General features: G+C 56.2%; 51 protein-coding genes and 1 other RNA gene (2 of these 52 running past the window's edge). 11 read left to right on the forward strand and 41 right to left on the reverse strand.

Annotated elements, in window-relative coordinates; translation table 11 throughout:
• The 9 genes from L579_RS12430 to L579_RS12470 all read right to left on the reverse strand — a co-directional run.
• A protein-coding gene (locus tag L579_RS12430) for an efflux RND transporter permease subunit (protein WP_021184584.1) crosses the window boundary here: on the reverse strand, positions 1 to 91 show its 5' portion. The gene continues 3,011 nt to the left of window position 1, outside the view; 91 of the gene's 3,102 nt are visible here — the first part of the coding sequence; the start codon lies at positions 89 to 91; its stop codon lies off the left edge, out of view.
• On the reverse strand, positions 88 to 3,300 hold the full coding sequence (locus tag L579_RS12435; RefSeq protein WP_021184585.1) for an efflux RND transporter permease subunit: 3,213 nt from the start codon (positions 3,298 to 3,300) through the stop codon (positions 88 to 90). The genes L579_RS12430 and L579_RS12435 overlap by 4 nt, the downstream gene beginning before the upstream one ends.
• Positions 3,297 to 4,544: an MdtA/MuxA family multidrug efflux RND transporter periplasmic adaptor subunit gene (locus L579_RS12440; protein WP_021184586.1), complete on the reverse strand. Its 1,248-nt coding sequence runs from the start codon at positions 4,542 to 4,544 to the stop codon at positions 3,297 to 3,299. Before L579_RS12440 ends, L579_RS12435 begins: the two co-directional genes overlap by 4 nt.
• Positions 4,545 to 4,686: 142 nt before the next feature.
• Positions 4,687 to 6,093, reverse strand: coding sequence for an efflux transporter outer membrane subunit (locus tag L579_RS12445; protein WP_021184587.1), 1,407 nt, complete (start codon positions 6,091 to 6,093; stop codon positions 4,687 to 4,689).
• Positions 6,083 to 9,217, reverse strand: coding sequence for an efflux RND transporter permease subunit (locus tag L579_RS12450; protein WP_021184588.1), 3,135 nt, complete (start codon positions 9,215 to 9,217; stop codon positions 6,083 to 6,085). Before L579_RS12450 ends, L579_RS12445 begins: the two co-directional genes overlap by 11 nt.
• A gap of 9 nt (positions 9,218 to 9,226) precedes the next feature.
• Positions 9,227 to 10,363 carry an efflux RND transporter periplasmic adaptor subunit gene (locus tag L579_RS12455; protein WP_021184589.1) on the reverse strand — a complete coding sequence of 379 codons (1,137 nt, stop codon included), beginning with the start codon at positions 10,361 to 10,363 and terminating at the stop codon, positions 9,227 to 9,229.
• Between the two features lie 288 nt (positions 10,364 to 10,651).
• Positions 10,652 to 10,840 (reverse strand): hypothetical protein, encoded by a 189-nt coding sequence (locus L579_RS12460; protein WP_021184590.1) that lies wholly within the window; start codon positions 10,838 to 10,840, stop codon positions 10,652 to 10,654.
• A 425-nt stretch (positions 10,841 to 11,265) separates the two neighbouring features.
• Positions 11,266 to 12,996: a penicillin-binding transpeptidase domain-containing protein gene (locus L579_RS12465; RefSeq protein WP_021184591.1), complete on the reverse strand. Its 1,731-nt coding sequence runs from the start codon at positions 12,994 to 12,996 to the stop codon at positions 11,266 to 11,268.
• A gap of 395 nt (positions 12,997 to 13,391) precedes the next feature.
• Positions 13,392 to 15,665, reverse strand: a complete 2,274-nt coding sequence (locus L579_RS12470; RefSeq protein WP_021184592.1) for a molybdopterin-dependent oxidoreductase — start codon at positions 15,663 to 15,665, stop codon at positions 13,392 to 13,394.
• Positions 15,666 to 15,859: 194 nt separating this feature from the next.
• Here L579_RS12470 and galR point away from each other — a divergent pair, with 194 nt between their 5' ends.
• Together galR and L579_RS12480 are read left to right on the forward strand one after the other, a co-directional pair.
• Positions 15,860 to 16,861 (forward strand): HTH-type transcriptional regulator GalR, encoded by a 1,002-nt coding sequence (gene galR / locus L579_RS12475; RefSeq protein ID WP_036626566.1) that lies wholly within the window; start codon positions 15,860 to 15,862, stop codon positions 16,859 to 16,861.
• A gap of 165 nt (positions 16,862 to 17,026) precedes the next feature.
• A complete protein-coding gene (locus L579_RS12480) occupies positions 17,027 to 18,550 on the forward strand; it encodes a methyl-accepting chemotaxis protein (protein ID WP_021184594.1) in 1,524 nt (507 codons plus the stop codon).
• Positions 18,551 to 18,651: 101 nt separating this feature from the next.
• Here L579_RS12480 and L579_RS12485 read toward each other — a convergent pair whose 3' ends face one another.
• The 5 genes from L579_RS12485 to L579_RS12505 form a co-directional block, all read right to left on the reverse strand.
• Positions 18,652 to 19,104 (reverse strand): GNAT family N-acetyltransferase, encoded by a 453-nt coding sequence (locus tag L579_RS12485; protein WP_021184595.1) that lies wholly within the window; start codon positions 19,102 to 19,104, stop codon positions 18,652 to 18,654.
• On the reverse strand, positions 19,104 to 19,877 hold the full coding sequence (locus L579_RS12490; RefSeq protein ID WP_036626588.1) for an FCD domain-containing protein: 774 nt from the start codon (positions 19,875 to 19,877) through the stop codon (positions 19,104 to 19,106). The genes L579_RS12485 and L579_RS12490 overlap by 1 nt, the downstream gene beginning before the upstream one ends.
• Before the next feature lie 79 nt (positions 19,878 to 19,956).
• Positions 19,957 to 20,274 (reverse strand): PTS sugar transporter subunit IIB, encoded by a 318-nt coding sequence (locus tag L579_RS12495; protein ID WP_021184597.1) that lies wholly within the window; start codon positions 20,272 to 20,274, stop codon positions 19,957 to 19,959.
• A 10-nt stretch (positions 20,275 to 20,284) separates the two neighbouring features.
• Positions 20,285 to 21,712, reverse strand: coding sequence for a glycoside hydrolase family 1 protein (locus L579_RS12500; protein ID WP_021184598.1), 1,428 nt, complete (start codon positions 21,710 to 21,712; stop codon positions 20,285 to 20,287).
• A gap of 9 nt (positions 21,713 to 21,721) precedes the next feature.
• The gene (locus L579_RS12505) at positions 21,722 to 23,056 is read right to left on the reverse strand and encodes a PTS sugar transporter subunit IIC (protein ID WP_021184599.1); all 1,335 of its coding nucleotides are present in this window, start codon (positions 23,054 to 23,056) and stop codon (positions 21,722 to 21,724) included.
• A 181-nt stretch (positions 23,057 to 23,237) separates the two neighbouring features.
• Between L579_RS12505 and L579_RS12510 the strand changes: the two genes are divergently transcribed.
• Entirely contained in the window at positions 23,238 to 23,549 is a 312-nt protein-coding gene (locus L579_RS12510) for a PTS lactose/cellobiose transporter subunit IIA (RefSeq protein ID WP_021184600.1), read from the forward strand.
• A 63-nt stretch (positions 23,550 to 23,612) separates the two neighbouring features.
• Here the strand turns inward: L579_RS12510 and lysA are convergent, their stop codons facing one another.
• The gene (lysA, locus tag L579_RS12515) at positions 23,613 to 24,866 is read right to left on the reverse strand and encodes a diaminopimelate decarboxylase (protein WP_021184601.1); all 1,254 of its coding nucleotides are present in this window, start codon (positions 24,864 to 24,866) and stop codon (positions 23,613 to 23,615) included.
• Positions 24,867 to 24,976: 110 nt separating this feature from the next.
• Here lysA and L579_RS12520 point away from each other — a divergent pair, with 110 nt between their 5' ends.
• Positions 24,977 to 25,897, forward strand: a complete 921-nt coding sequence (locus tag L579_RS12520) for a LysR family transcriptional regulator (RefSeq protein ID WP_021184602.1) — start codon at positions 24,977 to 24,979, stop codon at positions 25,895 to 25,897.
• Here the strand turns inward: L579_RS12520 and L579_RS12525 are convergent.
• A complete protein-coding gene (locus tag L579_RS12525; protein WP_021184603.1) occupies positions 25,894 to 27,057 on the reverse strand; it encodes an MFS transporter in 1,164 nt (387 codons plus the stop codon). The genes L579_RS12520 and L579_RS12525 overlap by 4 nt on opposite strands.
• Positions 27,058 to 27,434: 377 nt before the next feature.
• On the opposite strand from L579_RS12525, the gene L579_RS12530 reads away from it, so the two are divergent.
• Positions 27,435 to 28,061, forward strand: coding sequence for a hypothetical protein (locus tag L579_RS12530; protein ID WP_036626568.1), 627 nt, complete (start codon positions 27,435 to 27,437; stop codon positions 28,059 to 28,061).
• An 84-nt stretch (positions 28,062 to 28,145) separates the two neighbouring features.
• Here L579_RS12530 and L579_RS12535 read toward each other — a convergent pair whose 3' ends face one another.
• The 12 genes from L579_RS12535 to xerD all read right to left on the reverse strand — a co-directional run bounded on the left by L579_RS12535 (position 28,146) and on the right by xerD (position 39,627).
• The gene (locus tag L579_RS12535; protein ID WP_021184605.1) at positions 28,146 to 28,817 is read right to left on the reverse strand and encodes a DUF1989 domain-containing protein; all 672 of its coding nucleotides are present in this window, start codon (positions 28,815 to 28,817) and stop codon (positions 28,146 to 28,148) included.
• Between the two features lie 13 nt (positions 28,818 to 28,830).
• Positions 28,831 to 29,496: an amino acid ABC transporter permease gene (locus L579_RS12540; protein WP_021184606.1), complete on the reverse strand. Its 666-nt coding sequence runs from the start codon at positions 29,494 to 29,496 to the stop codon at positions 28,831 to 28,833.
• Complete coding sequence (locus tag L579_RS12545) at positions 29,496 to 30,146, reverse strand: amino acid ABC transporter permease (RefSeq protein ID WP_021184607.1); 651 nt, start codon at positions 30,144 to 30,146, stop codon at positions 29,496 to 29,498. Before L579_RS12545 ends, L579_RS12540 begins: the two co-directional genes overlap by 1 nt.
• Before the next feature lie 3 nt (positions 30,147 to 30,149).
• On the reverse strand, positions 30,150 to 30,797 hold the full coding sequence (locus L579_RS12550) for an urea carboxylase-associated family protein (protein WP_021184608.1): 648 nt from the start codon (positions 30,795 to 30,797) through the stop codon (positions 30,150 to 30,152).
• Positions 30,781 to 31,413 (reverse strand): DUF1989 domain-containing protein, encoded by a 633-nt coding sequence (locus L579_RS12555; RefSeq protein WP_021184609.1) that lies wholly within the window; start codon positions 31,411 to 31,413, stop codon positions 30,781 to 30,783. Before L579_RS12555 ends, L579_RS12550 begins: the two co-directional genes overlap by 17 nt.
• A gap of 2 nt (positions 31,414 to 31,415) precedes the next feature.
• On the reverse strand, positions 31,416 to 32,252 hold the full coding sequence (locus L579_RS12560; RefSeq protein WP_036626570.1) for a transporter substrate-binding domain-containing protein: 837 nt from the start codon (positions 32,250 to 32,252) through the stop codon (positions 31,416 to 31,418).
• 241 nt (positions 32,253 to 32,493) lie between these two features.
• A complete protein-coding gene (locus tag L579_RS12565) occupies positions 32,494 to 33,345 on the reverse strand; it encodes a MurR/RpiR family transcriptional regulator (RefSeq protein WP_021184611.1) in 852 nt (283 codons plus the stop codon).
• A gap of 191 nt (positions 33,346 to 33,536) precedes the next feature.
• Positions 33,537 to 35,057 (reverse strand): lysine--tRNA ligase, encoded by a 1,521-nt coding sequence (gene lysS / locus L579_RS12570; RefSeq protein WP_021184612.1) that lies wholly within the window; start codon positions 35,055 to 35,057, stop codon positions 33,537 to 33,539.
• Positions 35,058 to 35,066: 9 nt separating this feature from the next.
• Positions 35,067 to 36,165 (reverse strand): peptide chain release factor 2 gene (gene prfB / locus L579_RS12575; protein WP_152521887.1). Its coding sequence is split into 2 segments (ribosomal slippage): positions 35,067 to 36,089 and positions 36,091 to 36,165, totalling 1,098 coding nucleotides; the frame shifts between segments, so codons are not numbered across the junction.
• 95 nt (positions 36,166 to 36,260) lie between these two features.
• The gene (gene recJ / locus L579_RS12580; protein ID WP_021184614.1) at positions 36,261 to 37,991 is read right to left on the reverse strand and encodes a single-stranded-DNA-specific exonuclease RecJ; all 1,731 of its coding nucleotides are present in this window, start codon (positions 37,989 to 37,991) and stop codon (positions 36,261 to 36,263) included.
• 6 nt (positions 37,992 to 37,997) lie between these two features.
• Positions 37,998 to 38,711, reverse strand: a complete 714-nt coding sequence (gene dsbC / locus L579_RS12585) for a bifunctional protein-disulfide isomerase/oxidoreductase DsbC (protein ID WP_021184615.1) — start codon at positions 38,709 to 38,711, stop codon at positions 37,998 to 38,000.
• 22 nt (positions 38,712 to 38,733) lie between these two features.
• Complete coding sequence (gene xerD, locus L579_RS12590; RefSeq protein ID WP_021184616.1) at positions 38,734 to 39,627, reverse strand: site-specific tyrosine recombinase XerD; 894 nt, start codon at positions 39,625 to 39,627, stop codon at positions 38,734 to 38,736.
• A gap of 102 nt (positions 39,628 to 39,729) precedes the next feature.
• Between xerD and fldB the strand changes: the two genes are divergently transcribed.
• Complete coding sequence (gene fldB, locus L579_RS12595; protein ID WP_021184617.1) at positions 39,730 to 40,248, forward strand: flavodoxin FldB; 519 nt, start codon at positions 39,730 to 39,732, stop codon at positions 40,246 to 40,248.
• Positions 40,249 to 40,333: 85 nt separating this feature from the next.
• Here fldB and L579_RS12600 read toward each other — a convergent pair whose 3' ends face one another.
• Positions 40,334 to 40,735: a protein YgfX gene (locus L579_RS12600; RefSeq protein WP_036626572.1), complete on the reverse strand. Its 402-nt coding sequence runs from the start codon at positions 40,733 to 40,735 to the stop codon at positions 40,334 to 40,336.
• Positions 40,710 to 40,976, reverse strand: a complete 267-nt coding sequence (gene sdhE, locus L579_RS12605; RefSeq protein WP_021184619.1) for an FAD assembly factor SdhE — start codon at positions 40,974 to 40,976, stop codon at positions 40,710 to 40,712. Before sdhE ends, L579_RS12600 begins: the two co-directional genes overlap by 26 nt.
• Positions 40,977 to 41,201: 225 nt before the next feature.
• On the opposite strand from sdhE, the gene ygfZ reads away from it, so the two are divergent.
• Positions 41,202 to 42,185: a tRNA-modifying protein YgfZ gene (gene ygfZ / locus L579_RS12610; RefSeq protein WP_021184621.1), complete on the forward strand. Its 984-nt coding sequence runs from the start codon at positions 41,202 to 41,204 to the stop codon at positions 42,183 to 42,185.
• 90 nt (positions 42,186 to 42,275) lie between these two features.
• On the opposite strand, the gene L579_RS12615 is transcribed toward ygfZ, so the two are convergent.
• From L579_RS12615 to L579_RS12655, 9 genes are all read right to left on the reverse strand, one after another.
• Positions 42,276 to 42,929, reverse strand: coding sequence for a PAQR family membrane homeostasis protein TrhA (locus L579_RS12615; RefSeq protein WP_021184622.1), 654 nt, complete (start codon positions 42,927 to 42,929; stop codon positions 42,276 to 42,278).
• 223 nt (positions 42,930 to 43,152) lie between these two features.
• Entirely contained in the window at positions 43,153 to 43,896 is a 744-nt protein-coding gene (locus L579_RS12620) for an SDR family oxidoreductase (protein WP_021184623.1), read from the reverse strand.
• A 60-nt stretch (positions 43,897 to 43,956) separates the two neighbouring features.
• A complete protein-coding gene (gcvP, locus tag L579_RS12625; RefSeq protein WP_021184624.1) occupies positions 43,957 to 46,830 on the reverse strand; it encodes an aminomethyl-transferring glycine dehydrogenase in 2,874 nt (957 codons plus the stop codon).
• An 84-nt stretch (positions 46,831 to 46,914) separates the two neighbouring features.
• Positions 46,915 to 47,301, reverse strand: coding sequence for a glycine cleavage system protein GcvH (gene gcvH / locus L579_RS12630; RefSeq protein WP_021184625.1), 387 nt, complete (start codon positions 47,299 to 47,301; stop codon positions 46,915 to 46,917).
• 20 nt (positions 47,302 to 47,321) lie between these two features.
• A complete protein-coding gene (gene gcvT / locus L579_RS12635; RefSeq protein WP_021184626.1) occupies positions 47,322 to 48,419 on the reverse strand; it encodes a glycine cleavage system aminomethyltransferase GcvT in 1,098 nt (365 codons plus the stop codon).
• A gap of 477 nt (positions 48,420 to 48,896) precedes the next feature.
• Positions 48,897 to 50,099, reverse strand: coding sequence for an FAD-dependent 2-octaprenylphenol hydroxylase (gene ubiI, locus L579_RS12640; protein WP_021184627.1), 1,203 nt, complete (start codon positions 50,097 to 50,099; stop codon positions 48,897 to 48,899).
• A gap of 20 nt (positions 50,100 to 50,119) precedes the next feature.
• Positions 50,120 to 51,298 carry a 2-octaprenyl-6-methoxyphenyl hydroxylase gene (ubiH, locus tag L579_RS12645; RefSeq protein WP_021184628.1) on the reverse strand — a complete coding sequence of 393 codons (1,179 nt, stop codon included), beginning with the start codon at positions 51,296 to 51,298 and terminating at the stop codon, positions 50,120 to 50,122.
• Positions 51,295 to 52,617, reverse strand: coding sequence for a Xaa-Pro aminopeptidase (gene pepP, locus L579_RS12650; protein WP_021184629.1), 1,323 nt, complete (start codon positions 52,615 to 52,617; stop codon positions 51,295 to 51,297). Before pepP ends, ubiH begins: the two co-directional genes overlap by 4 nt.
• A 51-nt stretch (positions 52,618 to 52,668) precedes the next feature.
• Complete coding sequence (locus L579_RS12655; RefSeq protein ID WP_013510337.1) at positions 52,669 to 53,250, reverse strand: YecA/YgfB family protein; 582 nt, start codon at positions 53,248 to 53,250, stop codon at positions 52,669 to 52,671.
• Between the two features lie 170 nt (positions 53,251 to 53,420).
• On the opposite strand from L579_RS12655, the gene zapA reads away from it, so the two are divergent.
• The 3 genes from zapA to L579_RS12665 all read left to right on the forward strand — a co-directional run bounded on the left by zapA (position 53,421) and on the right by L579_RS12665 (position 54,640).
• Positions 53,421 to 53,750, forward strand: coding sequence for a cell division protein ZapA (zapA, locus tag L579_RS12660; RefSeq protein WP_013510338.1), 330 nt, complete (start codon positions 53,421 to 53,423; stop codon positions 53,748 to 53,750).
• Between the two features lie 39 nt (positions 53,751 to 53,789).
• Positions 53,790 to 53,973: non-coding RNA, 6S RNA (ssrS, locus tag L579_RS23350), on the forward strand.
• Positions 53,974 to 54,049: 76 nt separating this feature from the next.
• Complete coding sequence (locus L579_RS12665) at positions 54,050 to 54,640, forward strand: 5-formyltetrahydrofolate cyclo-ligase (RefSeq protein WP_021184630.1); 591 nt, start codon at positions 54,050 to 54,052, stop codon at positions 54,638 to 54,640.
• A gap of 51 nt (positions 54,641 to 54,691) precedes the next feature.
• Here the strand turns inward: L579_RS12665 and serA are convergent, their stop codons facing one another.
• The gene (gene serA / locus L579_RS12670; RefSeq protein WP_021184631.1) at positions 54,692 to 55,930 is read right to left on the reverse strand and encodes a phosphoglycerate dehydrogenase; all 1,239 of its coding nucleotides are present in this window, start codon (positions 55,928 to 55,930) and stop codon (positions 54,692 to 54,694) included.
• 279 nt (positions 55,931 to 56,209) lie between these two features.
• Complete coding sequence (rpiA, locus tag L579_RS12675) at positions 56,210 to 56,869, reverse strand: ribose-5-phosphate isomerase RpiA (protein WP_021184632.1); 660 nt, start codon at positions 56,867 to 56,869, stop codon at positions 56,210 to 56,212.
• A 159-nt stretch (positions 56,870 to 57,028) separates the two neighbouring features.
• Here rpiA and L579_RS12680 point away from each other — a divergent pair, with 159 nt between their 5' ends.
• Positions 57,029 to 57,671, forward strand: partial view of a LysR family transcriptional regulator ArgP gene (locus L579_RS12680; RefSeq protein WP_013510342.1) — the 5' portion only. The gene runs 263 nt beyond the window's last position; only the first 643 of its 906 coding nucleotides appear in the window; it begins with the start codon at positions 57,029 to 57,031; its stop codon lies beyond the right edge, outside the window.

The following is a 57,671-nucleotide window of genomic DNA, read 5'->3' on the forward strand; positions in this document are numbered from 1 at the left end:
ACCGGTAGCCCAGCAGGCCGAGCAGCATGATCGACAGCGTCAGCAGTAAGGTGGTAACCGGGCGGAAGATAAACAGCCGCGTCAAATTCATTGCTCGCCTCGCGCCTGCTGTTGTTTGCGTTGCACGAAACGCTTGCCGCGCTGCGCCCAACCATCAAACCACAGGTAGATCACCGGGGTGGAGAACAGCGTCAGCACCTGGCTGACGATCAATCCGCCGACAATCACCAGGCCGAGCGGCTGACGCAGTTCCGCGCCAGAGCCGGAGGCCAGCATCAGCGGCAACGCACCGAGCAGCGCCGCCATCGTGGTCATCAGAATCGGGCGGAAACGCAATAAACACGCCTGATGAATAGCATCGCGTGGACTCATCCCCTGTTTGTTTTCCGCTTCCAGCGCAAAGTCGATCATCATAATCGCGTTCTTCTTCACGATACCGATCAACAGGATCACCCCGATCAACGCAATCAGGCTGAACTCGCTGCCAGCCAGCAGCAGCGTCAACAGCGCTCCGACCGCCGCCGATGGCAGCGTGGAGAGGATGGTCACCGGATGGATAAAGCTTTCATACAGAATGCCCAGCACCACATACATGGTGATCAGCGCCGCCAGAATCAGCCACAGCGTGTTACTGGTGGCGCTCTGGAAGGCGGAAGTCTCGCCCTGATAACGCAAGGTGATGCTCGAAGGCAGATTCAGTTGTTGCGTCACGTCGGCAATCGCTTTCTGTGCATCCTCCAGCGAATAGTCGCTGTTGAGGTTGAACGACACCATCACCGCCGGGAACTGGTTCAGGCGCATATGCATCAGTGAACCGGTGCGTTGATGAATGGTGGCGATCGAGGTCAGTTTCACCATACCGGTGGTGGTGCTGCTGCTCGAATCAGAACTGCTGGAGGTCGAGCTGCTCGTGGTGCTGCTGGACGATGATGTCGTGGTGCTGCTGCTGGTGCTGCTATCGCTGGTGCTGGTGGTCGAGGGCAGCCAGACATCGTCGAACGAGGCTGGCGACTGCTGGAAACGCGGCGCCACCTCCAGCACCACGCGATACTGGTTCGCCTGGGTAAAGATGGTGGAAACCAGACGCTGACCAAAGCTGTTATACAGCGCGGTATCGACATCGGCGGCGGTAATGCCATAGCGCGCAGCTTTGTCGCGGTTCAGCTCCACGTACGCCACGCGCCCCTGATCCTGCAAATTGCTCACCACGCCGTTAAATTCCGGGCGTTTCTGTAACGCAGCAACCAGTTGTGGCGTCCATTTCACCAGGTTTTCGCTGTCGGCATCGTCGAGGGTGAACTGATACTGATTCGGTGTGACCTGATCGTTGACCGTCAGATCCTGCGCCGGTTGCAGATAAAGCTGAATACCCGTCACCTGCGCGGCGGCTTGTTGCAGCTGCTTAATGACCACGTCGGCTTTATCATCACGCTCGCCAAACGGTTTGAGGTTGATCTGAATGCTGCCGCTGTTAAGGCTGGTATTGGTGCCGTCGATGCCGATGGTGGAGGAGAGGCTTTCCACCGAAGGATTCTTCAGAATCACCTGCGCCAGCGCCTGCTGACGTTTCGACATCTCATTAAAGGACACATCCTGCGACGCGATGGTCACACCCTGAATCAGGCCAGTATCCTGCGTCGGGAAAAAGCCTTTCGGGATAGCGATGTACAGCAACGCGGTAAGCGCGAAGGTTGCCAGCGCCACCAGCAACGTCAGCTTCTGGTGGTTAAGGACGATGGTCAGCATGCGGTCATAACCGCGAATTAATTTGTCAAAGAACTCGCCGCCCTTGCGCGAGAAGCGCGATTGTTTCTCCGGCGGGATATGCTGCAACAAATAAGCACACAGCATTGGGGTGAGCGTCAGCGACACTATCATCGACACCAGAATCGATACCGCAAGGGTGATAGCAAATTCGCGGAACAGACGCCCGACCACATCGCCCATAAACAGCAGCGGGATCAGCACCGCAATCAGCGAGAAGGTCAGCGAGATAATGGTAAAACCAATCTGCTGTGATCCTTTCAACGCCGCCTGCATTGGCGTTTCGCCCTCCTCCAGCCGCCGCGAGATGTTTTCCACCACCACGATGGCATCGTCAATTACGAAGCCGGTGGCGATGGTCAGCGCCATCAGCGACAGGTTATTCAGGCTAAAGTCGGCCAGATACATCACGCCAAAGGTGCCAATCAACGACAGCGGCACCGCCACGCTGGGGATCAGCGTCGCCGCGATATTGCGCAGGAACAGGAAGGTCACCATCACCACCAGCGCCACCGACAGCATCAACTCAAACTGCACGTCGCTGATCGAAGCGCGAATGGTTTGCGTACGATCCGACAGGATGCTCATCTTCACGCCATCTGGCAGTGCGGCCTGCAAGGTCGGCAATTTGGCTTTGATCGCATCTACCACCTGAATCACATTCGCCCCAGGCTGACGCTGCACGCTGATCACAATCGCCGGGCTGTTGTTGGCCCAGGCCGACTGGAAGCTGTTTTCCGGCCCCTGTTCGATATGGGCGATATCCTTCAGGCGCAGCGCAGCACCGTTTTGGTAGGTGATAATCAGGTTGCCGTACTCTTCGGCGGTGCGAAGCTGGTCGTTAGCATCGATGGTGACGGAGTGATATTTGCCGTCAAAGCCCCCTTTCGAACCGTTAACGTTGCCGTTACTGATCAGGGTGTTGACGTCTTCCAGCGTCAGGTTGTGCGCCGCCAGCGCTCTTGGATCCATCTGCACGCGGATGGCCGGTTGATGGCCGCCCGCCAGCGTCACCATACCGACGCCGGAGATCTGCGACAGCTTCAGTGCCACGCGGGTATTCACCAGATCCTGAACCTGGGTAAGCGGCAGCGTATCGGAGCTGGCCGCCAGGGTGATCACCGCGCTGTCTGCCGGGTTGACCTTTTTATAGGTCGGCGGATTAGGCAAATCACTCGGCAACAGGTTGTTGGCAGCGTTAATTGCCGCCTGAACTTCCTGCTCGGCCACGTCCAGCGACAGATCGAGGCTGAACTTCAGGGTAATGATCGACGAACCGCCGGAGCTGGTAGAGGTCATCTGGCTCAGCCCCGCCATCTGTCCGAGCTGGCGCTCCAGCGGCGAGGTGACGGAAGAAGCCATCACATCCGGGCTGGCACCGGGATACAAGGTGGTCACCTGGATGGTGGGGTAATCCACCTGCGGCAGCGCCGAGGTGGAAAGAAACTTATAAGCGAAGATGCCAGAGATCAGCACGCCGACCATCAACAGGATGGTAGCGACCGGACGCTGGATAAACAGGCGTGACGGGTTCATTTGGCCTCGGCGGTCGCAGTCGGTTTGCTCTCATCGGCCAGCGTCACTTTACTGCCGTCGGTCAGGCGATCGATACCTTCCGTCACCAGACGATCGCCCGGTTCAACCCCTTTCAGGATCGCCTGCTGATCCTCACCGAAGGCAGGGCCGGTGGTGACCGCTTTGCGCGTCACGGTGTTGTCTTTGTTGATGATGAACACAAAGCTGCCGTCGCTACTCAACTGCAATGCCTGCGCCGGGATCACCGTGGCATTTTTCAGCGTATCGGTTTGCAGACGCAGGTTGACGAACTGGTTAGCAAACAGCGACTCGTCTTCGTTCGGGAAGCTGGCTTTCAGTTCGATGGTGCCGGTGCTGGTGTCGATCTGGTTACCGATATAGCGCACGTCACCCTGCGCCAGCACCGTGGTGTTGTCCTGATCAAATGCCGTCGCTGGCAGGCTCTGATTGTTGTGCAGCGCTTTGGTCAGCTGCGGGATATTGCTCTGCGGCACGCTAAAGGTCACCGCCGCCGGTTGCATCTGCGTCACCACCACAATGCCGGTGGTGTCGGTGGTCTGGATCATATTACCGGGATCGACCAGGCGTAAGCCGACGCGACCACTGACCGGCGAGGTGATGCGAGAATATTCGATATCCAGTTTGGCGCTGGCGATCTGCGCTTCATCGGCAGCCACCGCCCCCCGATACTGGCCAACCGTGGCGGTTTGCGTGTCGAGATCCTGACGCGCCAGCGAGTCCTGCGCATAGAGTTTTTTGTAGCGTGTCAGCGTCAGCTCTGCGCTTTTCAGTAACGCCTGGTTCTGTGCCAGATCGCCCTGATATTGCGCCAGCGTCGCCTGATAACTGCGCGGATCGATCTGCGCCAGCAACTGGCCCGCTGCCACTTTTTGTCCTTCGGTGAAGTAGACTTTTTCCAGCTGGCCCGCCACCCGACTGGTGACGGTTACGCTGGCGTTGGGGATTACCGTACCCAATGCATTGAGGTAGACCGGCACATCCGCCGTACTGGCCACACCGCTATGCACCAGGGTTGCACCGCCCATCATCATCGCCATGCCCGGAGGACCACCGGCCGGACGATGACCACCACGACCGCCACGTTCACCACCCGATGGCATACCACCCGGCGCATGCCCCCCGACTACGCGCCAGATCACGCCAGCGACAATTAACAGCACAACTAACAGCAGCAGCCATTTCAGCCAGCGAGAGAAAGCGGAGCGAGGTACGTTGGTCTTCATTAGGTTCTTCAGGTCATCAGATAAATGGAAAATCCCCTGAAAAGCAGGGGATTATTTCAAAGGTAAATCATTACCGGGCGTATTATCGGCGGAAGAGCAGGATTTTTTCCATGCTCAAACCGTAAGGATTCCGTTAAGAACCTCAGGCTTTCCAGCCGCCACCCAATGCCTTGTACAGCGTGATTTTCTGGCTTAACTGGCCCAGATGCGCGCTGATCAACGACTGTTGCGCACTGTAAAGCGAACGTTGGGCGACTAACACATTGAGATAATTATCAACGCCCTGCTTATAACGCAATTCAGAATAGTCGTAGTCGCGCTGGTTCGCACCTACCTCTTTTTGCAGGGCCGTCATTTGATCCTGCCAGGTGTCCTGCCCCGCCAGCGCATCGTTCACTTCTTTGAACGCGGTCTGGATCGCTTTCTCATAGTTGGCGATCTCGATGCGTTTCTCGATATGCGCGATGTTCAGGTTGGCTTCGTTTTTGCCACCGTCAAAAATCGGCAGATTAATTGACGGCACAAACGACCAGGCTCCGGTGCCACCGCCCAGCAAACTGCCCAACGAGCTACTGGTTGATCCGCCGGAGGCGGTCAGCGTGATACTCGGGAAGAAGGCGGCACGCGCCGCGCCAATATTGGCGTTAGCCGCTTTCAGGGTGTGCTCAGCCGCCATCACATCCGGGCGACGCGTCAGCAAATCTGACGGCAACCCGGCAGGCGTGGCCGGGAACTGCCAGTTTGCGTCCAGCGTGGCATGTGACAACAGCGATACCGGTAAATCGGTGCCGACCAACAGCCGCAGCGCATCGACATCCTGACGCACCTGACGTGTGTAGCTGGCAACGTCGGCTTCGGCGGCGCGCACCGTGCTTTCCGCTTCCGCCAGATCCTGATCGCTGCTGACGCCGCCGTCGTAACTCATTTTGGTCAGACGGTACGAGTCCTGCTGGCTCTGCGCGGTGTTCTGTGCCAGATGCAGCAGATCATTATCCGAACACAAGGTCAGCCATGCGGTCGCGACTTCGGAGATCAGCGAGATGCGGGTGGCGCGTTCCGTGGCCGCCGTGGAGAGATACGTTTCCTGAGCCTGATCACGCAGGCTGCGCAAACGACCAAAGAAATCCAGCTCCCACGAGGTAACGCCCAGACCGGCGTTCAGCTCGTGATAGGTCACCGGACCGGTGGTTTTGGTGTTGTACAGATTACCCGGCTCATGCGCCGAGGTCTGACTGGCGGTGGCGTCAATCGATGGCATCAACGCCGCACGCTGCACCGTCACATCGTTACGCGCTTCTTCCACGTTTAATGCCGCCACACGCAGATCGCGGTTGTTGTCGAGCGAGAGCTGAATCAGGTTGCGCATCGTCGCGTCATTAAAGAAGTTCTGCCACGGCAAATCCGCGACGTTGCCCACCGCCGTGGGTTGATCGTAACGCGCATCCACTGGCATGGATGGCCGCTGGTAATGCGGCTCCATAGTACAACCGGTTAAGCCCAGTGCGGCGGCCAGCGGCAGCAACGCCCAATTGAAGGTTTTAGTTATCATGCTGCACCCCCTCTACGGATGCTTTTTTCTTACGCGCAAAGAATTGCGACACCACCACGTAGAACATCGGCACAAAGAAGATGGCGAGGAAGGTTGCGGTAATCATCCCGCCCGCTACCGCCGTACCGATGGAGTGCTGACTGCCCGCGCCGGCACCGTTAGAGATGGTGAGCGGCAGGACTCCGAGGATAAAGGCCATCGAGGTCATGATAATCGGACGGATACGCAGGCGTGCTGCTTCCACCGCCGCCTCAATCAGGCTCTTACCTTCCCGTTCGTGCAGTTCCTTGGCAAATTCAACAATCAATATGGCGTTCTTCGCCGCCAGTCCGACGGTGGTTAATAACCCAACCTGGAAGAACACGTCGTTCTGCAAGCCGCGCAGCAACACGGCGCAGATGGTACCCAGCACGCCGAGTGGCACCACCAGAATCACCGAGAACGGAATCGACCAGCTTTCATACAGCGCGGCGAGACACAGGAATACCACCAGAATCGAGATGGCATACAGCTGCGTGGTCTGGTTACCGGAAGCCTGTTCCTCATAGGAGATGCCGTACCACTGCACACGGAAGCCGCTCGGCAACTGTTTTGCCAGATCTTCTACGGCTTTCATCGCTTCACCGGTACTCTTACCCGGTGCCGGGGAACCAAGAATCTCTTCCGCCGTCAGGCCATTGAAACGTTCGAAGTGGGGCGAACCATATACCCATTTACCCGAGGCAAATGCGGAGAACGGAACCATGGTGCCGCTGGAGTTACGGAAGTACCATTTATTGAGGTCGGACGGCGTGACACGCGAATCCGCTTTCCCCATCAGATAGACCTCTTTCACGCGGCCGTTATACATAAACTGGTCGATATAGCTCGAACCCCAGGCCACCGACAGGGTGTTATTAATGTCGGTCATGCTCAGGCCCAGCGCGCTGGCTTTCTCGTCATTGATCTCCAGTTGATACTGCGGTTCATCTTCCAGGCCATTCATACGCACCTGAGCCAGACGTGGATCTTTGTTTGCCAGATCAATCAGCTGATGCGTGGCATCCATCATCTGCTGGTGGGTGTGCGCGCCCGTATCCTGCAAGTAGAGGTCAAAACCGGTGGCGTTCCCCAGTTCCATTACCGCAGGCGGTACCATGGCGAAGATTTTGGCGTTTTTGTAGTTGGCGAAGTGAGCCATGACCCGGTTCGCCAAATCCTGCACGCTCTGGCCGCTGTGGGTACGTTCCCCCCAGTCCTTCAGGCGCACAAACGCCATAGCGTTACTCTGCCCGCGACCGGCGAAGTTAAACCCTGCCACGCCAAAAGTGGTGGTCACCACCGAGGCTTCATTTTTCTGAAGATAATCATTCAGATCGTTGATGACCTGCTGGGTACGCTGCGACGACGAGTTTACCGGCAAGGTCATCTGCACCATCATCAGACCCTGGTCTTCGTTCGGCAGGAAGGTGGTCGGCACACGGGTAAACAGGAAGCCGGTCACGCCCACAATCACCAGATACACCACCAAAAACAGGCCACGACGCGAGATCACTTTATTCACCCCACGGGTGTAGTGCATCGCGCCACTGTCGAATTTACGGTTAAACCAACCGGCAAACCCGGTAGTTTTGTGTTCTGCCGAACTGGCTTTCAGGAAGGTGGCACAGAGCGCCGGGGTAAAGATCAACGCCATAATCACCGACAACGCCATTGCGGACACAATGGTGATCGAGAACTGACGATAGATAACCCCGGTCGAACCAGAGAAGAAGGCCATCGGCAGCAGTACCGCCGACAGCACCAGCGCGATACCGAACAACGCCCCCTGAATCTGCTGCATCGATTTAATGGTGGCGGTTTTCGGATCGAGCTTTTCTTCGTGCATCACACGCTCGACGTTCTCCACCACCACGATGGCATCATCCACCAATAGCCCTATCGCCAGCACCATCCCGAACATCGTCAGGGTGTTAATGCTGTAACCAAAGGCGGCGAGGATACCGAATGTCCCCAGCAGCACCACCGGCACTACCAGGGTGGTGATCAGGGTCGCGCGCAGGTTTTGCAGGAACACCAACATCACGAAGAACACCAGGATGACCGCTTCGATCAGGGTTTTCACCACTTCTTCGATGGAGGCACTCACCACCGGCGAGGTGTCGTAGGGATAGGTGACTTCCACGTTATCCGGCAAGGCGTCTTTCAGGTCAGCAATGGTCTGACGTACTGCTTTGGCGGTGTTCAGTTCGTTAGCACCGGTCGCCAGACGCAGCGCGATACCGGCCGCAGGCTTACCGTTCAGGGTGGCATCAATGCCGTAGCTCTGTGGACCAAGGGCCACGGACGCCACATCTTTCAGGCGCACTTGCGAGCCGTCGCTGTTTACTTTCAGCAGCACGTTTTCAAACTGTTTCACCGTGGTGAAACGGGTTTTGCCCAGCACGGTCGCCTGGGTTTTGGCACCCTGAATCGTTGGCAGCCCGCCCAACGAACCGGAAGAAACCTGCACGTTCTGGTTATCGATAGCCGTACTGACATCGCTTGGCATCAGGTTGTACTTATACAACTTGGCCGGATCGAGCCAGATACGCATGGCGTATTCTGAACCCAGCACCATAAAGTCGCCGACACCGGGAGTACGTGAAATCGGATCTTCCAGCTTCGACACCAGCATATCGGCCAGGTCGCCGTTGGTCAGCTTGCCGTCTTTCGAGATCAACCCCACCACCATCATGAAGTTTTTCTGGTACTTACGGATACGGATGCCCTGCTGTGTCACATCAGTCGGTAGCTGAGATTCGGCCAGGGACACACGGTCCTGCACCTGTACCTGGGCGATATCCGGGTTAATGCCCTGATTAAAGGTAGCGATGATCTGCGCACTACCGTCCGACGCACTGCTCGACTCCAGATAGCGTAAGCCGTCCAGACCGTTGAGCTGCTGCTCAATCACCTGCACCACGGTGTTCTGCGTGGTTTCGGCACTGGCACCGGGATAGGTAACGGAGATGGAAACCGCCGGAGGCGAGATATTCGGATACTGGTTAACCGGCAGATTGAGCGTCGCAATCGCCCCTACCAGCATCACAATGATCGCGATAACCCATGCAAATATCGGGCGTTCAATAAAAAACTTAGACATGACGCCCCCTTATTGTGCCGCAGCATCAGTCATGGAGAGGCTGACGGCATTAGCGGATGGCGTGTCATTGGTATTGGCGGCGGTGGTGGTCACTTTGACGCCGCTGCGAACACTTTGCAGGTTATTCACCACCACATTTTCCCCCTCTTGCAGACCACCGGTAACCAGCCACTCGCCGTGGATCATTTCGCCGGTGCTGATGCTGCGCTGTGCGATGGTGTTGTCGCTTTTCACCACATAGACATAAGGCTGCCCTTTGGTGTCATGCATGATGGATTCCTGCGGCACCAAAATGCCCTGCTGCTGGATACCCTGCGGGAAGCTGGCATGGACATACATGCCTGGCAGCAATTCGTTATTGGGGTTCGGGAACACGGCTCGCAGCACCACGGTGCCGGTGGCGGTATCAACGTTGACTTCCGAGAAGGCCAGTTTGCCTTGTTCGCTATATTTGCTGCCATCTTCCAGCGTCAGACCCACCGCCGCGGTGTTGTCACCCACTTTGGCAATTTTGCCTTCCGCCAGTGCCCGGCGCAGACGCAGCAGATCGGTGGCGGACTCATTCACATCGACATAGATCGGGTTGAGCTGCGTAATGGTGGCAAGGTAGTCCGTCTGCCCGCTGGTCACCAGCGCACCGGCAGTGTAGAGCGAACGGCTGATATGCCCGGAGATCGGCGCTTTTACCAGGGTGTAGTCGAGGTTGACCTTGGCGGTTTCCACATCAGCTTTAGCTTCACGCTCCGCAGCCACCGCGTCATCGTAGGTCTGCTGACTGATGGCATGGGCGGCAGCCAGCGGCTGATAGCGTTTCGCAACCATCGCGTCGTTTTGCCAGGTCGCCATCGCTTTGTCATAAGACGCTTTATAGGTCGCCGGATCAATCTGATACAACGGCTGCCCCTCTTTGACTTCCCCACCTTCGGTGAAGAGGATTTTTTGGATCACACCACTGACCTGCGGGCGCACCTGAGCGGTACGAACCGCATTGGTACGGCCAGGCAATTGCGTGACCAGCGTTACGGGTTCGGTTTTCAGAGTAACAACGCCGACTTGCGGTGTCGCAGACGCGGCGGGTGTCGCTCCACCCTGATCACAGGCTGCCAGTAAAAACACCACGCTGGCAGAAAGAAGTTTCAGGCGCATAGTTTTTCTCAACAAGATTGGGGAAAGTAATGAGAATGATTACTCTCAAGGAAAGTCATTGTAGGCAGGAGGCAATGGCGCAGCTGTTAAGGTTGCGTAAAACATATTTTCGAAACGAAAATGGTAAACCTTTCGTGCGATAAATCGCTGTGTTTTTTAGCTTTTCGCGGGTTTTCGGGTATGCATAGAAGTTATCGCGCGATAAATCGCGCCGCTACGGGATCGTCGACTTTTAGCGCCACTGCTAAACTTTGTCCCCTGATGTAGCGGCGCGATTTATCGCGCTAATTACCCTTTCGGCTCAATGCCACGACGACGTAATTCACGTCGTGCCAGATCCTTTAACCAACAGGACAAGGTCACATTGTCGTCATCGGTCAGTTCACGTAGCTGATTATGTAATTCAGGATGAATACGCAGCTGAAAAGCCGCTGAGCGGCCCTCGCCTTTCGGCGTTCTGTCTTTGAGTTTTGGCATAGGGTTGTCGACTCAACAAAGGCAATAAATACGCCCCTTACCTGCGCTACCAACACAGTAAGGGGCTGGCGGACCTTGATGGAATGCGACATCGCGGTGCGTTAGGTAATACGTTACACGACGAGATATTTTTTTGTTGGCGGCGGAACGTTAAGAGATAGATAAGAGGTGTGAACGATTAAGCAGGACGATAACAAGCGGTTTGGCCTGGTATCGCAGATAAAAAAAAACCCACGCATCTGCGTGGGTCGGTGCAACTGAACAGGGTGAGCAGCATCGGCTGCCATTCTTCACACCAATCAATACCTCTGGGACTTTCATCCTCGCATCATCGGTGTGATGACGACAGCCGGAAAACGCAACCGAATTCAGGGAAATGCAACGAGGTGTGAAAACTCCGCAATCTCGTTTACATCCTGATTTCATTAAGATTTATCTGGTGTCGGTTTACTGTAGATCGCATCCGGCGCGATGTTCATATGCTTCAGCACCGGCCCCATAATGTTGCCGAATACCGGTGCGGCTACCGAACCACCAAAGTGATCCCCGGCGGTTGGATGGTTGATCATCACCACCAGCGCCACTTCAGGATGGCTGGCAGGCGCAATGCCGGCGGTGTAGTTGACGTAACCGCCATCGTACTTGCCGCTGCTCCCCATTTTCTCTGCGGTACCGGTTTTGGTCGCCAGACGATAGCCCGGCACCGCCGCTTTCACCCCGGTGCCGCCCGGCAGGACGTCGCTCTCCAGCATATGCACCACGGTTTGTACCATTTGTGCATCGGCCACCTGGGTGCCCAACACCGGCGGCGTCACCTTAGTTATCGATAACGGTCGGTAGATGCCATAGGAGCCGAGAGTGGCGTATTCACGCGCAATTTGCAGTGGCGTAACGCGCAGGCCGTAGCCGAAGGCAAAGGTGGCGCGTTCAATATCCGCCCAACGTTCACGATGCAGCGGGAAGTAACCGACACTTTCACCGGTCAGCCCCAGCCCGGTAGGTTTACCGAGGCCAAAGGCCTGATAGGTATTGACCAGCGCTTCCGCAGGCATCGCCAGCGCGATATGGGAAACACCGATATCACTCGATTTCTGCAAAATCCCGGTCATGGTCAGACGCGGCCAGTGGCCGACGTCGCGGATCAGATGGCCGTTGACCGAATAAGGAGAGGTATCAATCACCGAGTCAGGGCGCACCAGATGACGCTCCAGACCTTCCAGCACCACCAACGGCTTCACGGTGGAACCGGGTTCGTAACTGTCGTTAATCGCCGAGTTACGCATCTGCGCCGGGGTAGCATCGTCATAGTTGTTGGGGTTGAACGACGGATAGGAGGCCATCGCCAGAATTTCCCCGGTATCGATTTTCACCAACACCGCAGCACCGGAATCGGCCTTGTTGAGCAACACGCCGTCGCGCAACTTGCTAAACAGCGTGTACTGGTCAAATTTGTCGATACTCAGTTGCACCGTCGGCGGCTGCTGCGGTGGCTGGTAATCAATCATCGAGATGATGTCGCCATTTTTATCCTGGCGATAAACCTCTTTACCCTCTTCGCCATGTAACAGGCGATCAAAGCCTTTTTCCAGGCCGTTCAGACCGTTGTTATCCGCGCCAACGATACCAATCAACGGGGCTGCGGCTTCACTCATCGGGTAGAAACGACTGTCGTCATACACCGAGCTGATGCCTTTGAGCTTCAGCGCGGCAATATCTTTGGCGATACTCAGTTCAATTTTTCGCCCGAGATAGAGGAAGCGTTTTTTCGGGTTGGCCACAATCTGCTGCGCCAGTTGGTCCGGGCGCATATTCAGCGCATTCGCCAGGTAGGCCCATTTGGCGCTGGTAAAGTCCGGGTTGCTCTCCAGCACCCGCATCGGGTCAGCGATGATATCGCGCGATGGCACGCTCAGTGCCAGCGCTTCACCATCGCGGTCGAGTAAGGTGCCACGGTTAGTCGGCAACGTCACGGTACGCAGTGAACGCTGATCCGCTTCGTGTTCCAGCATCGGATGGTTAATCAACTGCAAATCGCCGACGCGTGCCAGCAACAGGCCCAGACAGGAGAGCACACCCAGACAGATCAGGCGAAAACGAAAGGGATTAAATGGAGCTTGAATCTGGTCTTTTCCCAGAAATTTTTTTATTCGGGGCATGATATTACCGCGGCGGAATAGATAAACAGGCTATGCCCGTCATACTTCATGTTGTCGGTGCGTTGGCTGCGCGCATTCACCCCAGTCACTTACTACAGTAAGCTTCCTGGGATTCACGCACTTGCCGCCTTCCTACAACGTGAATTATTTAGGGCTATACGCAGCAGTTATAAAGAAACGCGAGGCGGGATAACAGGAAAACTGTGTTTCAGTTCGTTAGCGAAATGTGCGGGCAAAAAAAACCTGCGCATCTGCGCAGGTCGGTGTAATCAAGAAAACTTTTTGATGTTCACCCATCAATACCTCTGGGACCCTGACTGTAGCAAGGCGCAGAGACGGGATGCCATCTCTCAAACGCAACAGTTACCCGCAAAATGTAACCAGCGATGAGATTCTTACTGGATTGTGCAAACCTCATGTTTTTTGATTTCCACCAGGCAACTCATGGCGTTTGGCCCCTGGGTTAACGACGAAGTGCCAATATCCAGCGTCAATACATTCGGGTTACCGGCGCGGTCCCACGGCTGCCAGACGCGGCCAAAGCCGGGGTCAAACCAGGCCCCGGTCGAGATAATCACCACGCCCGGTGTCAGGCCATCGGTTACACGCACGCCTGCCAACATGCGGCCACGCGCGTTGCTGACTTCAATCTCGTCGCCATCGTTAATTGCACGCGCCGCCGCATCCTGCGGATGCATATACAGGGTTTCACGCCCGGCGGTTTTGTTGGCCTGCACTGTCGCGGTAGCGTCGAGCTGGCTGTGCAGGCGATCGGAGGGTTGAATCGAGATCATATGCAGCGGGAACTGCTCGCTCAGTCTTGCCCCCAGCCACTCCTGCGGCTCACGCCATTCCGGGTGACCGGCGAAATCCACCAGTTGGTAATCCGCGATGGTCTGGCAAAACAGTTCAATTTTGCCGCTGGCGGTCTGAATCGGATTCGCCACCGGGTTGGCACGAAACGCATCCATAAACACGTAAGGCGCGCCTCCCTGCGGGATTTCGACAAAACCACGCTGCCAGAACTCACCAAACTCCGGGAAGTGGATCCCTTTGCGCGCATGCGCCACCGCGCACTGCTGATAGAGATGCTCAATCCATTGCATCTCATTGCGCCCTTCGGTGAACACCTCGCGATAACCAAGACGATCGGCTAAATCGGCAAAGATATCAAAGTCATGGCGCGCCTGATGTTGCGGTTTAATCGCCTGATGCATCGCCAGCACAAAGCGATCGCGCGAGGAGCCGCCAATATCGTTGCGTTCCAGCGTGGTAGTGGCAGGTAGCACGATATCCGCCATCTGCGCCGCTGGCGTCCAGACGATATCCTGCACCACCACGGTATCCGGGCGCTGCCAGCCTTCAACCAGACGATTCAGTTGCTGATGATGATGGAACGGGTTGCCACCCGCCCAATGCACCAGATGGATATCCGGGTAATGCAACGTCTCGCCCTGGAAGCTGTAGGGCTGGCCGGGGTTGAGCAACATATCACTGATGCGCGCCACCGGAATCGACAGACCAGACGGATTGGGTCCGGTACTCATCAGCGGAGCCGGGCCTTCCTGACGCGGGTTGCCGACGCTGTTCATCGAACCATGCCCAAAAGAGAAACCGCCGCCAGGCAAACCGGGCTGCCCCAGCATCGACGACAGCGCAATCATCATCCAGTAGGGCTGTTCACCGCGATGGGCGCGCTGTACCGAATAAGAACAGGTGATAAAGCTGCGTTTGCCAATCAGTTGTTGCGCTAGTAACGCAATGCGCGCGGCTGGGATGCCGGTGATTTGGCTGGCCCATTCCGGCGTTTTGGCAATGCCATCATTCTCGCCCAGCAGATAGGCGCGTAGCTGCGGCCAACCGGTGCAGTGGCTGGCAAGAAACGCCTCATCCACCGCCTGACGCCGGGTTATTTCAAAGCCCAGCGCCAGCATCAACGCCACATCGGTATTGGGACGAATTGGAATCCACTCGGCATTGACGAACGCCGGGCAGTCATCACGCATCGGGCTGATGTTAATGATCGGCGTGCCCTTGGCGGTCAGTTGCTCCAGCGCCGGTTTCAGGCTGTGCTGCCCCGCGCCACCGGACGCTACCTGAGCATTTTTCAGCGCCAGGCCACCAAAGGCGATAAAGATCTCGGCATGTTCCACCACATCCGGCCAGTCGGTGACTCGGCCGGTCAGCGGCATGTAAGTGCCAATCACATAAGGTAAAAAGAACTGCGCCGCCCCCCAACTGTAGTTGCCCTGCTGGTCAACCCCGCCGCCGCCCTGAAAATAGAAGCGACGGATCAGCGTGCGTGCGTGGTTTACGCGTCCGGCTGAGGACCAGCCATAGGAACCGTTAAAAATGCCTGATGCACCGTAACGGTCGCGCACCCGGCGATTTTCCTCCGCCACCAGATCCAGCGCGGTGTCCCAGTCCACTGCGACAAAATCTTCGCGACCACGCAGCGTGCGATCGCTGTTCTCACGGGATTTTAGCCACGAACGACGCACCATCGGCTGGCGAATACGTTTGTCCGAATAAACCAGCTCAGGGATGGTATTCAGCATCGGTGAAGGATCGGCATCGGCGAAGAACGGTTCGCAACCGGTGAGACGGCCATTTTCCGTCACCGCGGTAAAAGCGCCCCAGTGCGCCAGATGTGGCACGCGTGTTTTCATGATTAGGGTCCGGCAGGCAGGTGTGATTCGTTCCGCCAGCATAACATAGGGGCTGCGCCGGGCTAAAGCCTGCCGCGAGCGTCTGATTTTCCGCACTTTTGCGACAGCGCTGGCATTCTGCCGGGTTGCGACGCTGGGGGATTTCCGTAACACTGGAGGCATGTGTAAACGTTTTCCCGGAAGCAGGCTAATGCATGGCTACCATTAAGGATGTCGCCAGAATGGCTGGGGTCTCGGTCGCGACCGTATCCCGCGTGATTAATAATTCCCCCAAGGCCAGCGAGAGTTCACGCCTCGCCGTGACTCAGGCAATGGAGCAGTTGCAATACCACCCAAACGCCAACGCACGCGCGCTGGCACAGCAATCCACCGAAACACTCGGCCTGGTAGTCGGTGATGTTTCCGACCCCTTCTTTGGTGCGATGGTCAAAGCCGTTGATGAAGTGGCGGGCCAGACCGGCAACTTTTTGCTGATTGGTAACGGTTACCATAACGAGCAAAAAGAGCGTCAGGCGATTGAGCAACTGATGCGCCATCGCTGCGCGGCGCTGGTGGTGCACGCCAAGAAGATCCCGGACGACGATCTGGAGCAACTGATGAAGCAAGTCCCCGGTATGGTGTTGCTGAATCGGTTACTGAAAGGGTTTGAGTCACGCTGCATTGCGCTGGATGACCGCTACGGTGCCTGGCTGGCGACACGCCATTTGATCCAACAGGGCCATACCCAGATTGCTTTCATCTGTTCCACCCACACCATTTCTGACGCCGAAGACCGCCTCCAGGGATATTACGATGCGTTGAAGGAACATGGTCTGCCGAGTAATGATCGGCTGGTTGCCTGGGGCGAACCGGATGAAGTTGGCGGCGAACAGGCGATGACCGAACTCCTCGGTCGCGGCAAGCAGTTCACCGCAGTGGCCTGTTACAACGATTCTATGGCCGCTGGCGCGCTGGCGGTGTTGAGCGATAACGGTATTCGCGTGCCGGAAGAGATGTCGCTGATTGGTTTCGACGATGTGCTGGTATCACGCTACGTGCGCCCGCGTCTGACCACGGTACGTTACCCGATTGTGACCATGGCGCAGCAAGCCGCTCAACTGGCGTTAGCGCTGGCAAACGATTTGCCGATGCCGGAAGTGACCAATATGTTCAGTCCGACGCTGGTACGTCGCCATTCCGTTAGCGGGCCGGGTTAAATTTTATCGTGATCCGTAAGGGCGATGAAAATCGCCCTGGGCATTCATCACAAAATTGGAATACGACTGTTAAATATCCCTCATCTTCTTAACGTTTCTGCCGATACCTGTGCCGGACTTTTCTGGCCTTGCCAGCAAGGATCGATAGAAATTTAAGGAGGAAAGATGAGCATTTCCAGACGTTTACTTCTGGCTCTGGGTTTTATCACCGCGGTTATCATCGCGCAGGGGACGCTGGCTATCAGCTTTATCAGCGGGTTTCAGGATCGTTTCGAGAATGTACAAAGCCGCGCCATTCCCTCAATCAAACTGCTGAGTGACCTCACTGACCGTAGCCAACAACTGTGGCTCAGTTTGTATCAATATCAAAACAGCCCGACAGATTCGCTTGAATCACAGCTGACGCAACAGATCGCCGGCATTCGCGACCAACAGCAGGCTTACCAGAACAACCATATCGCCGATGATAAAGACGCCCAACTGGCGCAACAGGCGACGGACACCCTTAACCTGATGAGCCAGCGTCTGCCCGCGTTTCTCGACGCGGTAAAAGCTAATCAACCGAACGTGCTGGCAAATGCTAACGGTGTCGGCGGCACACTGCAAAAGCTGATTGCCGGTTATCGCCAACAGATGACGCTGAATATGGCGATGGGAGATCAACTCCGTACCACCAACCGCACCATTTTCCATTTTGTCAGTTGGGCGACGGTGGCGGGTATCACCGTGGCGGTGTTGATGATTGTGGTGTTTGCCTTGCTGACCATTAAGCAAATCCGTCGCAGCCTGAATAACATCTCCTCCATCATGGCGCAGGCCATGCAACATCTCGATCTCACGCTCGAAGCGGATGAGAGCCGCAATGATGAAGTAAGCAAAATGGCGGGTTCCTTTAACAAGCTGATGCGCCATATTTCGCAGGCCCTGACGGCGGTGAACAGCGCCGCCAGCTCAGTGAGCAGCGCCTCAACGCAAATTGCCGCCGGTAATGAAGACCTCTCTGCCCGCACCGAACAACAGGCGGCCTCGCTGGAGCAGACCGCGTCCAGCATGACCGAGCTGAGTGAAACGGTACGTCAGACCGCCGATCACACCCGCGATGCTACCCAACTGGCGGATAACGCCAGCAGCCTGTCGCAGCAAAGCACCGAGTCGCTGAATACCATGCTCAGCACTATGAATGACATTCATCTGAGCGCCCTGAAAGTAAAAGACATTACCGGGCTGATTGAGGGCATTGCGTTTCAAACCAATATCCTGGCCCTCAACGCAGCAGTAGAAGCCGCGCGCGCCGGGGAGCACGGTAAAGGGTTTGCCGTGGTGGCCGGGGAAGTGCGGAATCTCTCGCATCGTTCCACCACTGCCGCGCGCGAAATTAAAACGCTGATTGAAGCCTCAACCAATTTGATTGAGTCCGGCGCCCAGCAGGCAGCGCAGGTGGGCGATAGCATCCAATCCGTCAACGAGGTGATATCAAAGGTCAACAGCCTGGTCAGTGAAATCTCTACCGCGGCAGCAGAGCAAAGCCAGGGGATCAGCCAGGTGCATCGGGCGATTGATCAAATGGATGATGTGACGCAGCAGAACGCCGCGCTGGTGGAGCAGGCGTCGGCGGCGTCACAGTCGTTGCAGGAACAGGCGGAGCATGTCTCACGGCTGGTGGGGGCGTTCCGCCTAAATCGCGCTTAACCCCCTCCCGTAGCGGCGCGATTTATCGCGCGGATTTTTCCTACACCGTGCACCGAATTGAGCGATAAATCGCGCTCGGATTTGCGCGATAAATCGCGCCGCTACGACAGCTTTCGTTGATAAACCCGCACGGGGATTGCGGGGTACTCCAGCGCCTCGCCCGCAAACTGCCAGCCGAAACGCTCGTAATAACCGGCGAAGGTTGACCATAGCCACAGCCGGTTATAGCCACGCTGCCGGGCGTAGTGGATAACATGTTGTTGCAGCGCCTGGCTGACACCCTGCCCGCGGGCATTTTCATCGATATACAACGCCGCCAGCCACGGATAGAGATCCTGGCGGCTGATCAAATCACAACGCCAGAAACCCACGGTGCCAACCGCCCGCCCCGCATCAAGCGCGACAAAAGTGACAGGAAAATCAGCGCCGTTCAGGCTGCTCTGCACAATGCTGGCGTAGAACTCGCGCGTGGTCCCGGCGCCAAACGCCTGCCACAACCAGTCGGTTATCTGTTCGGCAAATTGCGGCACTTCATTCAATGGCAGGATCTGCATTACATCAATTTTCCCTGAAAGATCGGCACCGATTCAAACAAATAGCCGTCAAAATCCGGCGCATCGGCATCGGACAACTCCAGCAGGGTATTTTTCACATTTTCCAGGTGCTGCCACATCGCCTGCCACGAACCCATCACATCCCGGCGGCGTAACGCAGCAAGGATCGTTTGATGATCGCCCAGCCACTTCAGACGATAAGCGCGGGTTTCGAACTGCGGGCGCAACTGCTGCCACAGCAGGCTGGCCTCATGATGTCGCCAGACGCTGGTCACGGTGTCCAGCAGCATCTGGTTTTGTGTCGCCCCGGCCAGCAGCAGATGGAATAACTTATCGTTGTCCTGGCTGCTGTCATTGAGCGCGATAGCGCGCTGCTCCTGCTCAAGGGTGCGGCGCAGGTTTTCAATGTCGGCTTTGGTCGCCATTTTGGCGGCAAACGCGGCAATGTTGCTTTCCAGCAACTGACGTGCCTGCAACATCTCAAACGGGCCAACATCGCTGCGGAAAAACGCCTCTTCCGCGTCATCGCTGTCGGAAGGTATGCGCATCACATACACGCCAGAGCTTTGACGGATATCCACCGTCCCTTCCAGCTCCAGCATCAATAAGGCTTCTCGCACGATGGTACGGCTGACGCCCCAGGTTTCGGCCAACTGACGCTCCGGCGGCAGACGTGAGCCAACCGGGTAATGCCCATCAATGATTTGCTGGCGCAGATGCTGACCAATTTCCTGATACTGCTTTTTCTCTTGTGGCGCTTCGGCTTTTTCCACGCTTTCACCTTTTTGCATCATGGCGCGCAAGGTTGCAACCGCCTCCCTGGCAGGCTGCAACCTGTCTGCAATCTGGCCGCTAGTGTACCAAAGCCAGCGCCTGATCGAGTACCTTTGCACCATTCAGCGTACCGTAAGCAACGGTGTCGATCACCGCAATCGGCAGCTGATAGCTGTCAGTGAGCTTTTTGTTCTCCTCCAGCTTAAAGCGCACCTGTGGGCCGAGCAGCACCACCGCCACCTCGTTGCCGTAGTTTTGTAACTCTTCCCGCAGGTTTTGCTCCGGGATGGCATAGATTTGATACTCAAGACCGCGTGCCGCTGCCTCTTTTTCCATGCGGGTCACCACCATAGAGGTCGACATACCCGCAGCGCAAGCCAGTACGATTCGTTTCATCTTCGCGTCCTTATTTCATTTCATCATCAATGTTGACTGTCAGCTGTTGGCTGTCGCGCAGCTGACGAAACCAGTGCGCCGACTTTTTCATTCGCCGCTGGCGTTGGTTATCCAGGTCAATTTCAATTAATCCGTAGCGGTTTTTAAACGCATTCATTGGCGAGACGTTATCGGTGAAGGCCCACAGCATATAACCCTGACAATTGCTGCCCGCCTCCCTGGCGCGCACCGCCTGATACAGATGCTCGGCAATAAAGGCGATACGGTAGTCGTCCTGAATTTCCCCCTGTGCGTCTTTAAAACGGGCTTCGTTTTCAATGCCCATACCACTTTCCGCTACAAACCACGGCAGGTTGCCGTACTCCTCCTTCATGCGTTGTGCCATGTCATAGATGATGCGCGGCTGAATTTCCCAACCCCGCGAGGTATTCATGCGGCGGCCTGGTAACTCGAAATGTTCGTAGTAATAAGCGGGATGGAATGGCGTTTCCGGATGCCAGGCGCGCGACGGGGCTTTTACCCGGTGCGGATAGTAGAGATTTAACCCGACCTCATCGACGGTGTTGGCCGCGATAATCGCCAGTTCCTCGGGCGTTACCTCCCATTGCACCTGGTGCTTTTCCAGCAACTGCACCAGCTCGACGGGATACTCCCCTTTGATCGCCGGGTCGAGAAACACCCGGTTGTAGAACAGGTCATAGATCTTCGCCGCTTTAACATCATGCGCCGCCGACGAGCGCGGATAAGTGACTTCCGGGTTGAGGATGGTCCCCACCGTGCCGCTATAGCCCTGCTGGCGGAACAGTTGCACCACCTTCGCCGTCGCGAGATTTTTATGGTGATTCCACTGCATCCATTTGTGGGTGTTCTGCTCATACGGCCAGCGCAACGCATCCAGATAGACACGGGTCTGCACCACAATCGGTTCGTTGAAGACAAACCAGCGCGTCACTTTTCCGGCATAGCGGGCAAAAACCTGCGCGGCATAGCGGGTAAACAGCTCCACCACATGCTTTGACTGCCAGCCGCCGTACTGCTCCAGCAACTGTGCCGGAAGTTCGTAATGTTCAAGGCACAACATCGGTTCAATACCGTTGCGCTGCATTTCATCAATCAGTTGGTCGTAATAGGCCGCGTATTCCTCATCCACCACCGCGTTTTCATAATCGGTGAGAAAGCGTGACCAGTTGATCGAAGTGCGATAGTGCGTCAAACCTGCCGCTTTCATCAGCGCGACATCTTCGCGGAAGCGGTTGATAAAATCCGTCGCCACCGCCGGACCGTAACCGTTATGCCAGACATGACGATCGTTGGTATACCAGGCATCCAGATACGAATCCTGCCCCGGCTTCTTGCCGCTCCAACCCTCGGTTTGCCACGCCGATGCTGCCGCACCCAAAATAAAGCCGTCCGGCAGTGGGATGTTGTAGGTACTCATGCTTGCTCCTTAGTTTTGCGCCAGTTCCGGTTGCAGATTTTTCGCTTCTGCCGCCTCGGCACGACGCGCCGCCACCTTCACAAATGGCAGGTAAATCAATACGGACACGCAGATACAGATGATTTGCGTCACCACCGCGCCCATTGAACCGGCGGTGGAGAGCCAGGCGTTGATGATCGGCGGGGTGGTCCAGGGCACCATCACCACCGCTTTTCCGGCAAAGCCCATCACCGTGGCGAAATAACCAATCGAACCGGTTACCAGCGGGGTAATGATGAAGGGAATGGCAAGGATCGGGTTGAGCATAATCGGCATACCAAAGATCACCGGTTCGTTGATGTTGAACAGCCCCGGCCCGAGCGACAGCTTGGCAATTTCGCGCATCTCTTTGCGTTTGGTCGCCAGCATCACGGCGGTCAGTAAACCAATGGTTAAGCCAGAACCGCCGATGCTCATATACACATCCCAGAACGGCATGGTGATGATATTTGGCACCTCTTTGCCCTGCTCGAAGGCGTTCATATTGACCAAAATCGCCCCCAGCAACAGCGGTTCGCGAATCGGCTTAATCATCTGGTTGCCGTGGATGCCAATCACCCAAAACAGTTGCGCGACAAACATCAGCAACAGAATGCCCCACAGGCTCTGCACCACCGACTCCAGTGGTTGCTGCACCACCTTGTAGACCGCGTCGTACAGGTACATGCCGGTAACCTGATGGAAGATAAAGCCGAAGGTAGCAACCAGCGTGACGGTGATGATCGACGGGATGAGCGCGGAGAAAGAGGCCGAGACATTGGGCGGCACGGTATCCGGCATTTTGATTTTCAGCCGTTCCACATTTTCCAGGCGGCAATAAATCTCCACCGACAGGATGGCGATAAACATGCCGAGGAACAGGCTTTTGGTGTCGGAGAACTGTTTCGCCAGCACATCGGTGACCAGATGCATCTGACCATCCACCAGCATCTGCAAGGTGGTGGGGGTAACCGAGACGAAGCAGATAATTGCCAGCAAGCCGGGGAACAGCGTTTTGATGCCGTTGATACGCCCCAGCTCGATACCAATCAGGAACACCGCGCCAATGTTAAGAAAACTCAGCGTGGCGTAGTTGATGCTGCTGGTGATCGGTTTCAGATCGGCGAGAAACGCCAGCGCCTGGAAACTGGCGAGGCCGTTCTTCGCATCCAACACCATGTTGGAGATCAATACCGAAAACGCGCCGACGATGATCACCGGCATCAGCGTAATAAACGAGGCTTTGATCGCCATGATATAGCGGTAGCTATTGAAACGCGTGGCAAAGCTACCCAGAGAATCGATAAGACGGTCCTGTAGAGACATTGGTTCAACCCTCAGCGGTTTGAATGGAGCATTCCTGTGTTGTGCATCAGCTTCCGTGTCTGTGGCATACCAAAATGGCGATCATTGTGTTTTCTTTCTGTGATCCTGCTCGCGGAACTTATTTTTGGTATTCCGGTAGCATCAAAAATATGAATTTGGCATACCAATAAGCGAGGCGAGGATGGATTTTGAACAAACGATGATGGAGTTGCTGATAAATGCCGGTGAAGCACGATCGCAGGCGATGATGGCGATCCAGCAGGCGCGCAAAGGGGAATGGGAAGGTGCCGATGCCGCGCTGGCCGCGTCAGATGAGGCTGCGAAAGCGGCGCATAAGATCCAGACCGAGCTGATTGGGGCGGATGAAGGCTGCGGCAAAGTGCCGGTGACGTTGATTCTGGTGCATGCGCAGGACCATCTGATGACCGCGATGCTGTGCCGGGATTTGGCGGGGGAATTAGTCTTATTGCGCAAAGAACTGCTTAGTCCGTAGCGGCGCGATCTATCGCGCACAAAATTGCGCGATAAATCGCGCCGCTACGGAAGGGGGCGGGACTTACAGCTCCAGCGCCAGCAACTCCTGGATAGTCTGCGCACGGCGGATCTCACGCGCGGTGCCGTTTTCAAACAGAACTTCCGGGATCAATGGGCGGCTGTTGTAGTTCGATGACATCGACGCACCATAGGCCCCGGTGTCATGGAACACCAGATAATCACCGATCTGCACCGCAGGCAGCGAGCGGGTTTCCACTTTGCCACCTTCGAGCTGGGTAAACACATCACCCGACTCGCACAGTGGACCGGCAATCACGCTCTCCACTGTCTGGCTGTCATTCACCGTACGGCCATCGGCAGGCAGCAACGAAATATGGTGATAGCTACCGTACATCGCCGGACGCATCAGATCGCTGAATCCGGCATCCACCAGTACAAAGTGGCGGCTGCCCATCTCTTTCACCGCACGTACCTGAGACACCAACACGCCGGACTCCGCCACCAGGAAACGACCCGGTTCAATTTCCAGTTTCACCGGATGACCAAGGTGCGCCGCGATACGTTCGCGCGCGCCGTTCCACAGGCCATAGTAGTGATCGGTATCAATCGCCTCTTCACCCACACGGTAAGGGATCGACAAACCGCCACCGGCAGAGATCGCCTCCAGGTCCTGACCAAAGCTCACCACCTGATCCACCATCGCATCACATACCTGTTGCAGATGGCCGTAATCGACACCGGAACCGATATGCATATGCAGACCGACGAGGCGCAGACCGTGCTGCTGAATCGCCTCCAGTGCCTGTGGCAGGTCGCTGTGCCAGATGCCGTGTTTGCTGTTCTCACCGCCGGTGTTGGTTTTCTGGCTGTGGCCGTGGCCAAAGCCAGGGTTGATACGCAGCCATACCGCATGGCCTGTCGACACGGCACCGAGTTGATGCAGCATATCCACTGAACCGGCGTTAACCGGAACTTTCAGTTCGGCGATGCGCGCCAGCGTGGGCTGGTCCAGCACATCAGCGGTGAACACGATATCTTCGCCGCCCGGCTGATAACCCGCCGCCAGCGCACGCTCGATTTCACCCAGCGAGACGGAGTCAACTTTCACCCCTGCCGCGCGCATCAGGCGCAGAATATGAATATTTGAACACGCCTTTTGGGCGAAACGCACCACGTCGAACTGGTTCAACTGGGCAATGCGCTGCTGAATGACGCTGGCATCATAGGCCCAGAACGGGCCGCTGTAGTGCTGCGCCAGCGGCAGCAAATTGGCGGCGGTCAACGCGGTTTCGGTGTTATTCAGTGGACGTGGCATAGCAATTCTCCTGTGACGTTAACGCTATTTAGCCACAGCCATACCATGCAGAAAAATATCTTTTTTAGCGGCAGCTATGCAAATATGATATGGATTGAACGGAGGGCGTGATGGCAAAGATTAACTGGCGACATATCGAAATTTTCCATGCGGTGATGACCAGCGGCAACCTGACGCAGGCGGCCACGCTGCTGCATACCTCGCAGCCTACCGTCAGCCGAGAGCTGGCGCGGCTGGAACAGCAGCTTGGCCTGCAACTGTTTGAACGTGTGCGTGGTCGGTTACAACCCACGATACAGGGATTACGACTGTTTGAAGAGGTGCAACGCTCGTGGTACGGGCTGGATCGCATCATGGATGCCGCCGACGGCCTGCGTCAGTTCCGTCAGGGCGAACTCTCCATCGCCTGTCTGCCGGTGTTTTCCCAGTCGCTGCTGCCGCCACTGTGCCAACCGTTTTTGCAACGCTATCCTCAGGTCAGTATGAACATCATCCCGCAGGAGTCGCCGTTGCTGGAGGAGTGGCTGTCGGCGCAGCGTTACGATCTGGGCCTGACGGAAACCCAGCACGCTCCGGCTGGCACCGAACGCGTTGCACTGCTGACCTGCGATGAGGTATGCGTACTGCCGCCGCAGCATCCACTGTGTCAGCGCGCGGTGCTGACGCCGCAAGATTTCCAGGGCGAGAACTATGTCAGCCTGTCGCGTAGCGATAGTTATCGTCAGCTACTGGATTCGTTGTTTCATGAGCAGGGGGTTGAACGGCGGTTGGTGCTGGAGACGCATAGCGCCGCATCGGTGTGCGCGATGGTACGCGCGGGCGTGGGGGTTTCGATTGTTAACCCGCTGACGGCGCTGGATTACGCCGACAGCGGAGTGGTGATGCGACGCTTCAGCATTGCGGTGCCATTCACCATCAGCCTGGTACGGCCGCAGCATCGCCCGGCTTCTGCGCTGGTGGACCACTTCTGCGACCATTTGCAACAACAGGTCGCGGCGTTCCCCCAGCGCATTGCCGAGCGTCTGGTTTAAGCGCGCACCGCCTCGCCCTGCCCGCCGGATTTACGGAAGGTGATCAGGCAAACAATCAGACCAATCGCCGCCAGCGCCGCTGCCGCGACCGGCACTGCCGTCAGGCCGTAGCCTTTGTCGATCACCGCACCGCCAACCCAGGCACCGAGCGCATTGCCAACGTTAAACGCGGAGATGTTCAGCGTCGACACCAGGTTGGGGGCATCTTTGCCATGACGTACCACGTTAATTTGCAGACCCGGTACGGTGGCGAAGGTCGCCATCGCCCACAGGAACAGCGTAATCTCGGCCAGCCACAGCGCATGGCTGGTCCAGCTAAACAGCAGTGAAAACAGCGCAATCAGTGAGAAGCTGAGGACCAGGCTGAAAGAGACTTTCCAGTCGGCCAGCTTGCCGCCGAGGATGTTACCGACCGTCAGGCCCGCGCCAATCAGGAACAACGTCCAGCTCACGCCACGATCGCTGATGCCGGTGACCTGCAACAGCAGCGGCGCAATGTAGCTGAACAACGCGAACATGGCAGCGGCAAAGCACACCGTCATCAGCAGCGACAACCACAGCTTGCCATTCGCCAGCGCACTGACTTCACTTGCCAGATGCACCGGTTTCTCTTCTTTATTGGTTGGCAGGCTGACAATTAACGCGGCAAACGCAAGGATACCGATAATCGCCACGCCCCAGAAGGTGGCGCGCCAACCAAACATCTGACCAAACCAGGTGCCTAACGGTACGCCCAGTACGTTTGCCAGCGTCAGGCCGGTGAACATCAGGGCGACAGCCGATGCCTGACGACTCGGCGCAACCAGGCTGGCCGCCACCACTGAACCGATACCAAAAAATGCACCGTGGCACAGCGCGGTGACGATACGCGCCATCATCAGCAGATCGTAGCTGTAGGCCAGCGCACACAATACGTTGCCGATGATAAAGATGCTCATCAGCAGTACCAGAGTCCGTTTACGCGGCAGTTTGGCGGTCAGCAGCGCCATAATTGGCGCGCCAATGGCGACACCCAGCGCATAGCCACTGATCAGCCATCCCGCAGAGGGAATCGACACCTGGAGATCGCCCGCCACTTCAGGTAGCAACCCCATGATGACAAATTCCGTGGTGCCGATGGCGAACGCACTCAGCGCCAGCGCCAGTAATGCAACAGGCATAACACACTCTCCCAATAACGATAATTTTGCAGGCGGGCCACCCCACGAACGTGGAATGGTTACAGCGGACGCTTATAAATTTTTGAACTGCGTCACATTGAGTATTAAAGCATAGCCACTTTCGGGCATACACCCCGGTTGCAGCAAGGATATTTTGCCGCCACCGCAATAATTGTTCACATCTGTTAATGGACCTTTTGCAATTAGGCCTTTTCCCATTTCTCTCACGAAGCTGATTTTTCACGCTATTCTTGAACACTGGTTGTGATCACCCTCTCATTTTGACGGCGATCCACTCCTTAAAGGAAATTTACGCGTTGCCGATACCCCAATGGATTGCCTGGTAATGTCTCGTCATTCTTCAAAGGGGAGAGCGTATGCGATGGCTCATGGCCTTAACGATCGGCTGCCTGAGTGGCTGTTCTGTCGGACACTACGAGTACAGTAAAGAAGCAGAAAAACGGGTCGATATGACCTTCACCGGTATCCCGACAGTGCTGGGTGTCGGTTCGCTGGGCAGCGTTATCCCGCTCACCCCTGAGTACAGCCTGACGGCTGCCCATGTGGCGAAATATTCATTGTATCGGGTGAAGGCATGGCACCCGGAATGCGATCTCGCCGTGGTATATCACAAAAATGATGAGGCGAATCTGCCTCCGCATTTTCGCAATGGCCGGATTGGCGACGACGTCAATCTCTATGGCTACAGCTTTATTACCGCGCTGCCGGTGGCGTCCAACGGGCAGAATCTGATCAATACCACGCTGGTAAATGACTGGAATAAAGCCAGTTGCGTGGTGGTTGCCGCCAATGCTGGCGTGGTGAAAGGCATGTCTGGCGGCGCGGTGTACAACGCCAGCGACAATACCCTGGCCGGGGTTATCGTGGGCTACAGCAGCCGGATTAACGACAACCACAGTGGGAAGACGTTGTACAAGGATGTGGCGCTGTACGTGCCTTATGGACGCTTCCAGAAGTGGCTGGATGGGGTGATGAAGTCGTAGCACCTTGGTATTGCGCGATAAATCGCGCCGCTACGCGTTGTGCATAATTTGTAGCGGCGCGATTTATCGCGCGGTTTTTACCTGTTACACCGGCACCCACGGCCCCTGTAATTTCACCTGCGGGAAACCGCTGGTCAGAATGCGCAACTCCGCGTCGCGCGGCGTGTTATCGCCCTGCCCCTGAATACTGACGATATCCTGCGGGCAGGCCGAGAACGCCACAAAACAATCCATTTCGGCGCGCAGCACAATGTAATCGCCCGGTTTGGTCACCACCGGTAGCGTCTTCAGGGTGATGCCATCAGGTTGTACCTGAATATTCATAAAGATATTGAACGACGCCAGATTGCCGTGCGGCAGTGTCACCCCCAGCTCTGCCAGCCCTTCATGCAGGTTATCGTGACAGTTGCGGTGCGGCTCGGTGCAGCCCAGCAGTTCATAACGGCGGGCATCGCAGGCAGCCATAAAGGTGTCGTGCACGCCTGGCGAGGTGTCAGCCACCAGCGTCAGAATCGGGTGGCGCTGGCTGGTGATAAAGCTATCGCCCACCTTTGGGTTGAGGCGCTGGTTCCAGACACGCGTCGCCTCCATACACATATACTCGCTCACGTCTTCCGCGTTATAAGCCCAGCAATCCACCACCTGGGTGCCATGCAGGTTGATCACCTGTACCGCTTCGCCCTTGTTGAGACGAACGGCTTTACCGTAGCGCGCCGGGATAGTGACGATCGCGCGTTGCTGAAATTCAGCTGACATGTTGTTCTCCAGATTAATGCTGCATGCCGCGACGATAGCGCGTCATGCGGGATTCAAGACAACGCGCCAGCCAGTCAATCAAGCTGTTCAGCAGCCAGTAGCAGAGTGCTACCGTCAGGTAGATCTCCAGCGGCGCGTAGGTATCAGAAATCGCCTGTTTGGCGGCGTACATAAACTCCTGCACCGAAACAATCGACAACAGCGCAGAGTCTTTAATCAAACCAATGGTTAACCCGACCAGCGGCGATAACATTTGCGGCAGCGTCTGCGGCAGTACCACATCACGCAGTTGCTCGCTGCGGCTAAGACCGAGTACGCGGCACGCCTCCCACTGGCCTTGCGGCAGCGCGGCAATCGCGGCGCGGATGACCTGCGCGATGTAAGGCGCGTAATAGAGCGTTAATGCCAGCACCCCAACTACCGGTGAAGAGAGGGTGATGTCATACTCCGGCAGCACGAAATAGAGCAGATAGATCACCACCAGCAAGGGCAGCGCCAGGGTTAACCCGCTGTAGAGGTTGAGAATTTTTAGCCATAACGGCGAGGCGCGCATCAGCATCCACGCCATCAATCCGCCCCACAGTAAGGAACAGAGGGCCGCCACCGCACACAGTTGCAGGGTGGCAATCAGGCCGTCACCTAACGACGGCAATGAGGTCGCAATCGCCTGCCAATCCATTATGCCAGCCTCCGTTTCGCTTCCAGCCGCCGTGCCGCGCTAATCAGCGGCAAGGCAATTAACAGATACCCCGCTGCCACCAGCAACAACACCTGAGTCGCATCATAAGTGCGGGCGATAACGATCTGACCGGCATAGGTCAGCTCCGTCAGCGCCACCACCGAGGCCAACGGAGTGGTTTTCAGCAAAATGGTGAATTCATTCACCAGCATTGGCAGGCTGGCGCGCATGACCTGGGGATTGATGACATACCACCAGGTCAGCGCGCGGCTTAACCCCAACGTCCGGGCGGCCTCCAACTGACCGCGCGTCACCAGATTGCGGTTAACGCGCAGGATTTCCGCCACGTACGCACCACTGTTCAGACCAATCGCCACCACAGCTGCAAGCATCGGCTGACCACCCAGCCCCAGGCGCGGTAGAGTAAAAAACACCACAAACAGCTGAACAATGGCCGGGGTGCCACGCATCAGGCTCACGTAGAGACGGCCAATAAAGCGCCAGACCCAGGCACGGCGCAGTTGCAGGAAACAGCCAAGCTGCCCCATCACTACGCTCACCATTGACGCCAGTACCGTCAGCACCAGCGTCATCAGCAGACCGTGCCCCAGTTCCGGCAGCGCGGCTATTACCTGTTGATCCAGCCCCATTGCTTACTCCGCGTTAAAATCCGTCAGGTTTTCCGCCACTGACAACCGCAGCGGTGCGGGCTTGTCATTCCCCTCAATGCCGGTATTGCAGGCGGAAACGATGAAACGCGTGTCCATCACCACGCGACAGGTAATGCTGTCACCTGGCTGGGTAAGGTTTTGTTCCGGCAGGATGTCGCCTTCACGCGTCAGTTTGACATGCATAAACAGGTTGATCGGGTCCGGCAGTTTCGGCACCGTCATGCCCAGACGAGCCAGTTCGCCGCTGACCGCTTCGATACAGCCTTCGCCGCCGTAGCCTCGCTCTGCCAGAAACGCCGTAGTGGAACCGGGCAGCAGCAGGTCGTGACGTTTGACGCTATCTTTGCCCAACACCATCATCGGACGACGACGGTTGTTGACCAGGCGCATCCCGGAACCCAACAGGTAGCTGTTGCTGAATACGCGGGTATGATGCACCGACAGCCACACCGCCGGGTCTTGCAGGCTAAAACCGAACAACGACGCGACCGCCCCCTCACCCAGCGCGGTGATACGCAGCAGTTGACCACGCAGCACACGAATCGACGCCACGCCTCCCGCGGTGACCTCAATCGGTGCTGCGAGGGTGCGCACCGCGGTTTCTTCATAACTCTCACGCATTAACAGCATGCGACTTCTCCTCGGCGTGGTAGTGATCGCTGACGCGAATATCGATGGGCGTCACCTGTAAACCATTGCCCGGAATGATGTCCTGCGGGCAGGAAGAGACGGAGCAAATCAGGTCGCACAGTGCTTCAAAGGTGATGCTGTCGCCCGCTTTGCTGTGGGGGTCGGTCACCTCCATACGGCCATCGGCAGTGACCGGACCGTTCTGGAACAGGTTGAATGGCTCCGGCAGGCTGAAATAGGTCACGCCATAGGCCTTCATACCTTCCAGCAGGTTATCCACGCAGTTGCGATGACCTTCGACGCCGAAATCCACGCTGAAGCGGGTGCGATCGCAGGCCGGCACGTTGGCATCGTGAATGCCGATGGTGTCGGCAACGATGCGCAACAGGGGACGGTTCTCGCTCGACCACAACGCATCACCCGGTTTGAAAAACAGCGAACGCAGATGCTGACGGGTATGGACCGGCGACAGCTTTTCGTTCAGGTCGTCGGCATTGACCGCGACAAAATCCGCGGCCTGCTGCCCTTCGCTATCAATGACGGTAATAAACTGCCCTTTGCGCACACGGAAGGTTTTGCCGTGGCCCGCCGGGACCGTCAGGGTTGACTGACACATAATTACTCCTGGGGAATGAAATCGCTGGCCGGTACGGTAAAGGTGGTGCCGAGGTACTGCTGTTGCAGTTTGGTCAGCTCGCCATCTTTCTGCATCGCCAGAATGTGGTCGCTCAGGGCCTTGTTCAGGCTGCCGTCTTCTTTACGCGTTGCCCAGCCCATCCATTGTGACGGACCGACTTCTCCGACCTGCGCCACTTTGCTCGGGTACTTCTTCACCACCGGTGCCAGCACGGAGATATCGTCGTAGACGAAATCCGCGCGTTTGGTCATCAGGGTGCTGACGGTTTGATCCAGCGAATCGACGCTGATGATGGTGATCGGTTTCTTACCGGCTTTTTTCAGTTCGTCGTTAAAGCCTTTCAACAATTGTTCTGGCACGCTGGCGCTTTTCACGGCACCGCGCAGGCCGGACAGACTTTCCGGGCTGAGGGTTTTGCCGCTAAAGGTTTTGGCTTCATCTTCGCGCACCAACACGCCATTGACGGTTTTGCTGTAGGGCACGGTGAACAGCACTTTTTTCGCCCGTTCGGCGGTGACGTTGAGGGAGGAACCTTCGGCGTTAAACGAACCGGAAATCAGGCCCGGCAAAATGCCGCTGAAGGCGGTTTTCTGAAACTCCAGTTTCACGCCGAGATCTTTGGCGAAGGATTGCATGATCGCCACGCTGTAGCCGGTGATCGCGCCGCTGTCGTCGGTGTACTCATACGGAGGAAATGTCGGGTCGATACCGACGGTGATTTTGCCGCTGCTTTTGATATCGGCCAGCGTATCGGCTTGCGCCTGTGCCAGCGATCCAACAGATAAAAGTGCGGCGATGAGCCAAGCGGTTTTTTTCATTATGGTGTTTCCCTGGTGTTGGTGAAATGTCTTTTTCTTCTGAGCATATTTTGTGCCAGATTTTTCACACACCACGCATACCAGGGTCGGGGATATCACTTTTCCCTGTACAATCATAAAGAAACATTTGTTTCTTAATTTATATTAGTCGTTTCTGTGGTTTCATAGATTGAAAAGAGAGATGCCCGCCAGTGCACTTTTTCGGTGCAATGGCGGGCGCAATATGCGCCAGCGCGGGGCGTTATTCGAGTTCGTCGAGGGATTGGTGCAGCGCTTCAACCTGGGCGAGGTAATCGTTGCTGGCTTTGCCCATCTCGCGCGCCACCAGGGAGCACAGCAAGTTGCAGATGCCGGAGAGCGCAGCGGTGCTGTCAAAAATCAGGCTACTGTCGGTGTGGCAGCGTACCACCCATTGCGCATGGCGGGCCGGTTTACCGGACAGCACATCGGCCAGATACAGCATCGGTACCTGGCGCTCGGCCAGCGCATTCATCGCTGCCTCTAACGCTGGCATACGACGACGCAGGCCAACGCAAATCACCACATCCTGTTCATTCAGTGATGCCAGATGCTCCGCCAGCGAATCGCCGGGGCGCGGCAGCAGGCGTACGTCGGGGTGAACGTGGATCAGATCGCGATAGATCAGTTGCGCAATGGTCTGGCTATGACGCCAGCCCATCACTACCACGCGCCGTGCGCGGGCGATGGCGCTGACCGCGTCCTGCAACTGGCTGCTCTCCAGCGTGCGATAGCTGTTCACCAGATTGGCGATCTCTTTTTCCAGATGCTGCTGCATGATGCTGTCGAGCGGTGAAGCGCTGGGTGCGGCTTGCAGATAAAGCGGTGAACCGCTGCTCTGCATATCACGCGCCTGACGGCGAGCGGCTTCGTAGCTTTCATAACCGAGGTGGCGGAAAAAACGCGTGGTGGTGGCTTTGGAAACCCCGGCGCTGTGCGCCAGTTCAGTAGCGGTATTCATGGCGAGCTGGCCTGGGGCTGCCAGCAGTACGTCGGCCAGCCGCTGTTCGTGGCTGGAGAGTTGCTCCCAGTGCTGACGAATCCGGCCTTCCAGTGATGCCGTTTTTGCACTCATGGTGGATCCCTGAAAATAAAAAAACCATCCTGCACAGAGCGTGCCGGGTTGTCATCTGGATTTTTTAATGGAGAAAAAAGGTCGGCATCAATGCCGACCTTTTCCGGATGTAGCGGCGCGATTTATCGCGCGGGGTTTCCCACATCGTGCATTGGACTGCACGATTAATCGCGCCGCTACGGATGGTGTGATTATTTACCTGAAGGGCGCAGCGCCGGGAACAGGATTACATCGCGAATGGTGTGGCTGTTGGTAAACAACATCACCATACGGTCGATACCAATACCCAGACCGGCAGTTGGCGGCAGACCATGTTCCAGCGCGGTGACATAGTCTTCGTCATAGAACATCGCTTCGTCATCACCGGCATCTTTAGCGTTCACCTGTTGCAGGAAACGCTCAGCCTGATCTTCCGCATCATTCAGCTCGGAGAAGCCGTTGCCGATTTCACGACCACCGATGAAGAATTCAAAGCGATCGGTGATTTCCGGGTTCTCGTCGTTACGACGTGCCAGCGGTGACACTTCTGCCGGATATTCGGTGATGAAGGTCGGCTGGATCAGATGCGCTTCGGCGGTTTCTTCGAAGATCTCGGTTACCACGCGGCCCAGACCCCAGCTCTTCTCGACTTTGATGTGCAGTGAGTTGGCAATCGCCACGGCTTTGTCGAAATCATCCAGATCCGCCAGATCAGTTTCCGGACGGTACTTTTTGATCGCTTCGCGCATGGTGAGTTTTTCGAACGGCTTGCCGAAATCGAAGGTGTTCTCACCGTACGGGACTTCCGTGGTGCCGAGGACGTCCTGCGCCAGGGTACGGAACAGGCTTTCGGTCAGCTCGATCAGATCTTTGTAATCCGCATACGCCATGTAGAGTTCCATCATGGTGAACTCTGGATTGTGACGTGGAGAGATGCCTTCGTTACGGAAGTTACGGTTGATCTCAAACACGCGATCAAAACCGCCAACCACCAGACGCTTCAGATACAGTTCCGGCGCAATACGCAGGTACATATCGATGTCGAGCGCATTGTGATGGGTGATAAACGGACGGGCTGACGCACCCCCCGGGATCACCTGCATCATCGGGGTTTCCACTTCCATAAAGTCGCGGCCAACCATGAACTGACGAATGCCCGCCATGATTTTTGAACGCACCTGGAAGGTGTGACGTGATTCGTCGTTGGCAATCAGGTCCAGGTAACGCTGACGATAACGGGTTTCCTGATCGGCCAGGCCGTGGAATTTGTCCGGCAGAGGACGCAGCGCTTTGGTCAGTAGACGCAGTTCTGAGCAGTGGATTGACAGCTCACCGGTTTTGGTTTTGAACAGCTTACCGCGTGCGCCGAGGATATCGCCGAGATCCCACTTCTTGAACTGCTCGTTGTAGACGCCTTCCGCCAGATCATCGCGCGCCACGTACAACTGAATGCGGCCACCGACGTCCTGCAACGTGATGAATGACGCTTTGCCCATGATACGACGGGTCATCATACGACCGGCAACACTGACCTCGATGCCAAGGTCTTCCAGCTCTTCGTTGCTCTTTTCGTCATAGCTGGCGTGCAGCTGATCGGAGGTGGCGTCACGGCGAAAATCGTTAGGAAACGCCACGCCGGTTTCACGCAGCGCGCTGAGTTTTTCGCGACGCGTTTTCAGTTCGTTATTTAACTCAAGTGCGGCATCAACGCTCTGCGGTTGTTGTTCAGACATGTCGGTTCCTTATAGCCCTGCTTTTAAACTTGCTTCAATAAAACGATCGAGATCGCCATCCAACACCGCCTGGGTGTTACGCGTTTCTACGCCAGTACGCAGATCTTTGATGCGCGAATCATCGAGAACGTATGAACGGATCTGGCTGCCCCAGCCGATGTCAGATTTGTTATCTTCCGCCGCCTGTTTCTCAGCATTTTTCTTTTGCATCTCAAGCTCATACAGCTTCGCTTTCATCTGCTTCATGGCCTGATCTTTGTTCTTATGCTGCGAACGATCGTTCTGACACTGGGTCACGGTGCCGGTCGGAATGTGGGTGATACGTACCGCAGATTCCGTACGGTTAACGTGCTGACCACCCGCGCCCGAAGCACGGTAAACGTCAATACGCAGATCTGCCGGGTTGATTTCGATATCAATATCGTCATCCACTTCCGGATAGATAAAGGCAGAACTGAAGGAGGTGTGACGACGGCCACCCGAGTCAAACGGACTCTTACGTACCAGGCGATGGACGCCGGTTTCGGTACGCAGCCAGCCGAAAGCATATTCGCCAGAAACACGAATGGTGGCGGATTTCAGACCGGCCACTTCACCTTCTGACTCTTCAATAATCTCGGTTTTGAAGCCTTTGGCTTCCGCCCAGCGCAGGTACATGCGCATCAGCATGCTGGCCCAGTCCTGCGCTTCGGTGCCGCCGGAACCGGCTTGCAGGTCGATGTAGCAGTCGGCGCTGTCGTATTCACCGGAGAACATACGACGGAATTCCAGTTCACCCAGCTTGGTTTCCAACACGTCCAGCTCGGCAATGGTGTCGTTGAAGGTTTCTTCGTCATCGGCTTCAACCGCCAACTCCAGCAGGCCCTGCACATCTTCCAGCCCCTGATACATCTGGTCCAGGGTGCCGACGATGATTTCTAACGACGAACGTTCTTTACCCAGCGCTTGCGCACGCTCAGGTTCGTTCCAGACGTCAGGTTGTTCCAGCTCGGCGTTTACTTCTTCGAGGCGTTCTTTCTTAGCATCGTAGTCAAAGATACCCCCTAAGAACGTCGCTGCGCTCGGTGAGGTCCTGAATACGGTTTTTGACCGGGTTGATTTCAAACATGGCTTTTCAGTCTTTTTTGACGATTCGTGAGAGGAGAAAAATCTAACGCGCTAGTTTAACCGAAAGCGCGTTCACTTTATAGCTTTGCTGGCCGCTTATGCCAGCGGCCACAGATGGTCGATAATCAGCTGCACCGAACGGTTGCCACGATACTCGTTAATGTCCAGTTTGTAGGCCAGTTCAACCTGGCGCACGCTGCTGTCCGGCCACAAAGTCGTATCAACGTTAAAGGCGATGCCATCCAGCAACGGACCTCCGCCAATCGGCTCCACCATCACTTTCAAATGACGTTCACCCACCAGCCGTTGTTGCAGCAGTTTAAACCGGCCATCAAATACCGGCTCAGGGAATGCCTGGCCCCAGGGTCCCGCTTCCCGCAGCAGCTCAGCGGTTTGCAGCGAAAACTCCTGCGCGCGCAATTCACCATCTGACCAGATTACCCCCTGCAACGCTTCGCCATCCAGCCATTCGTCAATCAACGCGGCAAAGCGCTGACGAAACTCTTCGTAGCGAGCTTCCTGCAACGATAATCCCGCGGCCATCGCATGACCGCCGAATTTGATCATCAGGCCAGGATGCAGGGTATCGAGACGTTCCAGCGCGTCACGCAGATGGAGCCCGGCAATCGAGCGGCCAGAGCCCTTCAGCGTGCCGTCCCCTGCCGGAGCGAAAGCGATCACCGGACGGTGGAAACGCTCCTTGAGGCGCGAAGCCAAAATCCCCACCACTCCCTGATGCCACTCGGGATGGTAGAACGCCAGACCGAGCGGCAAGTCGGTGTGCTGTCGCTCCAGCGCATCACACAACGCCAGCGCTTCGCTTTTCATGCCCTGCTCGATCTCTTTACGCGTCTGATTCAACGCGTCCAGCTCGTTGGCCAGCATGCGCGCTTCGCTGATGTCTTCGGTCAGCAACAAGGCAACGCCCACCGACATATCATCCAGACGCCCCGCCGCATTGAGACGGGGACCGATGGCGAAACCGAGATCGCTCGCCACCAGTTGTCGCGCATCGCGATTGGCGATTTCCAGCAACGCACGAATACCGGCGCGGCATTTCCCAGCGCGGATGCGGCTTAAGCCTTGCCACACCAGAATGCGGTTGTTGGCATCGAGCGGCACCACGTCAGCCACGGTGCCCAGCGCTACCAGATCAAGCCATTCCGCCAGATTGGGTTCCGCCCGGCCCTCGCTAAACCAGTTTTGCGTACGCAGGTATGCGCGCAACGCCAGCATCAGATAGAAGGCTACGCCCACGCCCGCCAGCGCCCGTGAGGGGAAATCGCTGTCGTTCAGATTTGGGTTAACAATGGCTTCGGCAGCAGGCAGCGTTTCACCCGGCAGGTGGTGATCGGTGACCAGCACCGGGATGCCATGCTGATGCGCCGTATCGACGCCCGCATGCGACGAAATGCCGTTATCTACCGTGAGGATCATCTCGGCACCGCGCGCCCGCGCCTGCTCCACCACTTCCGGGCTGAGGCCGTAGCCATCTTCAAAACGGTTGGGGACAAGGTAGTCGATGTTGCCACCGAGACTGCGCAGCGCCAGCACCGTTAACGCGGTGCTGGTGGCACCATCGGCGTCAAAATCGCCCACCACCACAATGCGGCGACCGTCGCGCAGCATCTGATGCAGCAGCGTCACCGCAGCATCGATGCCACCAAGCGTTTGCCACGGCAGCAGATGTTTAGCACCGCGTTCGAGTTCAGCGGCATCACGCACGCCACGTTGCAGGTAGAGCCGCCGCAGTAGCGGTGGCAAATCGGCAGGCAAGGTATCGTCGGCATGGGGTTCACGCCGACGCAGTTCAACAGAATGGATCACTGTGGATTAACCGCCACTTTTCTGGCCGTCGAGCACTTGCTTCAGCTCCTGTGGCCCCTGATAACCTGGGATCATCATGCCGCTGTCGGTCAGGATGGCAGGCGTGCCCTGAATACCAAACAGGATGCCCAGTTTATATTGCTGGTCGAGATCGATTTTGCAGGTCGCCGGTGCGTCCATCTGCGGCGCATTACCTTTCATCGCCTCATCAAACTGTTTGTTACGATCGGCACTGCACCAGATGGCTTTCATCGCTTTTTCGACCTGACCATGCAGACCTTCACGCGGGAATGCCAGGTAACGCACGGTGATGCCCAACGCGTTGTAGTCAGCCATTTGCTCATGCAGCTTACGGCAATAACCACAGGTAATGTCGGTAAACACGGTGATAACGTGTTGTTGTTTCGGCGCTTTGTAGATAATCATTTGCGGTTCCAGCGCCGTGACTTTCTTCTCCAGCAGCTGGTTCGTCACGTTCACCGGTTGTGCGCCGCTGACATCGTACAACGGCCCCTGAATCATGTGCTTACCATCGTCGGTGACGTACAACACGCCACTCTCCGTCAGCACAGTTTTGATGCCTGGCAGCGGTGACGGCTGAATTTCCGTCTGTTGCAGTCCCAACTTTTTCAAAGCCTGCTGGATGGCGCTGTCATCGGCATGAACCAGCCCGGAGAAGGTGCTGACCAGCAGAGCCAGCATCGTTAACTGTTTTTTCATCTCATTTCCTTGTTGCCGCGTTTCAGGCGCGCGGATGATGCTGTTGATGTAACAATCGCAAGCGCTCAGTGGCAACGTGCGTATAAATTTGGGTAGTGGAAAGGTCGCTGTGACCTAACAACATCTGTACGACGCGCAAATCGGCACCGTGGTTCAATAGATGTGTCGCAAAAGCGTGGCGCAACACATGCGGCGACAGTTTTTCGCTGTCGATTCCGGCCAGCAAAGCGTAGTGCTTAATCCGGTGCCAGAACGTCTGACGGGTCATCTTTTGCGCGCGATTGCTGGGGAATAGCACATCCAGCGTCTGGCCATTGAGCAACCACGGACGACCATGCGTCATATAATGCTCAATCCAGTAAATCGCTTCTTCACCCATTGGCACAAGGCGCTCTTTGTTGCCTTTACCAATCACCCGCACCACCCCCTGACGCAGGCTGACATCACTCAGGGTTAACCCCACCAGCTCAGAAACACGCAGGCCGGTGGCGTAAAGTAATTCCAGCATCGCTTTGTCGCGCAGTTCGAGCGGAATCTCAATCGAGGGTGCCTGCAACAGGCGTTCTACCTGGCTTTCACTCAGATCCTTGGGCAAGCGCTGCGGGAGTTTCGGGGCGGAAAGCAGTGCGCTGGGATCGTCGCTACGCAGCTTTTCACGGTACAGATATTGAAACAACCGCCGGATGGCGCTCAGGGTACGTGCTGAGCTGGTGGCTTTATAACCGCCTTCCACCCGTTCCGCCAGAAACTGCTGCAAGTCGAGTGCTTCCAGCGTCAGCAGCGTGCGCTCATGATGATGCAGCCAGCCGGTGAGAGTTTGCAGATCCTGGCGATAGGATGCGAGGGTATTTTGTGCCAGATTGCGCTCAATCCAGAGCGTATCCAGAAACTGTTCAATCAGGTCGCTGTCTGCCACTTTCTCCCTCCAACCGGTGTGAAATCGTGCTCATTATGCCTGAAAAGCGCCTGCTTCTGGTACAATTGCGCCAGAGTCAGTCTCAGACAGAGCATTAATTGCATGAATATCGGCCTGTTTTACGGTTCAAGTACCTGCTACACCGAAATGACCGCGGAGAAGATTCGCGACTTTATTGGTGAAGAATTAGTCACCCTGCACAACCTGAAAGATGACGATCCAGCGTTGATGGAGCAGTACGATTTGCTGATCCTCGGTATCCCAACCTGGGACTTCGGTGAGTTGCAGGAGGATTGGGAAGCGATTTGGCCGCAAATCCCGGCGCTGAATCTGCGCGGAAAAATTGTCGCCCTGTATGGCATGGGTGACATGATTGGCTACAGTGAGTGGTTTCTCGACGCACTGGGTATGCTGCATGAGTTGTTGCAGCCGATGGGCGTGCAGTTTGTCGGCTACTGGCCGCTGGAGGGCTACGAATTTACCAGCCCGAAACCGTTAACCGCTGATGGCAAACAATTTGTCGGTCTGGCGCTTGATGATGTGAACCAGTTTGAACTGAGTGATGAACGCATCGAACAGTGGTGCGAACAGATTCTGACGGAAACCGCCGCGCTACTTTAACGCGTGATTCCTACGATGTAGCGGCGCGATTTATCGCGCGGTTTCATGCGTGATGTGGGAAAAAACCGCGCGATAAATCGCGCCGCTACGGGCTTAAACAGCAGGCACGCAATGTGCGCCAGCTTGCTGCTGGCATGTTGTCATGCATCAGCCACAACCGCCTGCGTTGCCCCTGGTCGTTACGTAGCACCAGCAACACGCCAATCGGCAACCAGCCTGGTGCGCGCGCGTTGTGCCAGCGCATATCATCCCAGTGCCAGATACCCTGATGATCCAACGAAAGTGGCCCGCAGCGTCGTTGCAACTGCCGCTGGTGACGCCATCCCTCCACCAGCAATACCAACAACAACGGCGCTTTACTCCAGCGCCATGTTTCCGGCCAGGGCAGGCAAACCACCAGTGAACAACAAAGCAGCAGCATCAGCGCCTGCAATATCCGGGCGCTGTGCGATGGATGCAGCTTACATCGCCACCGGACCGCGTTCACGATTGCGCTGCTGAATCAGTTTCACCATACGCTGGAACTCGGGATCGACCGGTTCACCGTGGTTCATCATCCAGTTGAATAAATCCGGGTCGTCGCTTTTCAATAAGGCCACGAACACCTGCTTGTCGGTGTCAGTCAGCGAATCGTACTCATATTTGAAAAACGGCATGATAGCGATGTCCAGCTCCAGCATGCCCCGACGGCACGCCCATTGGACGCGGGCTTTGTCATGAATATCCATGTCTCTTTTCCACAGCGGCAAACAATGGCGCTCAGTGTACCTGCTTTTTTTCGCGGGTGCAGGCGTCACTGCACTGGCTGTGCAGTGACGCGCAAAACCCTTTCACACAATGCAGGGTTATCACGCGATTTGTGCGTCAGGTTCCGCAAACTGGTTGCAAAGCCGCGCTGCTCTTTTAACATGGAAAGATTGTCTACGGATGAACCCATTAATCAGGAAAAACCCATGCCCATATTTACCCTTCCCCCTCGTCAGCCGACTGCATCATCTCGTCTGCCTTTAACCCTGATGTCACTCGATGAGTGGGCGCTGGTTGCGGTGCAGGGCAAAGACAGCACCTCGTATTTGCAAGGCCAACTGACGCTGGATGTAGCCGCGCTGGATGCGACACAGCATCGTCCGGCCGCGCATTGCGATGCCAAAGGGAAAATGTGGAGCAGCCTGCGTCTGTTTCATCGTGGCGAAGGTTATGGCTACCTGGTACGCCGTAATCTGCGTGATACCCAGCTTACGGAGCTGAAAAAATATGCGGTGTTCGCCAAGGTGACCATTGCCGCCGATGATGATGCCGTACTGCTGGGCCTGGCTGGCTTCCAGGCACGCACGGCACTGGCAGGTCTGTTCCCGGTGCTGCCGGATGCCACAACACCGGTAGTGCAGCAGGGCGACACGACTCTGCTGTGGTTTGAGCAACCGGCGGAACGCTTCCTGTTGGTTACTACGCTGGCCCAGGCTGAAGCGCTGAAGGATAAACTGACAGGGGATGCGCAATTCAATGACAGCACGCAGTGGCTGGCACTGGATATTGAAGCAGGCATTCCGGTGATTGACAGCGCCACCAGCGCACAGTTGATCCCACAAGCCACTAACCTGCAAGCGCTGGATGCCATCAGCTTTAAAAAAGGCTGCTACACCGGGCAGGAGATGGTAGCACGCGCAAAATTCCGTGGCGCCAACAAACGCGCGCTGTACTGGCTGGCTGGCCAGGCCAGCCATCTGCCACCGGCCGATGGGTCACTGGAATTACAGATGGGTGACAGGTGGCGTCGCACCGGCACCGTACTCACCGCCGTTCAACTGGATGACGGTGAGGCATGGATTCAGGTGGTGATGAATAACGATCTGGAACCGGATAGCGTGCTGCGGGTTGAGGGTGATGAAGGGGGCAAGCTGACCATTCAGCCATTGCCCTATTCTCTCGAAGATTAAATTTCTCAGGCTTCCTTTTCCCTCACCCCGCCCCTCTCCCGCAAGACGGGAGAGGGAGATATGCCATATGCAAGACCGGGAGGATGGATTTTACATCACGTAGAAATAGATAGCGCAGAAGTGGCACACGCTGCCACCCAACACAAACGCGTGCCAGATTGCATGGTTATAAGGGATGCGGCGCGCGACATAGAAAATCACGCCTAACGAGTACACGATCCCGCCCGCCGCCAGCAGCCATACGCCACCCGCTGACAATTTTGTTGCCAGCTGATAAATCACCACCAGCGACAGCCAGCCCATACTGAGATAGGTGACCAGCGATAGCACCTTAAAACGGTGGGCAATGGTGAGTTTAAAGATGATTCCCGCCAGCGCGAGGCTCCAGATGACAATCATCAGCCCTTTAGCCAGCGACGATTTCAGTCCCACCAGCAGGAATGGCGTATACGTCCCCGCAATCAGCAAATAGATGGCACAGTGGTCAAATTTTTTCAGCCAGTATTTGGCTTTCTGGTGTGGAATGGCGTGATAAAGGGTCGACGCCAGAAACAGCAGAATCATGCTGCCACCATACAAACTGTAGCTGGTGATCGCGGTGGCATCCGCCTGCATTTCAACGGCTTGCGTTAAAAGCAACACCAGGCCAATAATGCCAAACAGGCAGCCCAATCCGTGGCTGATACTGTTAGCAATCTCCTCTGCCAGCGAATAGCCCTGAGCGATAAGACGGTTCTGTACCATGAGAGTGCATCCCGAAAAACGAAGAAACTGACTGTGCTTTTTCTGTGCATCAGAGTAACCAGAATCAATTTCAGTGTACACATGTACGCTAAAATTAATCTGTGAATCAGTGTTTCAGCCAGTATGATCAGACGTAGCGGCGCGATTTATCGCGCGGTTTTTCCGGCACAGCACGCGAAATTGCGCGATAAATCGCGCCGCTACGGATCGGAGAGATAGGCGTTTACCGCCCACCTGCGGCATCAATGATAGTGCCGGTGATATAGGATGCGGCATCACTGGTGAGCCAGAGGATAGCCTCGGCGATCTCCTGCGGCTGACCGCCACGCCCCATCGGGATAACGCTGGCAAGCCGATCTACCCTACCAGGTTCACCACCGTCAGCATGCATTTCGGTGTAAATAAATCCCGGACGTACGCCGTTCACGCGAATCCCCTGCGCGGCAACTTCCAGCGATAAGCCTTTGGTAAGTGTATCCATCGCGCCTTTGGAGGCGGCGTAATCCACATATTCCCCTGGCGCTCCGGTTCTGGCCGCGGCGGATGACACGTTGACGATCGCGCCACCGCTGCCGCCATGTTGGGTTCCCATGCGTTTCACCGCTTCGCGGCAGCATAAGAACGTACCGGTGACATTGGTAGCAAAGACTCGCTGGAGGCGTTCTGCGGTCAGGTCTTCAGTGCGGCACTGCTGAAACAGAATGCCCGCATTGTTGACCAACACCTTCAGCGGCGCTTCGTAGCGGTCAAGCTGCTGAAACATCCGTACCACCTGCGCTTCATCGGCGATATCCGCCTGCACCGTAAACGCCTTGCCACCCTGTGCTTCGATGGCGGCGACCACCTGTTGCGCTTCAGCTTCACGCTGGCGGTAATTCACCGCCACGCAATAACCTGCCTGCGCCAGTAATAACGCTGTAGCACGACCGATACCGCGACTTGCGCCAGTGACTAATGCCAGTTCCATTTTGCCTCCAAAGAAAAAGGCCGGTTTCCCGGCCTTCGATAACGTGTGGTTCAGTGTAGCTTACGCATACTCACTCATCGGTACGCAGCTACAGAACAGGTTGCGATCGCCAAACACATCATCCAGACGTTTTACCGTCGGCCAGTATTTGTTGGCGCTGCCTGCCGGGAACACGGCCAGCTCGCGGCTGTACGGATGCGCCCACTCACCAACGATCTCCATCTGAGTGTGCGGCGCATTGACCAGCGGGTTGTCCTCTGCCGGCCATTCACCATCTGCCACACGATCGATTTCCATACGGATTGCCAGCATCGCATCAATAAAGCGATCCAGCTCGATTTTGCTCTCTGATTCCGTCGGCTCGACCATCAGCGTACCCGCAACCGGGAATGACATGGTTGGCGCATGGAACCCGTAATCGATCAGACGTTTGGCGATATCCATTTCGCTGATGCCGGTTTGTTCTTTCAGCGGGCGAATATCAAGAATACATTCATGCGCCACGCGATCATCGCGACCGGTATAGAGAATCGGATAGGCTGACTGCAAACGGCTGGCGATGTAGTTGGCATTGAGGATTGCCACCGAACTCGCCTGCTTCAATCCTTCAGCACCCATCATGCGGATATACATCCAGCTGATCGGCAGAATCGAGGCACTGCCAAAGGGGGCTGCGGATACCGCGCCCTGCTGCGTCAGTACACCATCAATCTGCACTACGCTATGGCCCGGTACAAACGGTGCCAGATGCGCTTTCACGCCGATCGGTCCCATACCTGGGCCGCCACCGCCGTGTGGAATACAGAAGGTTTTATGCAGGTTAAGGTGAGAGACATCCGCGCCGATATAACCTGGCGTGGTGATCCCCACCTGGGCGTTCATGTTGGCGCCATCCAGATAAACCTGACCGCCGTACTGATGCACGATCTGGCACACTTCACGGATAGTCTCTTCATACACGCCGTGCGTTGACGGGTAGGTCACCATGATGCAGGAGAGTTTATCGCCTGACTGCGCCGCTTTCTCACGCAGATCGCCGAGGTCGATGTTGCCCTGTTTGTCACAGGCCACCACCACCACCGACATTCCCGCCATCTGTGCCGACGCCGGGTTGGTGCCATGCGCAGAACTGGGGATCAAACAGATATGGCGATCGCCTTCGTTACGGCTTTCGTGGTAGCGACGGATAGCCAGCAAGCCAGCATATTCACCCTGCGCACCAGAGTTAGGCTGCATACACAGCGCGTCGTAACCGGTCAGCTGTACCAACCACTGCGACAGTTGGCCGATCATTTGCAGATAACCGGACGCCTGTTCTGCCGGACAGAACGGGTGCAGTTCAGCGAATTCCGGCCAGGTAATCGGGATCATCTCTGCGGCGGCATTCAGTTTCATGGTGCAGGAACCGAGCGGGATCATCGCCTGGTTCAACGCCAGATCCTTTTTCTCCAGGCTGTGCATATAACGCATCATCTCAGTTTCGCTGTGATGACGGTTAAATACCGGGTGCTCGAGAATCGCGCTCTGGCGCTGCTGCCCTGCCGGGATTCCGCTGTTTTCAGCAGCCACGGCGCTGTCCAGCGCATCAATGTCCTGGCCATGCTCATCACCCAGCAAAATGGCGAACAGCGCCTGCACGTCTTCACGACGGGTAGTTTCATCCAGCGTGATGCCCACGGCGTGATGAATGTCGCTACGCAGGTTAACACCGAAACTCAGCGCACGGTTCAGCACTGCCGCTTTGTCAGCCACTTCGACGGTCAGGGTATCGAACCAGCTATTGTGGCGCAGTTTCAGTCCGCCATTTTTCAGTCCGGCCGCCAGGATGCTGGTCAGACGGTGGATACGCGAGGCAATACGCTTCAGGCCAGCCGGTCCATGATAAACCGCATAGAAACCAGCGATGTTTGCCAGCAGCACCTGTGAAGTACAGATGTTGGAGTTGGCCTTCTCACGGCGGATGTGCTGTTCACGGGTTTGCATCGCCATACGCAGCGCGGTGTTACCGGCGGCATCGCGCGACACACCGATGATACGCCCGGGCATGGAACGCTTGTGCTCGTCACGGCTGGCAAAAAATGCCGCGTGAGGACCACCGTAGCCCATTGGCACACCGAAACGTTGCGCAGAACCAAATACAATGTCTGCGCCCTGCTTGCCCGGTGCTTCCAGTTGCACCAACGCCATAAAGTCAGAGGCGACACTCACCACCACTTTGCGGCTTTTCAGCTCGGCAATCAGCGAACGGTAGTCATGCACTTCACCGGTGGTACCCGCCTGTTGCAGCAGCACACCAAACAGGTCGTCATGATCGAGCGCTTTTGCTGCGCTATCGATAATCAGTTCAAAACCAAAGGTTTCGGCACGCGTACGCACCACATCCAGTGTTTGCGGATGGATGTCGTCAGCGATAAAGAATTTGTTGGCATTTTTCAGCTTGCTGACGCGTTTTGCCATCGCCATCGCTTCAGCGGCGGCGGTGGCTTCGTCAAGCAGTGAAGCCGATGCGATATCAAGGCCGGTCAGGTCCAGCGTCAGGGTCTGGAAGTTGAGCAGCGCTTCCAGACGGCCCTGCGATACTTCCGGCTGGTAAGGGGTATAGGCGGTGTACCAACCCGGATTTTCCAGCATGTTGCGCAGAATCACCGGAGGGGTGATCACTGCGGTGTAGCCCATACCAATCCAGGATTTATAACGCTGGTTCTGACTGGCAATCGCTTTCAGCTCTGCCAGCGCCTGCTGCTCGGTGGCCGCATCACCCACAGCGGGCGGTCCCGGCAATTGGATGTCGGCAGGCACAATGGAACCAATCAGGGATTCCAAAGAGCTGGCACCAATCGCTTCCAGCATGGTGGCCTGTTGCTCCGGCGTTGGTCCGATATGGCGCTCAATAAAAGCACCGTTATGTTCAAGCTGGCTGAGAGTCTGAGTCATTAGCAGTAAATCCTGAATCGGGCTGGGTATTAATACAGACAAAAAAGAAAGGTGCCGCCACGCGACACCTTCTGATACTGGCGCTTAATCTTCGATGGTTTTTTTATAACCTTCGGCATTCATCAGCGACTCGAGTTCAGACTCATCGCTGGCCTTGATTTTGAACAGCCAACCGTCGGTGTAGGGGTCGCTGTTAATCAGCTCCGGTGAGCTTTCCAGCTCTTCGTTGACCGCCAAAATTTCGCCACTGATGGGAGCGTAAATATCAGAAGCCGCTTTCACCGATTCGGCAACTGCGCAATCTTCACCGCTCTCAACCACGCGGCCCACTTCCGGCAGATCGACAAACACCATGTCACCCAACAGCTCCTGAGCATGTTCGGTAATCCCTACGGTGTAGGTGCCGTCGGCCTCCTGACGCACCCACTCGTGGCTCTCTTTGTACTTCAATTCGTTTGGTACATTGCTCATCGCCAAATCTCCTGAAAAAGTTACTGTGCGACCGGTTTACCGGCGCGAACAAAAATTGGTTTGGTGACCTTTACCGGCATTTCACGATTGCGGATTTCCACAATCGCCTGCTCGCCAATTCCGGCTGGCACGCGTGCCAGCGCAATGCTGTATCCCAGCGTCGGAGAGAAGGAGCCACTGGTAATAATACCCTGCTGCGGCTGACCTTGTTCATCGGTGAAACGTACCGGCAGACCGTTACGCAACACCCCTTTTTCGGTCATGATCAGACCGACCAGTTTTTCCGTTCCGGCAACGCGCTGAGCTTCCAACGCCTCGCGGCCAATAAAATCACGGTCGCTGGGTTCCCAAACAATGGTCCAGCCCATATTCGCCGCCAGCGGTGAAACGCCCTCGTCCATCTCCTGGCCGTAGAGGTTCATCCCCGCTTCCAGACGCAACGTATCACGCGCACCCAAACCAGCCGGTTTAACCCCTGCAGCCAACAGGCGCTGCCAGAAATCCGCGGCGGCGTTAGCCGGCATGGCAATTTCGTAGCCCGCTTCACCGGTATAACCGGTGGTAGCGATAAACAGATCATCCGCCTGCACACCGAAGAACGGTTTCATGCCCGCGACGGCATCACGTTGCGCGGCACTGAACAGCGACTGCGCTTTCTGCTGCGCATGCGGTCCCTGCACCGCGATCAGTGCTAAATCGTCACGTTCAGTCAGGGTAATGCCATACGGCTGTGCGTGTTCACCAATCCATGCAAGGTCTTTCTCACGCGTGGCTGAGTTCACCACCAAACGGAAGAAGTCCTCGGTCATAAAGTAAACAATCAAATCATCAATGACGCCACCTGATGCATTTAGCATGCCGGTGTACAGCGCTTTGCCTGGCTGGGTCAGTTTGGCGACGTCGTTCGCCAGCAGGTAACGCAGAAATTCGCGGGTGCGGGCACCGTGCAGGTCAACGATGGTCATGTGGGAAACATCAAACATGCCGGCATCAGTGCGTACCACATGATGCTCATCCATTTGCGAGCCGTAGTGGAGTGGCATCATCCAGCCGTGAAAATCCACCATACGTGCGCCGCAGGCCTGATGCTGTTCGAATAGAGGCGTTTGCTGAGTCATAACCATCCTGTAGAAACAAGTGAGCGTGACGCGCCTGCGTAGCCGATTGTGGCTGACGCAAACGTTCTCTTTGCGCTGACGTTACCACCGAACGAGGCAATTAACCATAAGCAAAACGAGGGCGAACTTGCGTTGGGCGTCAGCAAACCGCCGCACAGAATGCAGGATAATTCACTGGTTTTATGTGATTAAACACGCACAAAATACAACAAGTTAACTTTTATACAGAAAAATAATGTAATCCAGCACTCCGTATGGGCCAATGGCACCGCATAAAAAAATCTTTTGCATGAGAAAATGTAATGCGAATTCCGACGTAAAATTAGAATAAATCAAACGAGGCGCAAAAAGGGTGCGGGGATGCATCAGGATGGTGCAAAGGAGGCAATGATCGTAGCGGTGCGATTTATCGCGCGGGTTTTACCGGCATCGCGAACGGATTCGCGCGATAAATCGCGCCGCTACGGGATGGAGGGATTAGCGCAGCCAGGCGGGGATATCATTCAGCCCCATGGCCTGCTTGAGCATCATCGGTTTGATGCCTGGCAAGGTATCGGCCAGTTTCAACCCGACATCACGCAGCAATTTCTTGGCAGGATTGCTGCCCGCAAATAATTCGCGGAAGCCCTGCATACCCGCCAGCATTAACGCAGCGCTGTGCTTGCGACTGCGTTCATAGCGGCGCAGATAGAGATGCTGACCAATATCCTTGCCCTGACTGTGCAGGCGGCGAATTTCACCGATCAACTCTGCCGCATCCATAAAGCCGAGATTGACACCCTGGCCTGCCAATGGGTGGATGGTGTGTGCGGCATCGCCGACCAACGCCAGTCGGTGCGCGGCAAAGTTACGTGCATAGCGCGCCATCAGCGGGAAGGTTTTACGTTCGCTCTCGACCTGGCACAGACCCAGGCGCATATCGAACGCGACGGAAAGCTGTTGATTAAACAGCGCTTCGGGCATCGCCTGCAAACGGCTGGCTTCCTGCGGCGACAATGACCAGACAATGGAGCTGAGATGCGGGTCCTGCATCGGCAAAAATGCCAGAATGCCGTCGCCGTGGAACACCTGGCGCGCCACCGCATCATGCGGCAGATCGGTGCGGATATTTGCCACCAGCGCGTGATGATCGTAATCCCAGAAAGTGATCGGAATATCGGCCTTATCACGCAACCACGAGTTGGCCCCGTCAGCGGCAATCAACAAACGCGCGCTCATCATGCTGCCGTCCTGGAGCGTGATAAAGGCTTCGTTATCGCCAAACGCCACCTGCTGCAACTGCGCCGGAGCCAGCAAGGTGATATCGCTGCACTGGCTGGCACGTTGCCACAGCGCGCTGTGAATCACCGGATTTTCAATAATATGGCCGAGATGTGCGAGGCCCTGCTGCTCATCATCGAAACTGATGCTGCCAAAGCTGTCCTGATCCCACACTTCCATGCCGTGATACGCGCTGGCGCGCAGAGCCAGAATCGTTGACCAGACATCCAGTTTTTGCAGCAGGCGTTCGCTGGCGGCATTGATTGCCGAGACGCGAACGGATGGCGCAGCCGCCGGATCAAACTGCGGTTCTGCGGCCTTCTCCAGCACCGCGACGCGTAATCCGCTGCCTTGCAGCCCACAGGCGACGGCCATTCCGACCATGCCACCGCCAGCGATAGCCACATCAAAAGTTTGCATTGCTGCCCCTTAATTCATGCTTAACGTTTTACCCAGCCGAGCGTACGCGCGGCAAGGGGGTTTCGCAGCCACGGCAGGTGGTCCATCGCCACCAGCCCAAAATTTCGTCCTGCCACTAGCGGAGCATAACGGTTGGCGAACAACCGCACCAGACCATCGGTGACGCCAATGGTGGCGGCACGGTCCGGTTGGCGTCGTGCGGCAAAATGATGCAGCACCGCATAACTGCCAGGGTCCTGACGCTGGCGCCAGGCGCTGGCGAGATTTTCCGCCAGCGACATCACATCACGCAGGCCGAGGTTAAAGCCCTGCCCGGCAATCGGATGCAGCGTTTGCGCCGCATTGCCAACCAGCGCCAGACGATGCGCCACCTGGCGTTCAGCCGTTTGCAACGCCAGCGGGTAGATTTCGCGCTGACCGGTATGGGTGAAGCGCCCGAGACGCCAGCCAAAGGCCTGTTGCAGCTCACGCAGGAAAGTCGCGTCATCCCACTGCATCAGGGCTTCTCGGTCATCCAGCGGATGACACCATACCAGTGACATGCGATTGCCCGACATCGGTAACAGCGCCAGTGGGCCATGTTCGGTAAAACGCTCAAAGGCGCGCCCCTGATGTGGCAACTGCGTGGTGACATTGGCAATCACCGCCAACTGCTGATAATCCTCACGCTGCCAGTTAATGCCGCAGGAGGCAGCCAGCGGTGAACGCGAACCGTCAGCCGCCACCAACAAAGCACTGTCCAGTTGCTCGCCGCTATCGAGCGTGACCTGCACGTTATCAGCGCTGCGTGACACCGCCGTGACCTGCGCCGGGCAACGTAACGTTACACCCGGCGCCTGTTTCAGACGCTGGAACAGCCGTTGTCCAACATCAAACAACTCCACCACCTGCCCCAACGCCGGGAGCTGATAATCCGCCGCCTGCATCGAGACAAACCCGGTGTGGCCACGGTCAGAAACGTGCACCTGGGTGATTGGCGTGCCGCAATCCTGCAATGAACGCCACAGATCGATCTCCGCCAGTTGCTGGCAAGTGCCCGCCGCCAGCGCGATGGCACGGCCGTCATACCCCGGATGCGCACGGCTGTCCGGCTCACTGCGCTCAATCAGCGTTACCGGCAGTTTTCCCTGAGTGAGATGGGATAACGCCAGTGCCAGAGTGGCACCGGTCATGCCGCCGCCTGCAATCAGAATGCTCATGCCTGTCGTGCCGCCGCCATTAAGGCTTCAATCGCGTCAGCATCCTTCACCACGCTGTCGGTCAGATTCTCGTTGCCGTCTTCGGTGATGACGATGTCATCTTCGATACGAATACCGATTCCGCGATATTGCGCAGGCACCCTGGCGTCTGGTGCGATATACAGACCAGGTTCAATGGTCAGAACCATGCCGGGTTCGAGGATGCGGTCGCGGCTTGGTGTGCCGTAGTGACCGACATCATGTACATCCAGCCCCAGCCAATGGCTCAAACCGTGCATAAAAAATTGACGGTGGGCCTGCTCGGCCAGCAGCGCATCCACTTCGCCTTCCATCACCCCCAGTTCCACCAGGCCGGTGACCATGATACGCACCACTTCGTCGTTCACGTCATGGATGCTCACGCCCGGACGGAACAGTTCCAGCGCTTTGTACAGTGACGCCAGCACGATGTCGTAAATGGCACGCTGAGGGGCGGTGAACTTGCCGTTAACCGGGAAGGTTCGCGTGATATCGCCCGCATAGCCCTGGAATTCGCAACCTGCGTCAATCAGTACCAAATCACCATCGCGCATCTCGCACTCATTTTCGGTGTAGTGCAGGATGCAGCCGTTTTCACCCGCTCCGACAATGGTGTTGTAGGAGGGAAAACGTGCGCCGTGACGATTGAACTCATGCTGGATTTCACCTTCAAGCTGATATTCAAACATCCCCGGACGACAGACCTGCATGGCGCGGGTATGGGCCAGCGCGCTGATTTCCCCGGCACGACGCAGGATGGCGATCTCTTCGGGTCCTTTGAACAGGCGCATATCATGCACCCACGGACGCCAGTCGGTGAGGGTATCTGGCGCGCTCAGGTTCTGACGGAAGCCACGACGCAGTTTTTCCAGCGCACTGAACACCAGTTTGTCGGCTTCGGCATACAACCCCTGGGCGTGATACACCACATCCAGACCGTTTAACAGCTGATGCAGTTGTTCGCCAATATCGTCCCACGGCAATGCCCGGTCCACGCCGAGTTTCGCCGGTGCCGCATCCTGGCCCAGACGACGGCCAAACCAGATTTCGGCGGTCAGATCACGCACGCGGTTGAACAACACGCTGTGGTTGTGCGTCTCGTCGCTTTTAATCAACACCAGCAACGCCTGCGGCTCGTTAAAACCGGTGAAATACCAGAAATCGCTGTTCTGACGGAAGGGATATTCGCTGTCGTTGCTGCGCGTCACTTCCGGCGCAGCAAAAATCAATGCGGCACTACCGGGTGCCATACGGGCAATCAGCGCCTGACGACGTTGCTGGAAAGTTTCCAGTGTAATCATGTTTGCACTCCCTGTTGAAAAGCGGGCACGGCAGTACCCGGAATGACGCGCTTAGTGTAGCGTGGGCTTCTGTACTTCAGGTGCTGTCGGCGGTCGCGGCTGGGTGAAGGTGTCGTGACACAGCAGCGCGGCAACGCGCACATACTCAATCACCTCTTCGAGTGATTGCTCAAGCTCTTCCTGATCTTCATCTTCGTCATAGCCCAGTTGAGCGATGGTGCGCAGGTCATCAATCGCTTCTCCGGTTTCGCCGGTGACCTTGTCCAGTTTCGGCTGAGTCACACCCAATCCCAGCAGGAAATGGTTGACCCATCCCGCCAGCGCATCGGCACGGTCAAATACCGTGATGTCATCGTCGTCAGGCAACATCAGTTGAAACAGGAAACCCTCTTCATCCAGAGTGTTGGTCAGGCTCTCATGGAGCGCCTGCAACGGCTGCGACAGGCTTTGTGAAAAGGCCATGCCTTCGTTGGTGAGGTCGTGCACCAGCGTCTTCCAGCTGTTATCCTGGTTACCGCCGCACAGGATGCCGCAAATCAGGCCGTGCATTTCGGCGGGTGTCATTCCCACGCCCTGCTGGGAAAGCGCCGCTGCCAGCGCGTTGTAAGTGGGCGTTGCGTTCTGTAAAGACATAAGCTTTGGTCGTCGTTGGCAGAATAAGTTCGTGTTATGCTACCACCAGGTGCCTCAGGGTTTCCAGAAAAGGGGTTGTAACTTCTCACCCAGGTCTATATAGTTGCGCTCCTCCCAAGCCATTGACTGCTAAGGGAGATGCGGGCGAAGTAATCAGTCAGGAAGGTGGCATGTCTGCACAACCGGTAGATATTCAGATTTTTGGTCGTTCGTTGAGAGTGAATTGTCCGCCTGAACAGCAAGATGCGCTGAATGCGGCAGCTGAGGACCTCAATCAACGGTTGCAAGATTTAAAAGTTCGCACTAGAGTCACAAATACAGAACAACTGGTGTTCATCGCCGCGTTAAACATCTGCCACGAATTGGCACAAGAGAAAGGTAAGACGCGCGACTACGCAGCCAATATGGAACAACGTATTCGTATGCTGCAACAGACCATTGAACAAGCATTAGTTGAGCAAGGTCGCATAACTGATCGCCAGGGCACAAAGTTTGAATAACACTTCATGGTTATCGTGATACAGTAACGGTGAAGTAAATTTTCTCTGAGATGTTTGCATGCGGGCCAGTCCCCTGAGCCGATATTTCATTACCACAGAATGTGGCGCTCCGTAACTTGTGAGCATGCTCGGTCCGTCCGAGAAGCCTGATAGTTGCGACGACACATTCACCTTGAACCAAGGGTTCAAGGGTTACAGCCTGCGGCGGCATCTCGGAGATCTCCTCTTAGTTCCACTTCTGTTATCCCCCGGTACGCATGATATAGTGGCTGGCAACAGCCGACTTTGCCGGGGATATCATGTCTGAACCCTCATTTCGTGACCGACAAGACATTCGTCAACATGTGCGTCATCTGCGCCGCAACCTCACGGCTGAACAGCAGGAACAAGCCGCCGATTTGCTGGCAGAGCATGCGATAAATTTTGCGCCCATCAGCAATGCCGAACGTATTGCGTTGTTCCTGTCCGTTGATGGGGAGTTGAATACTCGCCCACTCATCGCCAAGCTCTGGCAACAGAAAAAACAGGTTTTCCTGCCGGTGCTGCACCCTTTCGCCCCCGGAAATTTACTGTTCCTGCGCTACACACCCGACACGCCACTCAGCCCGAATAAATTAAGCATCCCGGAACCGCCGCTGGATATCACCCAAATGGTCACCCTTGATCAGCTGGACGTGGTGATGGTGCCATTAGTCGCGTTCGATCAAAGCGGGCAGCGATTGGGTATGGGAGGCGGTTTTTACGATCGCACGCTACAAAACTGGCAGCAGCATGGTTTTCTACCGGTGGGGATTGCGCATGACTGTCAACATGTTGAAACGCTGCCAGTAGCGACCTGGGATGTGCCGTTGCCGGTGGTGATTACACCGTCGAAATTGTGGCAGTGGTGATTTGCGCGATAAATCGCGCCGCTACGATAGCTGTAGCAGCGCGATGTTAAATCAGTACAGCAAGCGCGCGCGAATGGTGCCCGGAATTGCCTTCATCAGTTGCAGCGCTTTATCCGCCACATCCTGCTGTGCATCGATATCGATTACCACGTAGCCCATCAGCGGCGAGGTTTGCAGATACTGGGCGGCAATGTTGATGCCCTGCTCGGCAAAAATCTGGTTGATGGCGGTCAGTACACCCGGACGGTTTTCGTGGATGTGCAACAGGCGACTGGCGCTGGCGGCATGCATCGGCAACGACACTTCCGGGAAGTTAACGGCAGACAGGGTTGAACCGTTGTCAGAATACTTCGCCAACTTGCCAGAGACTTCCAGACCGATGTTTTCCTGCGCTTCCTGCGTCGAACCACCGATATGTGGCGTCAGAATCACGTTATCGAATTCACACAGCGGTGAATTGAACGGATCGCTGTTGGTCGCCGGCTCCACCGGGAACACGTCAATCGCCGCACCCGCCAGATGTTTGTTAGACAAGGCATCGCACAGCGCCGGAATATCAATCACCGTACCGCGTGCGGCGTTAATCAGCAGCGCACCTGGCTTCATCAGCGCCAGTTCGGCGGCACCGATCATATTCTGCGTTGATGGGGTTTCCGGTACGTGCAGGCTGACCACATCACTCATGTTGAGCAGGTCAGACAGGTGACGCACCTGTGTGGCGTTGCCCAGCGGCAGTTTGTTCTCGATATCGTAGAAAAACACATGCATGCCAAGGCTTTCCGCCAGCACACCGAGTTGCATACCGATATGGCCATAGCCGATGATACCCAGCTTCTTGCCACGAGCTTCATAGGAACCCGCTGCAATTTTATTCCAGATACCGCGGTGCGCTTTGGCGTTCGCTTCCGGGATGCCACGCAGCATCAGCAGCATTTCACCAATCACCAGTTCGGCAACCGAACGGGTGTTGGAGAACGGGGCATTAAATACCGGCACGCCACGTTTTGCTGCTGCATTCAGGTCAACCTGGTTGGTGCCGATACAGAAGCAGCCAACCGCAACCAGTTTTTCAGCCGCAGCGAAAATCTCTTCGGTCAGTTGGGTACGGGAACGGATACCAATGAAGTGTGCGTCACGAACGGAGGACTTCAGCGTCTCCGCATCCAGTGCACCTTTGTGGAATTCGATGTTGGTGTAACCTGCTGCGCGCAGGTTATCCAGCGCACTCTGATGGACACCTTCCACCAGCAGGAACTTAATCTTGTCTTTTTCCAGTGATAACTCTGCCATTTCCCGACCCTATTCAGAATTCAACGAGGGCTGCCATAAGCCAGCCTTCTGTCAAAATATCAAAAAATTCGTTTGCAGCAAGACAATCGATTGCCTCGACCTCAGCACGCGTCAGCGCTACGGCAGCACAATGCCGTACAAAATCGGGATATGCGTACAGAGCGAAGAATGAACCTGCTGTTGATGACTGTTTTGTGACATAAGTCACCGAATTTCAGCATACGAAGAAAAGATGTTTTGCGTATGGAAATAAGCGGCGCTGCAACAGCGCCGGACAGATCATTTGGTAATGGTTTTTACGCCATCGGCAGTGCCGATCAGCGCGACATCAGCGCCGCGTGCTGCAAAAAGCCCTACTGTCACCACACCAGGCAGCGCATTGATGGCTTTTTCCAGCGCGATCGGATCGAGGATGCGTAGATTATGCACGTCGAGAATAATGTTGCCGTTATCGGTCACCACGTTCTGACGATATTCTGGCAGGCCGCCCAATTTCACCAGTTCACGCGCCACATAGGAACGCGCCATCGGGATCACTTCAACCGGCAGCGGAAAGTGGCCCAATACATCCACTTCTTTCGAGGCATCGGCAATACAGATAAATTTCTCAGCCACGGCGGAGACAATTTTCTCACGCGTCAGCGCCGCGCCGCCGCCTTTAATCATCTGCATCTGCGGATTGATCTCATCAGCACCGTCGACGTACACCGAGAGCGAATCCACTTCATTGAGATCAAACACATGAATGCCAAGGGATTTCAGTTTCTGCGTTGAGGCTTCCGAGCTGGAAACTGCGCCCTCAATTTGATGCTTAATCGAACCTAACGCATCAATAAAATGGGCAGCGGTCGAACCGGTGCCAACGCCTACAATGGTGCCCGGCTGCACATATTGCAGTGCTGCCCAACCTACCGCTTTTTTCAGTTCATCCTGGGTCATGGTATGTTTAAAACCTGTGCGACAACGAGGTGCGCGTAGTATAAAACAAGGCGGCGTAAAAAAGCGCGGCTGTTAAAGGCTTTGTAACTCAGTGCACAAAAACCATCTTTTGATTTTTTGTGGCATAGTACCCTCCATCCTGAACGAGAGAGAACAACAATGAAACGCCCGGATTATCGAACGCTTCAGGCGCTGGATGCTGTGATTCGTGAACGCGGCTTTGAGCGCGCCGCGCAAAAACTTTGTATTACGCAGTCTGCGGTGTCGCAGCGTATTAAACAGCTGGAAAATTTATTCGGTCAGCCGCTGCTGGTGCGTACCGTACCGCCGCGCCCGACGGAACAGGGGCAGAAGCTGCTTGCGTTGTTGCATCAGGTAGAGCTGCTGGAAGAGGAGTGGCTGGGTGATGAAAACGGTGGCACCACGCCGCTGCTGTTGTCACTGGCGGTCAACGCCGACAGTCTGGCAACCTGGCTGCTGCCCGCATTGAAAGATGTGCTGGCCGATTCCCCGGTGCGCCTCAACATTCAGGTCGAAGACGAAACCCGTACTCAGGAGCGCTTGCGTCGTGGTGAAGTGGTGGGTGCGGTGAGTATTCAGCCACAACCCTTACCGAGCTGTCTGGTTGATCAATTGGGTGCGTTAGATTATCTGTTTGTAGCGTCACCCGAGTTTGCCAATCGCTACTTCCCGAATGGCGTGACACGTTCGGCGCTGCTGAAAGCCCCGGCCATTGCCTTTGATCATCTCGATGATATGCATCAGGCGTTTCTGCAACAGAATTTCGATCTGTCGCCGGGTA

The sequence above is a fragment of the Pantoea sp. AS-PWVM4 genome (genome assembly GCF_000468095.1).
GTDB classification, from domain to species: Bacteria; Pseudomonadota; Gammaproteobacteria; order Enterobacterales; family Enterobacteriaceae; genus Pantoea; species Pantoea phytobeneficialis.

Coding starts and splice junctions, on each gene's coding strand:
- fldB (WP_021184617.1), top strand. CDS start 39,730: ATGAATATCGGCCTGTTTTACGGTTCAAGTACCTGCTACACCGAAATG.
- L579_RS12505 (WP_021184599.1), bottom strand. CDS start 23,056: ATGTCTCTACAGGACCGTCTTATCGATTCTCTGGGTAGCTTTGCCACG.
- L579_RS12450 (WP_021184588.1), bottom strand. CDS start 9,217: ATGTCTAAGTTTTTTATTGAACGCCCGATATTTGCATGGGTTATCGCG.
- L579_RS12480 (WP_021184594.1), top strand. CDS start 17,027: ATGAGCATTTCCAGACGTTTACTTCTGGCTCTGGGTTTTATCACCGCG.
- L579_RS12535 (WP_021184605.1), bottom strand. CDS start 28,817: ATGTCAGCTGAATTTCAGCAACGCGCGATCGTCACTATCCCGGCGCGC.
- lysA (WP_021184601.1), bottom strand. CDS start 24,866: ATGCCACGTCCACTGAATAACACCGAAACCGCGTTGACCGCCGCCAAT.
- L579_RS12495 (WP_021184597.1), bottom strand. CDS start 20,274: ATGAAACGAATCGTACTGGCTTGCGCTGCGGGTATGTCGACCTCTATG.
- gcvT (WP_021184626.1), bottom strand. CDS start 48,419: ATGACTCAGCAAACGCCTCTATTCGAACAGCATCAGGCCTGCGGCGCA.
- L579_RS12485 (WP_021184595.1), bottom strand. CDS start 19,104: ATGCAGATCCTGCCATTGAATGAAGTGCCGCAATTTGCCGAACAGATA.
- L579_RS12435 (WP_021184585.1), bottom strand. CDS start 3,300: ATGAACCCGTCACGCCTGTTTATCCAGCGTCCGGTCGCTACCATCCTG.
- ygfZ (WP_021184621.1), top strand. CDS start 41,202: ATGCCCATATTTACCCTTCCCCCTCGTCAGCCGACTGCATCATCTCGT.
- L579_RS12655 (WP_013510337.1), bottom strand. CDS start 53,250: ATGTCTTTACAGAACGCAACGCCCACTTACAACGCGCTGGCAGCGGCG.
- L579_RS12545 (WP_021184607.1), bottom strand. CDS start 30,146: ATGGGGCTGGATCAACAGGTAATAGCCGCGCTGCCGGAACTGGGGCAC.
- galR (WP_036626566.1), top strand. CDS start 15,860: ATGGCTACCATTAAGGATGTCGCCAGAATGGCTGGGGTCTCGGTCGCG.
- L579_RS12525 (WP_021184603.1), bottom strand. CDS start 27,057: ATGCCTGTTGCATTACTGGCGCTGGCGCTGAGTGCGTTCGCCATCGGC.
- L579_RS12555 (WP_021184609.1), bottom strand. CDS start 31,413: ATGTGTCAGTCAACCCTGACGGTCCCGGCGGGCCACGGCAAAACCTTC.
- L579_RS12615 (WP_021184622.1), bottom strand. CDS start 42,929: ATGGTACAGAACCGTCTTATCGCTCAGGGCTATTCGCTGGCAGAGGAG.
- L579_RS12560 (WP_036626570.1), bottom strand. CDS start 32,252: ATGAAAAAAACCGCTTGGCTCATCGCCGCACTTTTATCTGTTGGATCG.
- L579_RS12540 (WP_021184606.1), bottom strand. CDS start 29,496: ATGGATTGGCAGGCGATTGCGACCTCATTGCCGTCGTTAGGTGACGGC.
- ubiH (WP_021184628.1), bottom strand. CDS start 51,298: ATGAGCATTCTGATTGCAGGCGGCGGCATGACCGGTGCCACTCTGGCA.
- pepP (WP_021184629.1), bottom strand. CDS start 52,617: ATGATTACACTGGAAACTTTCCAGCAACGTCGTCAGGCGCTGATTGCC.
- L579_RS12500 (WP_021184598.1), bottom strand. CDS start 21,712: ATGAGTACCTACAACATCCCACTGCCGGACGGCTTTATTTTGGGTGCG.
- sdhE (WP_021184619.1), bottom strand. CDS start 40,976: ATGGATATTCATGACAAAGCCCGCGTCCAATGGGCGTGCCGTCGGGGC.
- zapA (WP_013510338.1), top strand. CDS start 53,421: ATGTCTGCACAACCGGTAGATATTCAGATTTTTGGTCGTTCGTTGAGA.
- L579_RS12665 (WP_021184630.1), top strand. CDS start 54,050: ATGTCTGAACCCTCATTTCGTGACCGACAAGACATTCGTCAACATGTG.
- ubiI (WP_021184627.1), bottom strand. CDS start 50,099: ATGCAAACTTTTGATGTGGCTATCGCTGGCGGTGGCATGGTCGGAATG.
- L579_RS12470 (WP_021184592.1), bottom strand. CDS start 15,665: ATGAAAACACGCGTGCCACATCTGGCGCACTGGGGCGCTTTTACCGCG.
- L579_RS12620 (WP_021184623.1), bottom strand. CDS start 43,896: ATGGAACTGGCATTAGTCACTGGCGCAAGTCGCGGTATCGGTCGTGCT.
- L579_RS12565 (WP_021184611.1), bottom strand. CDS start 33,345: ATGAGTGCAAAAACGGCATCACTGGAAGGCCGGATTCGTCAGCACTGG.
- L579_RS12460 (WP_021184590.1), bottom strand. CDS start 10,840: ATGCCAAAACTCAAAGACAGAACGCCGAAAGGCGAGGGCCGCTCAGCG.
- L579_RS12465 (WP_021184591.1), bottom strand. CDS start 12,996: ATGCCCCGAATAAAAAAATTTCTGGGAAAAGACCAGATTCAAGCTCCA.
- L579_RS12510 (WP_021184600.1), top strand. CDS start 23,238: ATGGATTTTGAACAAACGATGATGGAGTTGCTGATAAATGCCGGTGAA.
- L579_RS12440 (WP_021184586.1), bottom strand. CDS start 4,544: ATGAAGACCAACGTACCTCGCTCCGCTTTCTCTCGCTGGCTGAAATGG.
- L579_RS12520 (WP_021184602.1), top strand. CDS start 24,977: ATGGCAAAGATTAACTGGCGACATATCGAAATTTTCCATGCGGTGATG.
- serA (WP_021184631.1), bottom strand. CDS start 55,930: ATGGCAGAGTTATCACTGGAAAAAGACAAGATTAAGTTCCTGCTGGTG.
- L579_RS12550 (WP_021184608.1), bottom strand. CDS start 30,797: ATGCTGTTAATGCGTGAGAGTTATGAAGAAACCGCGGTGCGCACCCTC.
- gcvH (WP_021184625.1), bottom strand. CDS start 47,301: ATGAGCAATGTACCAAACGAATTGAAGTACAAAGAGAGCCACGAGTGG.
- dsbC (WP_021184615.1), bottom strand. CDS start 38,711: ATGAAAAAACAGTTAACGATGCTGGCTCTGCTGGTCAGCACCTTCTCC.
- L579_RS12530 (WP_036626568.1), top strand. CDS start 27,435: ATGCGATGGCTCATGGCCTTAACGATCGGCTGCCTGAGTGGCTGTTCT.
- L579_RS12445 (WP_021184587.1), bottom strand. CDS start 6,093: ATGATAACTAAAACCTTCAATTGGGCGTTGCTGCCGCTGGCCGCCGCA.
- rpiA (WP_021184632.1), bottom strand. CDS start 56,869: ATGACCCAGGATGAACTGAAAAAAGCGGTAGGTTGGGCAGCACTGCAA.
- gcvP (WP_021184624.1), bottom strand. CDS start 46,830: ATGACTCAGACTCTCAGCCAGCTTGAACATAACGGTGCTTTTATTGAG.
- lysS (WP_021184612.1), bottom strand. CDS start 35,057: ATGTCTGAACAACAACCGCAGAGCGTTGATGCCGCACTTGAGTTAAAT.
- L579_RS12455 (WP_021184589.1), bottom strand. CDS start 10,363: ATGCGCCTGAAACTTCTTTCTGCCAGCGTGGTGTTTTTACTGGCAGCC.